Origin of the sequence: Hymenobacter telluris (assembly GCF_017313265.1) — a bacterium.
GTDB classification, from domain to species: domain Bacteria; phylum Bacteroidota; class Bacteroidia; order Cytophagales; family Hymenobacteraceae; genus Hymenobacter; species Hymenobacter telluris.
Map to the genome: position 1 here is coordinate 1 of NZ_JAFLQZ010000008.1, position 57,671 is coordinate 57,671.

Annotated in this window: 47 protein-coding genes (1 of these 47 running past the window's edge); 26 read left to right on the plus strand and 21 right to left on the minus strand. The window is 58.3% G+C overall.

What is annotated here, in order from left to right; genetic code table 11:
- Window positions 1-274 precede the first annotated feature (274 nt).
- From J0X19_RS13140 to J0X19_RS13155, 4 genes are all read left to right on the plus strand, one after another.
- Window positions 275-1,804, plus strand: a complete 1,530-nt coding sequence (locus tag J0X19_RS13140; protein WP_206984831.1) for a carboxylesterase/lipase family protein — start codon at window positions 275-277, stop codon at window positions 1,802-1,804.
- 220 nt (window positions 1,805-2,024) lie between these two features.
- Window positions 2,025-3,812: a DUF885 domain-containing protein gene (locus tag J0X19_RS13145; RefSeq protein WP_206984832.1), complete on the plus strand. Its 1,788-nt coding sequence runs from the start codon at window positions 2,025-2,027 to the stop codon at window positions 3,810-3,812.
- Between the two features lie 100 nt (window positions 3,813-3,912).
- Entirely contained in the window at window positions 3,913-4,269 is a 357-nt protein-coding gene (locus J0X19_RS13150; RefSeq protein WP_206984833.1) for a thioredoxin family protein, read from the plus strand.
- 214 nt (window positions 4,270-4,483) lie between these two features.
- On the plus strand, window positions 4,484-5,251 hold the full coding sequence (locus J0X19_RS13155) for a YdcF family protein (protein ID WP_206984834.1): 768 nt from the start codon (window positions 4,484-4,486) through the stop codon (window positions 5,249-5,251).
- A 99-nt stretch (window positions 5,252-5,350) separates the two neighbouring features.
- Here the strand turns inward: J0X19_RS13155 and J0X19_RS13160 are convergent, their stop codons facing one another.
- Window positions 5,351-6,751: an NAD-dependent succinate-semialdehyde dehydrogenase gene (locus tag J0X19_RS13160; RefSeq protein WP_206984835.1), complete on the minus strand. Its 1,401-nt coding sequence runs from the start codon at window positions 6,749-6,751 to the stop codon at window positions 5,351-5,353.
- Between the two features lie 361 nt (window positions 6,752-7,112).
- Between J0X19_RS13160 and J0X19_RS13165 the strand changes: the two genes are divergently transcribed.
- The 6 genes from J0X19_RS13165 (at window position 7,113) to J0X19_RS13190 (ending at window position 12,790) form a co-directional block, all read left to right on the plus strand.
- Complete coding sequence (locus J0X19_RS13165; protein ID WP_317194772.1) at window positions 7,113-7,673, plus strand: RNA polymerase sigma factor; 561 nt, start codon at window positions 7,113-7,115, stop codon at window positions 7,671-7,673.
- A gap of 2 nt (window positions 7,674-7,675) precedes the next feature.
- The gene (locus tag J0X19_RS13170; protein ID WP_206984836.1) at window positions 7,676-8,596 is read left to right on the plus strand and encodes an anti-sigma factor; all 921 of its coding nucleotides are present in this window, start codon (window positions 7,676-7,678) and stop codon (window positions 8,594-8,596) included.
- A 123-nt stretch (window positions 8,597-8,719) separates the two neighbouring features.
- Complete coding sequence (locus J0X19_RS13175) at window positions 8,720-9,262, plus strand: rhodanese-like domain-containing protein (protein WP_317194773.1); 543 nt, start codon at window positions 8,720-8,722, stop codon at window positions 9,260-9,262.
- A 199-nt stretch (window positions 9,263-9,461) separates the two neighbouring features.
- The gene (locus tag J0X19_RS13180; RefSeq protein WP_206984837.1) at window positions 9,462-11,090 is read left to right on the plus strand and encodes a hypothetical protein; all 1,629 of its coding nucleotides are present in this window, start codon (window positions 9,462-9,464) and stop codon (window positions 11,088-11,090) included.
- Window positions 11,091-11,153: 63 nt separating this feature from the next.
- Window positions 11,154-11,789, plus strand: a complete 636-nt coding sequence (locus tag J0X19_RS13185; RefSeq protein WP_206984838.1) for a TIGR04282 family arsenosugar biosynthesis glycosyltransferase — start codon at window positions 11,154-11,156, stop codon at window positions 11,787-11,789.
- Window positions 11,790-11,842: 53 nt separating this feature from the next.
- On the plus strand, window positions 11,843-12,790 hold the full coding sequence (locus J0X19_RS13190; RefSeq protein WP_206984839.1) for a hypothetical protein: 948 nt from the start codon (window positions 11,843-11,845) through the stop codon (window positions 12,788-12,790).
- 55 nt (window positions 12,791-12,845) lie between these two features.
- Here J0X19_RS13190 and J0X19_RS13195 read toward each other — a convergent pair whose 3' ends face one another.
- The 3 genes from J0X19_RS13195 to J0X19_RS13205 form a co-directional block, all read right to left on the minus strand.
- Complete coding sequence (locus J0X19_RS13195) at window positions 12,846-14,246, minus strand: hypothetical protein (RefSeq protein WP_206984840.1); 1,401 nt, start codon at window positions 14,244-14,246, stop codon at window positions 12,846-12,848.
- Window positions 14,247-14,277: 31 nt separating this feature from the next.
- The gene (locus tag J0X19_RS13200) at window positions 14,278-15,744 is read right to left on the minus strand and encodes a cellulose synthase family protein (protein ID WP_206984841.1); all 1,467 of its coding nucleotides are present in this window, start codon (window positions 15,742-15,744) and stop codon (window positions 14,278-14,280) included.
- Between the two features lie 157 nt (window positions 15,745-15,901).
- Window positions 15,902-16,594, minus strand: coding sequence for a glycosyltransferase family 2 protein (locus J0X19_RS13205; RefSeq protein WP_206984842.1), 693 nt, complete (start codon window positions 16,592-16,594; stop codon window positions 15,902-15,904).
- A 224-nt stretch (window positions 16,595-16,818) separates the two neighbouring features.
- Between J0X19_RS13205 and J0X19_RS13210 the strand changes: the two genes are divergently transcribed.
- The 4 genes from J0X19_RS13210 to J0X19_RS13225 all read left to right on the plus strand — a co-directional run bounded on the left by J0X19_RS13210 (window position 16,819) and on the right by J0X19_RS13225 (window position 20,801).
- On the plus strand, window positions 16,819-17,370 hold the full coding sequence (locus J0X19_RS13210; RefSeq protein WP_206984843.1) for a hypothetical protein: 552 nt from the start codon (window positions 16,819-16,821) through the stop codon (window positions 17,368-17,370).
- 108 nt (window positions 17,371-17,478) lie between these two features.
- A complete protein-coding gene (locus J0X19_RS13215) occupies window positions 17,479-18,474 on the plus strand; it encodes an alpha/beta fold hydrolase (protein WP_206984844.1) in 996 nt (331 codons plus the stop codon).
- Window positions 18,475-18,594: 120 nt separating this feature from the next.
- Entirely contained in the window at window positions 18,595-19,800 is a 1,206-nt protein-coding gene (locus tag J0X19_RS13220) for a M50 family metallopeptidase (RefSeq protein WP_206984845.1), read from the plus strand.
- A 92-nt stretch (window positions 19,801-19,892) separates the two neighbouring features.
- Window positions 19,893-20,801, plus strand: coding sequence for a polysaccharide deacetylase family protein (locus tag J0X19_RS13225; RefSeq protein WP_206984846.1), 909 nt, complete (start codon window positions 19,893-19,895; stop codon window positions 20,799-20,801).
- 58 nt (window positions 20,802-20,859) lie between these two features.
- Here the strand turns inward: J0X19_RS13225 and J0X19_RS13230 are convergent, their stop codons facing one another.
- The 3 genes from J0X19_RS13230 to J0X19_RS13240 all read right to left on the minus strand — a co-directional run bounded on the left by J0X19_RS13230 (window position 20,860) and on the right by J0X19_RS13240 (window position 24,116).
- Complete coding sequence (locus tag J0X19_RS13230) at window positions 20,860-22,245, minus strand: 4Fe-4S binding protein (protein WP_206984847.1); 1,386 nt, start codon at window positions 22,243-22,245, stop codon at window positions 20,860-20,862.
- Window positions 22,246-22,404: 159 nt separating this feature from the next.
- Entirely contained in the window at window positions 22,405-22,674 is a 270-nt protein-coding gene (locus J0X19_RS13235; protein WP_206984848.1) for a hypothetical protein, read from the minus strand.
- Window positions 22,675-22,742: 68 nt separating this feature from the next.
- Window positions 22,743-24,116, minus strand: coding sequence for an NAD(P)/FAD-dependent oxidoreductase (locus J0X19_RS13240; protein WP_206984849.1), 1,374 nt, complete (start codon window positions 24,114-24,116; stop codon window positions 22,743-22,745).
- Between the two features lie 427 nt (window positions 24,117-24,543).
- On the opposite strand from J0X19_RS13240, the gene J0X19_RS13245 reads away from it, so the two are divergent.
- On the plus strand, window positions 24,544-24,957 hold the full coding sequence (locus tag J0X19_RS13245; RefSeq protein WP_206984850.1) for a hypothetical protein: 414 nt from the start codon (window positions 24,544-24,546) through the stop codon (window positions 24,955-24,957).
- Between the two features lie 88 nt (window positions 24,958-25,045).
- Here J0X19_RS13245 and J0X19_RS13250 read toward each other — a convergent pair whose 3' ends face one another.
- From J0X19_RS13250 to J0X19_RS13270, 5 genes are all read right to left on the minus strand, one after another.
- Window positions 25,046-26,506 (minus strand): APC family permease, encoded by a 1,461-nt coding sequence (locus tag J0X19_RS13250; protein WP_206984851.1) that lies wholly within the window; start codon window positions 26,504-26,506, stop codon window positions 25,046-25,048.
- A gap of 210 nt (window positions 26,507-26,716) precedes the next feature.
- The gene (locus J0X19_RS13255; RefSeq protein ID WP_242582587.1) at window positions 26,717-27,601 is read right to left on the minus strand and encodes a YeiH family protein; all 885 of its coding nucleotides are present in this window, start codon (window positions 27,599-27,601) and stop codon (window positions 26,717-26,719) included.
- 302 nt (window positions 27,602-27,903) lie between these two features.
- Window positions 27,904-28,815 (minus strand): LysR substrate-binding domain-containing protein, encoded by a 912-nt coding sequence (locus J0X19_RS13260; protein ID WP_206984853.1) that lies wholly within the window; start codon window positions 28,813-28,815, stop codon window positions 27,904-27,906.
- A gap of 178 nt (window positions 28,816-28,993) precedes the next feature.
- The gene (locus J0X19_RS13265) at window positions 28,994-29,548 is read right to left on the minus strand and encodes a hypothetical protein (protein ID WP_206984854.1); all 555 of its coding nucleotides are present in this window, start codon (window positions 29,546-29,548) and stop codon (window positions 28,994-28,996) included.
- Between the two features lie 125 nt (window positions 29,549-29,673).
- Window positions 29,674-30,180 carry a hypothetical protein gene (locus J0X19_RS13270; RefSeq protein WP_206984855.1) on the minus strand — a complete coding sequence of 169 codons (507 nt, stop codon included), beginning with the start codon at window positions 30,178-30,180 and terminating at the stop codon, window positions 29,674-29,676.
- Window positions 30,181-30,535: 355 nt separating this feature from the next.
- Between J0X19_RS13270 and J0X19_RS13275 the strand changes: the two genes are divergently transcribed.
- Window positions 30,536-33,274: a hypothetical protein gene (locus J0X19_RS13275; RefSeq protein ID WP_206984856.1), complete on the plus strand. Its 2,739-nt coding sequence runs from the start codon at window positions 30,536-30,538 to the stop codon at window positions 33,272-33,274.
- Between the two features lie 164 nt (window positions 33,275-33,438).
- Here J0X19_RS13275 and corA read toward each other — a convergent pair whose 3' ends face one another.
- Entirely contained in the window at window positions 33,439-34,629 is a 1,191-nt protein-coding gene (gene corA, locus J0X19_RS13280; RefSeq protein ID WP_206984857.1) for a magnesium/cobalt transporter CorA, read from the minus strand.
- A gap of 112 nt (window positions 34,630-34,741) precedes the next feature.
- Between corA and J0X19_RS13285 the strand changes: the two genes are divergently transcribed.
- From J0X19_RS13285 to J0X19_RS13300, 4 genes are all read left to right on the plus strand, one after another.
- On the plus strand, window positions 34,742-36,031 hold the full coding sequence (locus tag J0X19_RS13285; protein WP_206984858.1) for an MATE family efflux transporter: 1,290 nt from the start codon (window positions 34,742-34,744) through the stop codon (window positions 36,029-36,031).
- A 95-nt stretch (window positions 36,032-36,126) separates the two neighbouring features.
- Window positions 36,127-38,547: a glycoside hydrolase family 95 protein gene (locus J0X19_RS13290; RefSeq protein WP_242582590.1), complete on the plus strand. Its 2,421-nt coding sequence runs from the start codon at window positions 36,127-36,129 to the stop codon at window positions 38,545-38,547.
- A gap of 213 nt (window positions 38,548-38,760) precedes the next feature.
- Window positions 38,761-39,684, plus strand: a complete 924-nt coding sequence (locus J0X19_RS13295; RefSeq protein ID WP_206984859.1) for a glycosyltransferase family 2 protein — start codon at window positions 38,761-38,763, stop codon at window positions 39,682-39,684.
- A gap of 179 nt (window positions 39,685-39,863) precedes the next feature.
- Window positions 39,864-40,673, plus strand: coding sequence for a phytanoyl-CoA dioxygenase family protein (locus tag J0X19_RS13300; RefSeq protein WP_206984860.1), 810 nt, complete (start codon window positions 39,864-39,866; stop codon window positions 40,671-40,673).
- Window positions 40,674-40,693: 20 nt separating this feature from the next.
- On the opposite strand, the gene J0X19_RS13305 is transcribed toward J0X19_RS13300, so the two are convergent.
- On the minus strand, window positions 40,694-42,355 hold the full coding sequence (locus J0X19_RS13305; RefSeq protein ID WP_206984861.1) for an ArnT family glycosyltransferase: 1,662 nt from the start codon (window positions 42,353-42,355) through the stop codon (window positions 40,694-40,696).
- Window positions 42,356-42,551: 196 nt separating this feature from the next.
- Between J0X19_RS13305 and J0X19_RS13310 the strand changes: the two genes are divergently transcribed.
- Both J0X19_RS13310 and J0X19_RS13315 read left to right on the plus strand, forming a co-directional pair.
- The gene (locus J0X19_RS13310; protein ID WP_206984862.1) at window positions 42,552-44,153 is read left to right on the plus strand and encodes a hypothetical protein; all 1,602 of its coding nucleotides are present in this window, start codon (window positions 42,552-42,554) and stop codon (window positions 44,151-44,153) included.
- Between the two features lie 108 nt (window positions 44,154-44,261).
- Window positions 44,262-45,245, plus strand: a complete 984-nt coding sequence (locus J0X19_RS13315; protein WP_206984863.1) for an acyl-ACP desaturase — start codon at window positions 44,262-44,264, stop codon at window positions 45,243-45,245.
- 82 nt (window positions 45,246-45,327) lie between these two features.
- On the opposite strand, the gene J0X19_RS13320 is transcribed toward J0X19_RS13315, so the two are convergent.
- The 3 genes from J0X19_RS13320 to J0X19_RS13330 form a co-directional block, all read right to left on the minus strand.
- Complete coding sequence (locus J0X19_RS13320) at window positions 45,328-45,957, minus strand: hypothetical protein (RefSeq protein ID WP_206984864.1); 630 nt, start codon at window positions 45,955-45,957, stop codon at window positions 45,328-45,330.
- A 312-nt stretch (window positions 45,958-46,269) separates the two neighbouring features.
- Window positions 46,270-46,890, minus strand: a complete 621-nt coding sequence (locus J0X19_RS13325; RefSeq protein WP_206984865.1) for a hypothetical protein — start codon at window positions 46,888-46,890, stop codon at window positions 46,270-46,272.
- Between the two features lie 93 nt (window positions 46,891-46,983).
- Window positions 46,984-47,265, minus strand: coding sequence for a DUF427 domain-containing protein (locus J0X19_RS13330; protein WP_206984866.1), 282 nt, complete (start codon window positions 47,263-47,265; stop codon window positions 46,984-46,986).
- A 215-nt stretch (window positions 47,266-47,480) separates the two neighbouring features.
- Here J0X19_RS13330 and J0X19_RS13335 point away from each other — a divergent pair, with 215 nt between their 5' ends.
- From J0X19_RS13335 to J0X19_RS13345, 3 genes are all read left to right on the plus strand, one after another.
- On the plus strand, window positions 47,481-48,590 hold the full coding sequence (locus J0X19_RS13335) for a vWA domain-containing protein (protein ID WP_206984867.1): 1,110 nt from the start codon (window positions 47,481-47,483) through the stop codon (window positions 48,588-48,590).
- Between the two features lie 217 nt (window positions 48,591-48,807).
- Entirely contained in the window at window positions 48,808-50,340 is a 1,533-nt protein-coding gene (locus J0X19_RS13340; RefSeq protein WP_206984868.1) for a sigma 54-interacting transcriptional regulator, read from the plus strand.
- Between the two features lie 720 nt (window positions 50,341-51,060).
- Window positions 51,061-52,731 carry a T9SS type A sorting domain-containing protein gene (locus tag J0X19_RS13345; RefSeq protein WP_206984869.1) on the plus strand — a complete coding sequence of 557 codons (1,671 nt, stop codon included), beginning with the start codon at window positions 51,061-51,063 and terminating at the stop codon, window positions 52,729-52,731.
- 85 nt (window positions 52,732-52,816) lie between these two features.
- On the opposite strand, the gene J0X19_RS13350 is transcribed toward J0X19_RS13345, so the two are convergent.
- Complete coding sequence (locus J0X19_RS13350; RefSeq protein ID WP_206984870.1) at window positions 52,817-53,275, minus strand: peptidylprolyl isomerase; 459 nt, start codon at window positions 53,273-53,275, stop codon at window positions 52,817-52,819.
- Between the two features lie 196 nt (window positions 53,276-53,471).
- Here J0X19_RS13350 and J0X19_RS13355 point away from each other — a divergent pair, with 196 nt between their 5' ends.
- Window positions 53,472-54,116 carry a fasciclin domain-containing protein gene (locus tag J0X19_RS13355; protein WP_206984871.1) on the plus strand — a complete coding sequence of 215 codons (645 nt, stop codon included), beginning with the start codon at window positions 53,472-53,474 and terminating at the stop codon, window positions 54,114-54,116.
- A 234-nt stretch (window positions 54,117-54,350) separates the two neighbouring features.
- Here J0X19_RS13355 and J0X19_RS13360 read toward each other — a convergent pair whose 3' ends face one another.
- The 3 genes from J0X19_RS13360 to J0X19_RS13370 form a co-directional block, all read right to left on the minus strand.
- Window positions 54,351-55,229, minus strand: a complete 879-nt coding sequence (locus J0X19_RS13360) for an NAD(P)-dependent oxidoreductase (protein ID WP_242582593.1) — start codon at window positions 55,227-55,229, stop codon at window positions 54,351-54,353.
- A gap of 131 nt (window positions 55,230-55,360) precedes the next feature.
- A complete protein-coding gene (gene rsgA, locus J0X19_RS13365) occupies window positions 55,361-56,287 on the minus strand; it encodes a ribosome small subunit-dependent GTPase A (protein ID WP_206984873.1) in 927 nt (308 codons plus the stop codon).
- Window positions 56,288-56,420: 133 nt separating this feature from the next.
- A protein-coding gene (locus tag J0X19_RS13370; RefSeq protein WP_206984874.1) for a 3-deoxy-D-manno-octulosonic acid transferase crosses the window boundary here: on the minus strand, window positions 56,421-57,671 show its 3' portion. It continues 3 nt past the right edge of the window; 1,251 of the gene's 1,254 nt are visible here — the last part of the coding sequence; its start codon lies off the right edge, out of view; its stop codon occupies window positions 56,421-56,423.

The following is a 57,671-nucleotide window of genomic DNA, read 5'->3' on the forward strand; positions in this document are numbered from 1 at the left end:
AGCTCGAGGCCCATTTTTTAGCCTTTATTCACCTGGCCGCAACCGTCCTCTGGCTGCGCGACTGTTAACACCTCCTAATTCTTTCGCTCCAGCACCAACCGTTTTGCTCTGCCACAGTTTCAAGAACGATGTAGAGACGCGACACTACGCGGCTCATCGTCTGCGTCGTTTGGGTTAAACAACCTCAGCAACGCCGAGACGCGAAGTGTCGCGTCTCTACATCGTTTGTGTACTCATTTTACAAACTTGGTTTATGCCTTGCCTGACAACCTACTTGAGAAAATACGCACTGCTCCTGGTTCTGGTAGAGTTTCTCGCGCCTGTTGCCGCGCAAAGCCAGCCAACAGCCGTACCAGTGGTGAAAACCAAGCAGGGCCAAATCCAGGGAGTGCAAGAAGGGAATCTACATGTGTTTCGGGGAATCCCATACGCGCAGCCACCAATCGGAAAACTGCGTTTCCAACCCCCGCAGCCCGTCCGCAAGCACGCGGGCGTAGTGCCGGCCGTGGCATTTGGCAACAAAGCGGTGCAGGCGGGTGGTCCAACCGGCGTGCAAGGCTCCGAAGACTGTTTGTACCTGAATGTGTGGGCTCCTACGGCAGCAGCTCGGCGGCCCCGGCCGGTGGTGGTGTGGGTGCACGGCGGCGCCTTCACCGGCGGCTCGGGCCAAGACAACGATGCTTGGACTTTTGCCGCGCAGGATACCATTGTGGCCGTCAGCATCAACTACCGCCTGGGTAGCTTGGGTTTCTTGCAGCTGGGCTCCCAACTCGGACGCAAATACCAACGCGCCGGCAATGCGGGCCTGCTCGATGCAGTAGCGGCTCTGCGTTGGGTGCAGCAGAATATTGCCGCTTTCGGCGGCGACCCGCATCGGGTGACGGTGATGGGCGAGTCGGCGGGGGCGAAGCTGGTGGGTGGGCTGCTGGCCGCGCCGGCCACGCAGGGGCTGTTTCAGCAGGTGATTCTGGAAAGCGGTGCCGTGCAAGCCGTGCGCGACACGGCCACGGCCGCCGCTGTTACGCGCCAACTGCAACACACCCTGCACCGGCCCAACGCCCGCGCCCTGCTTGCCCTGCCCGCCGACAGCCTTGTGCGGGCGCAGGCGCAGTTTGCCAGCGGCGCCGGGGGCTTGCAGGTGTTCGGGCCGGTGCAGGATGGGCTGACTATTTCAACGCCGCCGCTGGATTACCTGCGTGAGCGGCAGCCACCGTTGCGGGTATTGCTGGGCACCAATCTGGAAGAAGCCCGCCTGTTCAGTGGCCCCGGCTCGGTGCTGCACCAGCCCAACGAGGCCGCGTTGCAAGCGGTATTCGGCGCGAAAAACAGCCCCTACGTGTGGCAGGCCTACCAGCAGCGCCGCCAGCAGCAGCCCGACCTCGACGCCTGGAACAGCGTGCTCACCGATTACCTCTACCGCCTGGCCACCTACCGCCTGGCCAATCAGCTAGCCGCCCAGGGCGGGCCCACCTGGCTCTACCGCTTCGATTACGCCGATGCCACCACCCAGCCCTGGCACGCGCAGGAGCTGAACTTCGTGTGGAACGCCCCGGCCGGCAGCTCAGCTGCAAGTACTGCTACACGGGCCGTACCGCTGGCTTCCAAGGCTTCCAACCCCGCGCTGGCCGCCACTATGCACGCATATTGGGCGCAGTTCATCAAAACCGGCACGCCCGGCCCGGCGTGGCCGGCTTACACCCCGGAGCAGCGCAAGGTGATGCTGTTCAAGGCCAACAGCCAGCCCGAGCCTATTCCCACGCCCTATGAAGATCCCACTTTTCCGGTGCAGGGGTACAAGCGGTAGTCGTGCCGGAAACTTCACCCCACTGCCTTGGAAAGAGAGAAGAAGCAGTTAGTCATATAATTACCTGTTCGCCTTCTTCTGGTTGACTGATAGTTTAATCGTCAGGCTCCCCCTCTCTTTGGGAGAGGGGGCCGGGGGGTGAGGCGCCCACCAGAACGATAAGCATACAAAACCCTGTAGCTGCGCGCTACCTTGCCGGCCAATCCTCGTACTGCCTTCCATGCCCCAATCTTTACTCGCGAAATTCCTGCTGGCAGCCACTGCCTTCACTGGCCTTGCCTACCTGAGCAGCTGCAACAGCGGCCCCGAAACTGCCAAAACCACCGTGGATGCCGACACCGCCGATGCCAGCTTCGAGCGGTACAAAGCGCGCTTCATCGACTCCTTGTGGTACTACAACCCCGAGTGGGCCAGCAGCCAGGGCTACCACCGTTACGATTCGCTGCTGGTGATACCCACTGCTACCCGCCGCCTCGGCGACACCAAGGCCCTGAAACGGCGCAGCAAGGAACTAGCCACGTTCAAGCCCACCGACCTGTCGGCCAGCAACCAAACCGATTGGCAGCTGATGCACAACTACCTGCAAGCCGGGCGCTGGCAGCTGGATACCTTGCGCGAGTGGGAGTGGAACCCGGCCAGCTACAACCTGGGCGGGGCGGTGGCCGAAATCCTGAACGGCCGCTACTGGCCGCTGGACCGGCGCTTACGAGCCATCAGCCACAAGATTTCCCGCTCCTCTGAATATTACGCCGCCGCTGAAAGCAGCATCAAGCAACCCACCCGGGAGCATACCGAGCTGGCCATCCAGCAAAACCAGGGCGGCTTAGCGGTGTTCGGGAAGGCCTTGCAGGATTCCATTGCCAAATCGGGTTTGACGGCGCGGGAAAAAGAGGACTTCCAAAACCGCCTCGACAACACCCGCCTCAGCATAGAAGACTACTTGCGCTTCCTGAAAACCGAGGTGCTGCCGGCCGGTACTTTCCGCAGCTTCCGCCTCGGTAAAGCCCTCTTCGACCAAAAGTTCAACTACGAAATCCAGTCCTCCTACACCGCCGACCAGGTGTACGCCAAGGCCCAAACGCACCGGGCAGAACTGCTGCGCGACATGAAAAAACGGGCTGCGCGGCTGTACCCGAAGTATTTCGCTGGTCAGCCACTGCCTGCCGATTCTTTGGCCGCAGTGAAGCAGGTTATCGGTAAGCTCTCGGAGAAGCACGCCACGCAGGCCGGCTTCGTAGACGCGGTAAAAGCGCAGATTCCGGTGCTGGTAAAGTTTGTGAACAATAAAAAACTGCTCATCCAGGACCCCAGCAAGCCGCTGGTGGTGCGCGAAACGCCGCTGTATATGCGCGGCAGTGGCGCGGGCGCCAGCATATCGGCCCCCGGCCCTTATGATAAAGCCGCCAATACCTACTACAACGTGGAGCCGCTCACCGGGCAGCCGGCCGCCCAGGCGGAAAGCTACCTGCGCGAGTACAACAATTACACCCTGCAAATCCTCAACATTCATGAGGCCATTCCGGGGCACTACACGCAACTGGTGTACGCCAACCGCAGCCCCTCGCTCATCAAGGCCATCTTTGGCAACGGGGCCATGATTGAAGGTTGGGCCGTGTACGCCGAGCGCATGATGCTGGAAAACGGCTACGACGGGGGCTCCGACGAAATCTGGCTGATGTGGGACAAGTGGAACATGCGCGTAACCCTGAACGCCATCCTCGACCACGAAGTGCACGTCAACAACATCAGTGAGGCGGCGGCCAAGGCCCTGTTGTTGCAGGATGGGTTTCAGGAAGAGGCCGAGGCCCGCAACAAGTGGCGCCGCGCCACCCTCAGCCAGGTGCAGCTCAGCAGCTACTTCAGCGGCTACACCGACATCTACGCCCTGCGCGAGGAGTTAAAGCAAACCCAAAGCAAAGAATTCGACCTCAAGGCGTTCCACGAGCAGTTTTTGAGCTACGGCAGCGCCCCGGTACGCGCCATCCGAACGCTCATGCTGAAAAAGTAGCGAGCCAAGCCAGGGTTAGTTGAAAAAACCGGATGGAATGGGAATTTCCGAGGTATTTTTGTTGTCTAAGCCCGGAAATTCTCTCCTTTATTGACTTTTTATGAAAGAAGTTGACCGTCAGCGCGTACACGACACCAACGACGAAGGACTACGTCGGTTGACGCACGAGCACCTGAAGGTATTCGCCAAATTCACCTCGGCCAGCTGCACCACCTGCGAGCTGCTGGCGCCCCCTTTCGCCCGCCACGCCGACGACGAGGAGTTTAGCTCCATTTTGTTTTTGCGGTTGAATGCCGACGAAAACCCGGTGGCCAAGAAAATTATGCAGGAAAAAGTGGCCCCGTTTTTCGTGTCGTACTGCCAGGGCCAATTGCTGGAGTGCGACATGCTTACCACCGAGCAGCAGGTACTGGCCATGCTGCAACGCCTGCGTGAGTTTCAGCCGCAAACAGCCTGATAAGCGCAGCGGCGGCCCAAAGACGTGCAAGCCTGGCTGGTGGGTAATAAGCTGCTGCCGAGGTGCTGCTGGCTCAGTGAAAAGCAGTTTGCTGCTTGATACCAGTTGAATGGTTGAATAAGAAAAGCCGGTTGTCGGTGGTTATCTGCCCGACAACCGGCTTTTCGTTTTAATCTTGCGCTCTGAACCGGCTTCCGGCCCTTACGCTGCATCTGTGTTTTTTCTGCTTTCCAAGCTCCTCGACGTAGCCTTGCAGCCGGCTCTCTGGCTGGTGCTGCTGCTAACCGCCGCCCTGCTGACGCGCCGCCCGGCGCGGCGCCGGCGCCTGCTGCAAGCCACCCTGCTGCTGGTGCTGCTGGGTACCAACGGAGCCCTCAGCAACGAGGCGCTGCTGGCCTGGGAGCTGCCGCCCGTGCCGCTGCGCCAGCTGCCGCCCCGCGCCGACGTGGCCGTGCTGCTCACCGGCATCACCAGCGTCAGCAAGTCGCCGCACGACCGGGTGTACCTGCACGAAGGCGCCGACCGGCTTACGAATGCGCTGTGGCTGTGGCGGGCCGGGCGGGTGCGCTACATTCTGGTTTCGGGCGGCTCGGGCGCCATGCTTGAAAAAGCCCACACCGAAGCCGCCGACCTCGTCACGCTGCTGCGCCTGGCCGGCGTTCCTGATTCGGTGCTCCTCAAGGAGGACCGCAGCCGCAACACCCACGAAAACGCCCTGTTCACCCGGCAAATCCTGGCCCAGCGCCCCGAATTGGATACGCTGATTCTGGTGACTTCGGCTTTCCATCAGCGCCGCGCCCTGGGCTGCTTCGCCAAGGTAGGGTTGCATCCGCAGCCTTTCCCGGCCGGCTACCTCACCACCGACCGCGCCGCCACCCCCGACTACTGGCTTATCCCCAGCGTTGATTCCCTGAGCCGCTGGAGCCAGCTCCTGCACGAAATAGCCGGCTACCTCACGTACAAGGCGCTGGGGTACTTGTGAGTAGTGAAATTGTGAAGTGGTGAGTTTGATGTTCAATTGGCGCAAGTGGCGCGGCTAACACATCAAACTCACCACTTCACAATTTCACTATTTCACCACTCACTCCACTTTTTTCTTCGCCGCGGGCTTCTCTTCTTTAGCTATCCAGATGGACTTCTGATTCACGAACTCCCGAATGCCCAGGTACGACAGCTCCCGCCCGTAGCCCGATTTCTTCACGCCCCCGAACGGCATTTCCGGCGACGACTTCACCATGCTGTTCACGAATACGGCACCGGCCTCTACGCGCCGCGCCAGCTCCTCGCCGCGCTTTACGTTCTTTGTCCAGACGGAGCCGCCCAGCCCGAAGCGCGAATCGTTGGCGAGCTGCACGGCGTGGTCGGCGTCTTTGGCTTCCAATAGCAGCGCCACCGGCCCAAATAGTTCTTCGTGATAGGCCCGTTGGGTGGGCTTGATGTTGCTCAGAATCATGGGTCGGAAGAGGGCGGTGCCGGGTGCGCTCTGGCCGCCGTGCAGCTCCACCTTCGCGCCCTGCGCCACCGAGTCGTTTACCTGTTTGGTTAGCTCGTCGGCAAGGTCGGGGCGGGCCAGGGGGCCGTATTGGGTGGTTTCGTTGAGCGGGTCGCCAGTCTGGAAAGCCAGCAGGTGGGTTTTCAGCTTCGCAATGAATTCCTTGAGCACCGGCTTTTCCACAATGAAGCGCTTGGCAGCAATGCAGCTCTGCCCGGCATTAATCATGCGGGCCTGGGCGGCGGTTTTGGCCGCCACCTCTAAGTCAGCGTCGGCCAGCACGATAAACGCATCGGAACCGCCCAGCTCCAGCACGGTTTTTTTGATCTGGCGGCCGGCAGTGGCGGCTACGGCGCTGCCCGCACCTTCCGAGCCCGTGAGGGTCACGGCGCGTACCCGGTCGTCCTCCAGTATCTTCTCAATTAGCTCGTTTTCAATGAGCAAGGTTCGGAAGGCAGCGGGTGGGAAGCCGGCATCATGAAAAATCTGCTCCAGGGCTAATGCGCACTGCGGCACGTTGGAAGCGTGCTTGAGCAAGCCCACGTTGCCAGCCATCAGGGCTGGGGCGGCAAAGCGCACCACTTGCCACAGCGGGAAGTTCCAGGGCATAATGGCCAGCACGATGCCAATGGGCTCGTGGCTGATAAAGCTGCGCTGCGCCTCCGTTGGAATCAGGTCGTCGGCCAGAAATTCTTCGGCGTGGTCGGCGTAGTAGTCGCAGCATAGAGCGCATTTCACGGCTTCGGCCCGGCCATCTACAATGGGTTTGCCCATTTCCAGGGCCATCAGGCGGGCTAGTTCGTCTTGCCGTTCGCGCAGTAAGTTGGCGGCGCGGTGCATCAGGCCGGCCCGGTGGGTGAAGGTGGTTGTGCGCCACTCGACAGCGGCCCGGTGGGCCTGCCCGATAATTCGCTCGGTTTGCACCCAACCGAACGCGCGAAACCGGCGCTCTACGCGGCCAGTGTAGGGATTTATGGAAGCTATAGGCATGGGAGGGAAAATGATGGGATGAAGGGATGATTGGATGAGTGCATGCGTAGGCATACGGCGCTACCTGCTGGTCGTTAGCTGGCAATAGCGCGGTATACCTGTTTGGGCGACAGTTGCTGCCGCGCGGCCTGCAGCCGTGAACTCACAGCAGAAGCACAGTCTGCCTTTCACGCAGCCCAGCATCCGTGCACCCATTCAATCATTCATTGAAACATACCGCGAAACGTAGCCGTAGCATGCAGGTTGCAGAGGTTACAGTTGATTTCGTTGTTCCGCTTTCGAAAACAAATGCGTTAGAAGTGTACTTTCGTTCGGCGAAGGGCCTCGTTTCACTGCCCGTTGCTTTATATTCCTGCTACTCGTGAATGTAATCCCCCCAGAAGCCATCCCATCCCTCTCCGATGAGGATTTGCTGGTGCAGCGCCTGCGCGACCGGGACGAATCGGCCATGACGCTGTTCTACGACCGGTATTCCGCGGCGTTGTACGGCGTAATCATGCGCATCGTCAAGAAAGAAGAAGAGGCCGAAGACGTACTCCAGGAGAGTATGGTCAAAATATGGAACTCTTTCCACTCGTATGATGCTGGAAAGGGACGCCTCTTTACTTGGGTAATGAATGTATCCCGGAATTTAGCAATTGATAAAATCCGGTCTCGACAATACCGCGTAGGTAGTCGTACCCAACCGCTTGAGGACAGCGCCGCAGTACGTGAAGCCGCATCGCCCACGTTCCGGCCCGAGCACATCGGCTTGCAGGAAATGACCAAACAACTCAACCCCGACCAGCAGCAGGTCGTCGATATGCTGTACTTCGGAGGCTACACGCAGAGTGAAGTCGCCGAGGAATTGGATCTGCCTCTCGGCACGGTAAAAACCCGTGCACGAGCCGCTATTAAGGTACTTTCTAAACTGATTCGGTAGCCGTGGACACTCAGCAATACATCGAATCAGGCGTTTTGGAAGAATATGCCTTGGGCATATTGCCGGAAGCGGAGCGCGCCGAAGTGGAGCGCCTGGCTTCCATCCATCCCGACATTCGTCACGAACTCGACGCCATCATCATGGGCCTGGATGCCTATGCCGAGGCGCACTCGCTAACGCCGCCCCCCGCCATGCGCGACCGGGTGCTTAATGGCTGGCAGCAGGCTATTCGGAACCAAGGTTCCAAAGAAAATGCAATTCCGGTAGTACCTATGGCCGCTGCGCCAACCGTTGGTCCGGCAACCGCAGCCACGCCGCCGGCAACGCCAACTGCCACCGAGCCGATAGTGCGGTCTATCAACAGTGCTCCAGAACCCATACGGGAAGCGCCGGCCCGCAGCTACGGTTGGCTGATGGCGGCTTCGGTGGCCTTGCTACTTAGCTTGGGCGGCAACTATGTGCTGTATAACCGCTGGCAAAACACGCAGTCGGAGTTGTTTGCAGTGCAGCGGGAGCAAGCCCAGTTTGCTACAGTTCAGCAGGCTTCGCAGAAGCAGCTGGAAACACAACGGGGAGAGCTGGCCGTGTTGCGCGACGAGCAATTCCGGCACGTAACCTTGGCTGGCACGCCTGCCGCACCATCGGCTAAGGCCCGCGTGCTGTATAACCCGGCCACTCGTGCCGTGTATGTGGATGTGCGCAGCCTGCCCGCGCCACCCGCTGGCAAGCAGTACCAGCTGTGGGCCCTCGACAACGGCAAGCCGGTGGATGCCGGGGTACTGGCCGCTTCTACAGCAGCCGGAGAAGGCCTTCAGCAAATGAAAGATATTGCCAGCGCGCAGGCCTTTGCCATGACGGTGGAAGACGCCGGGGGCAGCCCTACGCCCACATTATCTACCATGACCGTAGTCGGCAATATCTAACCTGCATATCACTGAGAAGCGAGGGGTAAGGAAGGCAACTTTCTTATCCCTCGTTTTCTTTTAAATTGGCTTCTTGCTGCTATTGTGGTACCAGAGGCCACTAGCAAATCAACACGAATACGCGTGAAATACAGAACTCCAATAGCGTGGGGCCGGCGTGCAAAAATGGCTTTGCTGGCCTTCCTGACGTTGCCCGCCTGTGGCCAGGATAAGCCTGCGAATACCAGCAGCTACGACCGGTTGCTCCAGACGCTTTACCGCAATACCGTGCCGGTAGTGCAGCCCGCTCAGCTGGCCGCCTCCCTCACCCAGAAGCCCGGCTCCGTGCTCTTGCTTGATACCCGCACCGCCGCCGAGTACCGCGTCAGTCACCTGCGCGGGGCACAGTTCGTGGATTTCGATTCGTATGAGAAGAACACTTTCGCCAACTTGCCGCACGACCGGCCGGTGGTGGTGTACTGCTCGGTGGGGTACCGCAGTGAGCGGGTAGGAGAGCGGCTGAAGGCGCTAGGATTTCAAGATGTGCGCAACCTCTACGGCGGTATTTTTCAGTGGGTAAACGAAAGCCGCCCCGTGTACAACGAAGCCGGACTAACCACCGATATTCATCCCTATTCTGCGCTATGGAGCACTTGGCTGAATAAGGGTAGAAAAGTGTATAAGTGAAATAGTGTATTCTCTAATCCAACTTTTCTCGTTAAACGATACTTAATTTGCTATTACTGCTAGGTTAGTTTTATAATATCACAAATTTTTTGTTTGTAAGTAATGGATATAATCAAGGTGTTCTACTGTTGTATTTCTGTAAGTAATATATTAGTATAATAAATTTATTCGATGTGTTAATTTAAATAATACATATACTATGGGTAAAATAAATAAGATAAAAATAACATTAGTTTGGGTGTTGCCGGCTGTGTTATTAATAGCAACATGGGTAATATATGGCTGCTACTACGAATCGAACGATGATGTTGCCATAAGCCAAGTTATACGAGGTGAAACAGCTATAGCGCCTGTATACTCTCTTCACCTGTATTTTCATGGGTTTTCCGCTATATTAGCTTCTCTCTATCAGATAATGCCTTCTTTTCCTTGGTATGGAATCCTGCTGTATCTATTGCTTTATAGCAGTTTAATATTAGTCCACCAGATTTTATATGAAGCATTAGAGTATAAAATGTCTCTGACGCATCTCTGTTTATGCTTAGTTTTGTTATATTGGTTTACTTGGCAAGAAACTGCGTTGCTCATGAATTATACCCGCATCCCAATTTTATTATCTGGAGTGGGGATATTATATGCAACAAAACAAAGGACATGTTTACGGTCATTCAGTATAGGAGTAGCTGTGGCTTTTCTAGGCTGGTGTATACGTCCAAGTACTGCATTGCTTGGTTTGTTGGTTGCTGCTCCAGGCGCTTGGTGGTTAGCTAGGTATAAGGCCCTGCTGCCAGTAATAGGAACTGGTGTTTTGATGCTAACTGCAATATGGGTTTTATCGGTTACGTATTCGCCTGAAGAAAATAGATACCGACATATCGATATCGGTAATGCCTACTACTTAGACTATGGTTTATACCAGCATAAGCGAAATACGACCGAAGATAACCTAGGGATAAAATCGGTAGACAATTGGGCTTTTGGAGACTCAACTGTGGTAAATGAAAAATTATTTAATGAAAAATTTTACTTCGATAAATATCTATTCTTGCGGCAAACGGCTCCTGACAAAGTAATAAGTTCGTATCGTCTGCTGCGAAGGTATTGCCTGCATCTAGTTTTGTTTCCCGTTATAGTGAGTATATTGGTTTTTACGAGGATTGATGCAAAAGCAAAAGAATTTTTACTGACTCAAGTAGGATTTGCTTTGTTGTTACTGTCGTTGTCTGCAGTTTTTAAATTGCCTTTGCGGTTAGCATCACCTCTGTGTAGTCTCTGGGTTTTATGCGTCTTGCTTTATATAGTTAATTATAGTCCTTGGTTATTCAAATTAAAGAGTGTGTGGCAATGGGGACTGTGTATTGCCGTGTTGTCATATGCTCCCGTAGTGTGGCAGCAAAGCAGAGAATATCGTCAAAAAAGATTGGAGAATGAAGCTTATTTGCGTCAAGTATATTTGGTGGCTAAACACCGCACATTGGTTAGTGGTGGGATAGAGCGGGCATACCAATATTTATCCCCTTTCAGCACTTATGAGCTATCAGATTTACCTGTACTTACCTTGATGGGATGGTTAACGCTGGAACCGTCTTTATCTGATTTACGCCAACATATGACAGGTACTCGGGATTTTGAAAATAGTATACTCAGACTAGCCAACAAGCCTAATACGCTTTGGATAATGCATGAGCCATTTGCTTCATTTATAGAGTCTTACACGCAGATGCATCGGCCAACAGCCAAAAACGCTCTTTCCCTTGAATTGAAACGCTCCTTGTCAACTAACCCTCAGTTTGCTAAAGTATACTCTGGGAAGGTGATTAATAAGTAGCATTAATACAGTATCTACTCAGTTCAAAAGGAAGTTCTCCTGTATTGTTCTTATCGTTGTAGAATGGTATCATCCCGCTCAGATATATTAACCGAACACCTGCTCATCTTCGCTCGGCATCCGGAACTAGGACGGGTGAAGACCCGGCTAGCGGCGGGCATTGGGGCGGCGGCGGCGCTGGCTGTGTATCAGGAGCTGTTGCAGCACACCTACAACGTCACCGTTGGGGTGGCCGCGCACAAGACTGTGTGGCTAGCCGAAGCACCTGTTGCGCTTGGTACGTTGCCCACAGTGTGGGATGCGTATGAGCAGCAACTCCAGTTTCCGGGTGACTTAGGCCTGAAAATGCAGATGGCTTTTTCCCACGCTTTTTCGCACGGCGCCAAAACGGCCATCATCATCGGTACCGACTGCCCCGGCCTGACGGAAGCGTTGCTAACGGAAGCTTACGCTGCCCTGACGACGCACGATGTAGTGATAGGTGCGGCTGAAGATGGTGGTTATTACTTGTTGGGAATGAATGAGTTATACCAGGATTTATTTGTCAATAAAAGCTGGAGTACCGACTCCGTACTAGCGCACACGCTGGATGATGCTGCCCGACTTGGGTTGCGGGTAGCCCAACTGCCAACCCTGCGCGACGTAGACGATGCAGCCGATTTGGCGGCTTGGCGCGCAGCCTCAAGCAACCCCAATTGAAACAGGTCTGCTTGGTTTCAGCGTACTTTGGCGCTGTACTCCAACTTTCCACTATGCGTTATTCTATTCGGCATTGGCCGCTGGGTTTGGGTTTGGCAGTAAGCCTGAGCGTTGGGGGAGGGTGCTCGTCGCCGGAGCCCGCTCAGGTGGCGGATAAGCCCACTACGGCCCCCCCGCGAGGCGAGGAATTGCCTAACGCGTTGCGCCGGCTGGCACCCGAGTTCAACCCCCAGTGGGCCATGGACACGCTCTGGGAAGATGGGCTGGCAGAAGTGGCGGTGTACAATGCCGAGCGGGTTATCTACGACGAAGTGCGGCAGTTCGAGTACGTGCAGCTAACGGTGAAGGAGGAGTTCAACCAGCAGTACAAGGTGAAAACCGATGACTACCAGCGGCCCGACCTGTTTCCGGTGATGAAAGTCAACCAGTTCTGCCGGATTCCGACTGATCAGTACCCGTATCATTTCCTGACCTCCCTGTTCTTTCGGCGCGAAAACCCGGTAGGCCTGTATAAGCTCACTACTTCGTCGCAGGAATGGTGCGGTAATACCTTCAAGGCTTTTCAGGACGACGGCTTGCAATACATGCAAACCTACAACTCGTACTGGGACGGGCAGGGCGTAGGCCGCCGCCGCTTGCGCCGTGACGTATTGTTCGAGGATGCTTTGCCTTACACGCTCCGCAGTTTGCGCTTCGACACGCTACCCACGTTCAAGGCCGCCATTTGTGAGTTGCAGCAAACCAGCAAGGCTGGCTCGCCAGTTTACTACAACGCAGAAATACAAGTACGGGAAGCACCCGCCCCCGACACACCCGAGCCGGCCTGGCTGGTGCGCGTGCAGCTGGAGCCAAAGAAAGTCAGCACGTACTGGTTTGCCCGCAAATACCCCAACGTGCTACTGCGGCAGGACACCTGGGACGGCCGCAAGCTGACCCTAAAGAAGGTCAGCCGCTACGCCTACTGGACGCACCCCGCCCCGGACAGTACGCAAGCTAAGTAGCAGTTGAAACGGCGCGCTTCAATTAATTGCCGGGCTAACCAGCCAGCTAAATTCGCTACGCTCTGGCGGATTGATTTTCAACGGGGAGAGGAGCTATTTTTCCACGACTGGCCATATCCCACACCAACACGGCCAGCACCACCAGGTATTCCAGCGCCAGCAGCCCAAGGTTTTCGGTGTAGGCGCTGGTTTGGTAAGCCGCGTAGGATAGCACAACCAGGCCCGACCATACCAGCGCAAAACGATACGGAGTGAATACGCTCAGCGCCACCAACGGCACTAAGTACCAGGGGTGAACCACCGTGGCATTGAAGTAGTACACGGCCAGCATAAGCAGCAGCGTACGAGGCAGCCGGGCCCAGGTAAGTGGCTTTTCCCGCCACGCCAACCCCAGCGCAAAGCTGGTGGTAAGCAAGGCCAGCGCCGGCCCGATGCGGGCAATTTCGTTGTAGGTCGTGATACGGTAGCCGATGGCTCGGAGCACGTAGTACACACTGGCGTTGAACTCGAACTTGCTGAAGTACAGTGTCAGGCTCCGGCTGATATTGCGTAGCAAATCGAGGGAAACGAACGGCAGGAAAATCAGCAGCAGCGTGAGGGCAGCCAACACACCGTAGAGTATGGTCCGCCGCCAGCCCAGCCGCCGGACCAGCAGTGGCAGCAGTAGTAGCGGCAACAGCTTGGTGCCCACTGCCAGCCCCAGCGCCCCCGCCGATAGTTGCCACCGGCCCCGCACCAACAGCCACAAAGCCAATAAAGTCAGGCAAATCATCAGGCCCTCAAAGTGCAGATTGCCGGTCAGCTCCACTAGCACCAAAGGGTTGAGCAAGTACCACAGCGCCCGGTGCGCGGGCAATTGAAAAGCACGCAGCAACCTGATAAGAAACACCGCCATAGCCCCTTCGGCCAGCAGCAGCACCAGCCGCATCAGCAGCACGGCGCCTTGTTCATTAGTCGGGAATAGCCCCGCGGCCATGCCGTACACCAGCTGGCACACCGGCGGATATACCGAGTAGTAATGCGGGGAATTCAGCTTAGGATAGAGAACCGTTAGCTCGGTTTTCACTGAAACCGGACTCTTACCGAAAAGACTATCGGCTGCCGGGGTAAGGGCCCGGCGTGTGCTGGCCTCGGCCACCAGCTCGTCGGGGCGGTATTGGTAGGGGTTGACGCCTTGCGCTACGAGCAGGCCGTCCCAGCGGAAACGGTGGTAATCGTCGGAGAAGGCGGGAAGGGCCGGCAGCCACAACAGGCGCAGCAGCAGGGCCGCCAGCAACCCGGCACGCAGGGGCAAACCCGTTTTTAGTAGGACAACATACAAGCCAAACGCCACGGCCATTAGCCCCGCTAGTTGGCCGAAATGGGGGCGGGGGGTAGCATACGCCAGTGCCGCGTAGGCCAGCGCCGAGAGCAGCAAAACCAGCGCGTGCAGAAGACGGATACGGAGGGTAGGCAAGGCAACAGGGCAAGTTGAAGCGGGACGGAACCTAGTTCCGGTGCCGCAGGGAGTAATAGAAAATCAGGCTGTAGCCGACGGTGAGCATGAGGTGGAACGGAAGCAGGCCCCAGTCGCCGAAATAAAGCCCTGCCGCAATACCACCGGCAAAGTACAGCGCCAGTAACCCTTCCAGAATAGTAACGCCATCGAGCAGGGAACCGGTGCGGTAGCGGCGGCCCCGCCACGTGCCCTGTCGGCGGACCAACCCCAGCTTGGGCGTCCGGATGAAAGCCGATTGCCGGCCCAACCACCCCAGTACCACCGCCCGCGCGTTGTGCAGCGTCAGTCCCATCGACATCGACAAGAACAGCAAAAACTTCGGCGCAAACCGCCAGCTTGAAGCGCCGGGCTTGTCGAGTTGCCAGCTGCTATAGTAATAATAGATAAGGGGCACGAAAGCCAGCAGAAACACCGAAGCCAGCTGCAACAGCGGCTTGAGCTGCGGCAAATCGGCCCGCACAAACACCAGCGGCACGCTCACCACGGCCATCAGCAGAATAGCCACAAACACGCTGCTATTGAGCAGATGGAATGCCGCGTGCAGCTTGGTGGCGGCCGTTTGGTTGGAGCGCAGCACCGTGCCGAGGTGCTTGCGGGCGGTTTCGGCAGCGCCCTTGTTCCAGCGAAACTGCTGCGACTTGAGGGCATCCATAGCAGCTGGTAGCTCGGCGGGGGCTACCACCTGGGGCAGATAGCGGAAGCGCCAACCCCGTAGCTGGGCGCGGTAGCTCAAATCCAGGTCTTCGGTGAGGGTATCGGTGTGCCAGCCGCCGGCATCTTCAATGCAGGTGCGCCGCCATACGCCGCCGGTGCCGTTGAAATTGATGAAGTGCCCACCACTAGTCCGGCCTACTTGCTCCAGATAGAAGTGCGCGTTCAATCCAAACGCCTGCAATTCAGTGAGTAGCGAATAATCTTCGTTGAGGTGGCCCCAGCGGGTTTGCACCACCCCAATCTGAGGCGCATCAAAATAAGGCAGCGTGCGGCGCAGGAAGTCGGGCTCGGGCACGAAGTCGGCATCGAAAATGGCAATGAACTCCCCGTTGGTTAGCTCCAGCCCGTGGCGGAGCGCACCCGCTTTAAAGCCCTGGCGGTCGGGGCGGCGCACGTGGTCAATGCGCAGGCCCTGGGTTCGGTAGTGAGCCACGCGGGCGGCCACTAAGCCCACGGTTTCGTCGGTGGAGTCGTCGAGGACTTGCAGGTGCAGCTTGTCCGGCGGATAGTTGAGGGCGGCGCAGGCATCAAGCAGGCGTTCCACCACAAACACTTCGTTGTAGAGCGGCAATTGCACCGTCACGCGCGGCCACGAAACCGGCGCGGCTGGCTCGGGCGGCAACCCCTGCGCATAAGCCCGCAGCGCCAGCCGGGTCAGCTGAAACTGCGTGAGACTGAAGCCCAGGATAAACACCAGACATAGCCCGTAGAGCACCAGCAGCGTGATTTCAAGAAAGAGCATTCTGTTTTGTAAGAAGCTAGGAGCTAAAAGCAGGAAGCGAGGAGGTAGAAGCTGAAGGAGAAAAGGGAGTGAAAGAAGGAAGCAGAACCGGAAGCGGAGGGCGTCACGCACAACTTCTGTCTTCTAGCTCCCAGCTTCTACCTCCTTGCTTCTTCCCTCACAAATAGCGGAAAATAGTCCAGAGAATCTTGTAGCCGGCACCCAGCGTGCCGCGTACCGTGCCCGATACTTTGCTGACACCGATGCGGCGGCGGTAGCGCACGGGCACTTCGGTGCTGCGCAGCTTGAGCTTGGCCGCCTTGAGCTGCATTTCCACCGTCCAGCCGTAGGTGGTATCCTGCATACCGATACGCTGCAAGGCCGTAGCCCGGATTGCCCGGAAGGGCCCCAGGTCGGTGAATTGCGCGCCGTATAGCCGTTTGAGGAGCGTGGTGGCCAGCCAGTTGCCGAAAATCTGCTGGGGCAGCATCGAGCCGTCTTCGCGCTGGCCCAGGGCGCGGGAGCCAATGACCATATCCACCTCGCCGCACAAAATAGGGGCTAGCAGCAGCGGCATTTCCTCGGGGTAGTCGGAATGGTCGCCGTCCACGAACACAATAATATCGGGCTGCTCGGCGGTGGGGCGGGCAAAGCAGCGGGCCATGCCAGCCAGGCAGGCGTGCCCGTAGCCGGGGCGCGGCTCGCGCAGTACGGTGGCCCCAGCCGCGCGGGCTACGGCACTGGTTTGGTCGGTAGAATTGTTGTCAACGACGATAACCTCGCGCGCCAGGCCCGCCGGAATTTCTGCTAGCACCAGCCCTATCGACTGCTCTTCGTTGTAAGCGGGAATGATAACGTCAATCAGGGGCATTGGGCGAGAGAGAAGGCGGGAGGAAACTAACCGGCAGCCGCAACCGAAGTTGCATGCAGCCGCAAACTGCAAAGATGAGGTTTGAAACTTCAGCAAGCTGAGCTTCACGGAATTTTCACTGTGAACTAGCACTTTCACCGCGGTAATTCTGTACGGCAAGCTCGACAATTCGGTATCTTCGCCCCAGAAATTTCAGATACTGAATGGGGGCTTTACAAACAGATATGCTGCAACGTGCCCAGCGCAAGCGCCGGGTGGTGTCGTTGCAAACCAGTGGGGGGCTGTTTCTGGGTTACGTGCTCAGCCACAACCCCGACGTGCTGGTGCTGCGCACCATCACCCGCCAGGGCCTGCTAACCGGCGTGCGCACCATTGGCCTCACTACTATTTCGCAGGTGCACTTCGACGACCGGTACGTACGCCTGATTGAGTTCAAGGAGCATAACCCCGAGGCCGTATATGGCCTGCCCACTGCCCCCGACGGGCTGGAAAATCAGTATCTGACGGTGCCGGTGCTTTTGCAGCGCGCCCAGGAAGTACACCAACTGGTAATGCTCGAAACCCAAGGCGACAACGACCTGTACGGCTACGTGCTGCGCCTTTCCGAAGACGAAGTATTACTGGAAGTGTACACGCAGTACGGCGAAACCGACGGCCGCACCGTGCTCAACGTGGATGATATCCGCAGCGTAATCTGGAGCGACGAGGACACCCGCACCATCGAGCTGCTGCTGAAGCAGCACGGCCCCGCCGAAGACAAGGCAGGAGGGGAGTAAGGCCCTTCAAAGCAGACCGTCGGTGCTTCCAGGCATCGGCAAAAAGCAGATATGTTCATCCAGCCAGCTGGTTTTGCGTAAGCGGGCTTGAATCCATCTGCTTGACTTATGCGCTTTCCCTGCCTCCTGCTACTGTTGCTGCTTGCTCTACCCTTCTCCAGCCGGGCCCAAACGCCTCCGCCGGCTCTCAACGCCACGCTCGATGGCTACGAGTACCCGTTTCCGGTGCAGCTACTGCCGCTGAAAGTGGAAGGCCAGCAGCTGCGCATGGCCTACATGGACGTGCCAGCCAGTGCCAAAGCCAACGGCCGCACGGTGGTGCTGCTGCACGGCAAAAATTTCTTCGGGGCATATTGGCGCGAAACCATCAAGGCTCTGTCGGCAGCTGGTTTCCGGGTGGTAGTGCCCGACCAAGTAGGTTTTGGCAAGTCGGATAAGCCGGATATCCACTACTCTTTTCACCAGCTGGCCCACAACACCAAGCACCTGCTTGATACGCTGGGCGTGCGGCGGGCCGTAGTGGTAGGCCATAGCATGGGTGGGATGCTGGCCACCCGTTTCGCGCTGCTATACCCCGAGGCCACCGAGAAGCTGGTGCTCGAAAACCCCATCGGGCTGGAAGACTACCGCGTAGGCGTGCCGTTTCAAACCATAGCCCAGGCCGAAGCCACTGAGCGCAAAAGCACCGAGGAAAGCATCCGGAAGTACCACGCCACTTACTATCCCAACGGCTACCCTAAGGCCCACGACGAGTGGCTGCTACCCCTGGCCGCCCAAACCCGCCACCCCGATTTCCCACGGGTAGCCCGCGCCAACGCCCTCACCTTCGACATGATTTATCAGCAGCCGGTGAGCTACGAATTCAGCCGGGTAGCCGTGCCCACGCTCCTTATCATCGGGCAAGCCGACCGCACGGTGGTGGGCAAAGGCCTCATCAAAGACCCAAAAGTGCTGGCTGCTATGGGCCAATACCCCGCTTTAGGCCAGCGCACCGCGGCCGCCATCAAAGGCGCCAAGCTGGTGCCGCTACCGGGCGTCGGGCATATTCCGCACCTGGAGGCCACACCACAGTTTCTGGCGGCGCTACTGGCATTCGTGCGGTAAGTAAGGCGTCTGGCAGAGCACGTTAGGCGGTGGTTTTCTGCTGTTCGTCGGCTGATGGTTGAAGGCTTGCTGAAAATTGCGTAGTTCGGTTTTTTATTGCTTTAGCCGCTACCGAACTACGTGGGAATTCTACTCGCTTTCTTAGGAATAGCTATTCTGTTTTTGCTGTGCCGACCAGTTATATCATTGGTACATGAGTTAGGCCACGCCACAGCAGGGCGTTTGTTGAGCGGCCAGCCAGTAACTGTATTTGTGGGTTCCTATGGTCAGGTGGAAGATAGCCTGAAACTACCTCTAGGACGAACTTCCCGGCTGTACGTCCGCTGGAATCTGCTTAAGTGGTCGGGCGGATTATGTAAATTCAATGATCCGCTGCATGGTCTTGCTGGGTTTTTGATGATACTGGCCGGGCCAACCATGCCTGTAGTAGTGGCTACTGTACTGGTGTGGTGGGCTTTCAAGTACGATGCCAACGATTTACTACGGGTGTGGAGCTTATTTCTGTTGATCTTAGCAGTGCCTTCTATGCTTTGGAATCTGGTTGCCAGTTCCTCCCTGGTACTACTGGCCGATGGTTCCCACACTACCAACGACGGCAACCAGTTACGGATACTGTGGCAGCGGCGGCGCTGGCCTGCTGCTTACACACAGGCGCTGCTAGATTACTATGAAGGCCATTACGCAACAGCAGCCCCGGTTCTTGTCCACCACCTCAACCTGCCTTTCAATCAGGAAGACAACATTCGTATGGCCCTTTCGGCGCTTATTCAAACCAACGAGTACGAGCAAGCCCGCGAAATCCTTGAGAAGTATGGTAACCGCTACCAACCAACGGCAAACGACCTAGTTAATCAAGGAGTGATAAAAGCGCATTTCAATGAGTTAACGGAGGCATTCAGCTGCTATGATCAGGCGCTTGCGCTGGCTCCGGATAACCATTTCGCCTTAAACAACCGAGGCTACACCTACATTAGAGCGAAGCGCTACGCAGAGTCAGTGGCCGATTTTCGCCAGGCTTTAGCCATAGATTCTGAGTTTGCGTACGCGCATGCCAATTTAGGACTGTCCCTGATTATGCTCGACCAAGCAACGGAAGGGCTTGAATGTATCCACCGTTCTCTGGCACTCGATGACACCAATTCGTATGCCTACCGCAACTTGGGTATCTATCATTTGCAGCGTGGTGAGTTAAGCGAGGCTCAACAACAGCTCGACCGTGCCTGGCAGCTTGATCCGCACACCGACTTGCTGAGTGACTATCGTAGGCAGTTGCAGGATTTGATGGAAGGTGCAAGCAACTGCCGCGCAATTGTTCCGTCCAGTTAGCCAGCAAACTACGTAAGCACTTCGAGCGGTAAGCTGAACCTTCGGGTGCGAGGTGCTAAGTTGCGCGCCCATTCCAGTGACCGTTCCTTTTTATGTACAAAAAATCTTTGCGCTGGCTGCTGCCTTTGCTGTTGCTAGTGTGGGCGGCCGAGGCCCAACAACGGCCAGTTGCCCCGAAACCTGCCGCCGTTCAACAGCGGCCGGCAACTCCTAAAAAGCCGGTTCGGCGTCCGGCAGTTCGCCCCAAAACCACCAAGCCCGCCCCGAAACCGGTAGCGCCCAAGCTGGAACAGGCGGTGGTAGTGAGCGTGAGCGACACCATTAAACGGCGTTTTATTGTGCCGCAAGTGCAAATGGCGAATGCCGCCGTAGCCGCGCGTATCAATCTGGGTCTGGCCGATGCTGCTTTGGGGGAGGATTTGGAGGATGTGCCCCAGCCCCTCACGGCCTTGGCCGCTATTGAGCAGGCGCACATTGAGTTTGAAGCCGGTAAAAGCGGGTTCACGGAGTCGCGCTACGAAGTGCTCTACAACGACCACAACCTGCTGTCGGTGGAGTGCATATCCGAATATCTGGGCGCGTACCCTTCCACCGTACGGCGCCACGCCACCTTCGATTTGCGTACCGGCCGCCTGCTGGAAGTGCGCGACCTGATTGCTGATACCGTGGCCCTGCGGCAGCGTTGGCAGCAGTCCATCAACCGGCGCGTGACTGAGCACCTACGCACCCTACCCAACGAATACCCCCAACTCACCACCGACTCGGTCTTGTTGGCCGATGTAAAGCAACGCCTGTATTGGAATGACAGTCTCCACGCGGTGGAACTGCTGCCGGAAGAGCCTCGCTTCTACGATTTCGCCCTCACGCCCTTCGGTCTGATGCTGTACTACGACTTCGGTTTCCCCCATGTCATCCAGGCCTTGCAACCCGACCTGAATTACCAGTTCCTCTACGCCGACCTCAAGCCCTGGCTGAAACCCAAAGGACCGTTGGAGTTTTGAGGTGAATGGATGATTGAATTTCCGTCTAGTCATTTCAGGAATTCACCTAATCACCCAATCAACTCAGTATCCGCAGTGAGTCGGGGTGGATGAGTGGGCTGGCTTGGTAGCGGCCTTCGCGCGGGCCATTTTCGAGGTTGAGGACGCCACGGGGGCAGGCTGTGCTGCACAAGCCGCAGCCCACGCAGGCGGCCCGGATGATGGGCTCCCCGCGCTGGGCGTACTGCTTGACGTCAATGCCCATCTCGCACACGTTCGAGCAGTTGCCGCACGAAATGCACTGCGCACCGTTGGTGGTGATGCGGAAGCGGGAGAAATGCTTCTGCAACAACCCCAGATACGCCGCCATCGGGCACCCGAACCGGCACCACACCCGGCTACCCAGCAAAGGGTAGAACCCCACCCCAATCACGCCCGAAAACACCGAGCCGATGGCAAAGCCATAAGCTCGGGACAGTGGATCGGTGATGGGTTGCAAGGCAGGCACTGCGCCCGAAGCGGCCAGCCATAGCAGCGCCGTCAGCAGCACAATCAGCACCAGCACCGTGTAAATGATGCGTACTTCCCAACGCCAAGCGGTGCGGCTTTTGTCGGAGAGGTGGCGGTAAGGGTCGCCGGCGGTTTCGGCGAGGCCGCCGCAGCCGCACACCCACGAGCAATACCAACGCTTGCCGTAGAAATAGGTGAGAATAGGCGTGCCTATAAAAGAAATAGCCGCACCCCAGAACACCATAAACACCCCCAGTCCCGGTCCGCCATCTTTCAGCAGGTACCCCACGGTGCCCGGAAACAGGTAATCGTATTTCAGGGGCCAGAAATAGCTGAAGTAATACTCGGGCCGCTGAAAAGCCAACAGCAAACCCGGCAACAGAAAGGCAAACCCCAGCTGAAAGAACATCACCGAAGCCGTGCGAATACGCTGGTACGGTGAGTGGCGGTATTTCCACAGGGCCCGCCCGCCCATTATCAGCACGGCCAGCGTGTAGAAAGTGCCGTACAGAAACCACTGGTCGGATGGCTTGTGGCGCAGGGCTTGGCTGAACGGGTCGAGGGCGTGCACCAACTGGTTGAGTGGCCCGAAGTTACCCTGGTCGTCGGGGCTGCTGAACCAGTAAAGCACCACGTAGAAACCGGTGAGCACCACGGCCGTCAGCCAGGCTATGGCACCCCGCCCAGTGCTGCCGCGCAGCCACAGATTATCCTGCCGTACTCCCGCCGGTTGGTGCCCAAACTTCCACCAGGCCCAGCCTAGCGTACCAATGCTGATCAGCGCCAGCGCCACCCAGAAGCAAATTTTAGCCCGCTGCGCATCGGCGTCGAAAGCCACTGTAGCCAGCGCAACCAAACCCACCCCAACACCCGTGAGCAGCGCTTTTTCAACGCCCGATGTGTGTGGAACGGGCGGCGGCGTTAGGATGAGGGGAGAGGTAGACGTGGAACTCATAAAACGAGAGGTAATAGATGGCCGCTGAGCGGTACGCACTTCACTGGTTTGCCTTGGCGCAACACCCGTTCCAGAGCGTGAGTCGTGCTAATGCTGTGTGCTGACCTTTAGAAGCTTAGCTAGGAAGTGAAGCAGTGAAAAAGGGTCTGACGAACTGAGCTAATGCAGATGCTCGTCATGGTCGTCATCGTGGTCATGGTCATGATGGTGGTGGTGGTGCGGAGCGTCGGGCTTGCCGAACAGGTTGAGGAGCGTCCCACCTAAGTAAAGTGCCGTCCAGCACACGTACAGCCAGTTGTAACCCACCGGAGTGGAGTTGGTGAAGTAGTGCAGAATCAGGTGGGCTCCGGCACTCATTACCAACCCCGTGACGGCAATAAACTGAAAGCTGTTGAGCGCGCTGGGGCGGTATAATTTGTTGAAATCCATCGGGGGCAAGTGAAAGCCTATGGCGTTGGCAAGTGAAAGTAGCCTTTATTGAGAATATGAAAACCGTACTAACGGCCAGAGGACGGTACGGTTGAGAGGCCAGCCAATAGCTGCCAACGACTCAGCAGGCCGCGGCGCCGTTTCAGCGTTACGGGGTGCGCTGGAAACTGCTCGTTGAATTGCCGGATAATAGCGGGTTCGTGCTGCCGGAAAAACTCCGGGTCGAAATTGGCGGCGCTCAACTCCTGCAAGACAGTGTGCACGGGCGTACTGGTTTGCAGCCAGGTTTGCCACACATCGTGGCGCTGCCGCAACCCCATAGCATTCATCCCCGTGACGGCAAAGTTAGCGTCGGGCCGGAAGTTGATGCGTAGCGCATGCCAGGTGGTTGGGTGCTGCCAATAGAACGACTCTTCGCCCGCCACTGGCACTACGGGCACGCGGCCGTAGATCTGGTATTCCAGATTAAAAAACTTGGCTGAGTTGAACCAGGCACCGCGCCGGTAAGGCAGCGGCTGGCCGCAAATAGTATGGGCCACGGTTTCGCCCTGGGCGCGGCCAGTGTACCAGAGCTGCTCAATGGCGGTTTCGTTGGCTCCTGGCTGGCGGTGCTGCGCGCAGTCGCCGGCCGCAAACACGCCGGCGGCACTGGTTTGCAGCAGCTCATTCACCAGAATGCCCCGGTCGGTATCCAGGCCGGCGGTTTGTGCCAAGGTTAGGTTGGGCGTTACGCCGGTGGCTATGCCCACCCATTGCGCTACTAACTCTTCGCCAGTGGTAGTGCGCACGGCCCGCACCCGGCCCTCGGCATCGGGTAGCAGTTCGGCCAACTCGGTGCGGTACCGGACGTTGATGTGGTGCGCCTGGAGCTGCTGGTTCACCAGTTCGGCTTCGGGTTTGGGCAGTACGGAGGCCCAATAGTGCTCGTCACGGACCAGCAACGTAACCTGAATGCCGCGTGAGTGCAGCATTTCGGCCAACTCAATTCCAATCAGGCCCCCGCCCACTACCACGGCGTGCCGGATGTTGTGCGTTTCGCGGGCCATTTTAGCCAGGTCGGGCAGAGAGTATAGTCCTTGCACTCCGCGCAGGTGCTGGCCCGGCCAGTTGGCAAAGCGGCTCACAGAGCCCGTAGCCAGCAAGAGCTGGTCGTAGGACAGGGTGTGCTGGTTGCTTAAAAGCAGCTCTTTGCGCTGCGTGTCCAGGCTGGTGGCAGTGGCATACACCAGTTCCAGACGGTTTTCCTGCCAAAACCAATCTTCATACGGCTTGATGTCTTGATAGCGCAAATGGCCCATGTACACGTACATCAGCGCCGTGCGGGAGAAATGATGGGTGGTTTCGTCGGATACAATGGTAATCCGCGCCTCCGGGCGTAGGCGGCGAGTGGTAATAGCTGCCGTTACGCCCGTAATTCCATTGCCGATAATAACTAAGTGCATAGGCGAAAAAGATACAACGGGCAGCTCAATGACCCGCCAGTTAGCATGAGAATTGGAAGGAGCCGAACCATCAACACTGCTGGAAACACGCAGCCCACAATTGCTTAGGAAACATAGGCTGCTGGCAGACGATACCACGCTTACAGTGAAGGTGCCCTATACAAATCCTGCTGAGATGTATAAGTTTGAATACTTTATACTGTAGCTACATAATTAGTCTATTGTATTGGCTTTCAAGTATTTTTTTATTGGTGCACTGTAAATGAGTGTTCTGAACGGGTTGCCGGCTAGCTGTGAGGCCTGCCAGGCAATGGGTAACCGGTTGAAAGCGTGCTGAACAACGCGCGCTACGGCTTGTGCTATACAACTTCACTATCATCGGCGCGTAAGAGAAACCAGGTAGTACCTCACCTCAATTCTCACGACCATGATACTAGATAAATTGTTCGGTAAAGACGAAGTCAACGATAACGACAAAGAAAACAGTGAAATAACGGACAACCAGCCCGGACCCTACAACGAAGAGCTGGAAAAAGAAAAAGACTACAAAGCCGACCAAAGTAATGGCAAAGAAGCCAACGACCCTTCGGCTCAGCGCAACACCGGGGCCCAGGGCTACACCCAGCGCAGCAACCAGAAAGACCAGCTAAACAACTTACACATTGGCGGCAGCGAAACTGAGCCGCAGGGCGGCAACGACCATAGCAACTCAGGCGAAAATTCCAGCGGCCCCGGCTTTGAGTCGGAGGGCAGCGTTGAGCTGGACCACCAGCTACGTACCCGCGACCAGAAATTCGGGGAAAGTACTCCCAGCGGCCCTGCAAAACCAGTAGAAGATTAGCCTACCGGTTCAGTGCTGAGAGCAACAAAAAAAGCCGCACCGAATACCGGGCGCGGCTTTTTTTTGCTCTCAGTTGCTGCATAGCGCTTTATTGAGGAGCGCCGAACCGCTTGCCAAACAGGAAGTACACCGGTACGCCGAGCGCCACCAGCAGCAAGCCCATACCCGAGTCTTTGGCAGTAGCCGGCGACACGAGCAGCACCACGCAGAAGGCCGACGCCAGCACCACGTATAGTAGCGGAATAACCGGGTAGCCCAGCGCACGGTAAGGCCGCGGCGTGTCGGGGCGGGTGCGGCGCAAGATGAAGATGCCGATGATGGTAATAACGTAGAACAGTATCACCGAGAACATTACGTAGTTCAGCAACTGCCCATACGAGCCCGACATGCACAAGCCGCAGGCCCACAAGCACTGCGCCCACAGTGCCACGCCCGGTACGCCAGCCTTGTTGAGGCGGGCCATACCCGGAAAAAACAGGCCGTCTTTGGCCATGGCGTAGTAAGCCCGGGCACCGCTCAGAATGATGCTGTTGTTGGCCCCAAACGTGCTGATCATAATCAGAACGGCCATGACGTACGCCCCGGCCCGGCCCAGTATGCTTTCGGCTACGGCGGTGGCTACCAGGTCGTTGTTGGTGTACATGATGCCCCGGCTCACCACGTCGGTGGCGGCGGCGGTAGGGTCGCCGTGCAGGGGCAGCACCAGCAGATACACCAGGTTGATGAGCAGGTACAGCGCCGTAACGATGCCCGTACCAATGGCCATGCTCAGCACGATGGTCCGCTCGGGCCGCACAATTTCGTCGCCGGAAAAGCCGATGTTGTTCCAGGCATCCGAGCTAAACAATGAGCCCGTCATGGCCAGCCCAATGGCACCAACTAGGCCCCAGGTGCTCAGCGGCACCGACTGGCCGGTGGGCGAAAAGCTGGCCGCCCGCCACATATCATGAAAATTGAGGTCCACGGCCTGGTCATTGATGCCGAGGGCCAGCCCAAACAGAATGAGCAAGGCCAAGGCAACCAGCTTGGTGCTCCCGAAGATATTGGAAATCAGCTTGCCCCCGCGCACTCCGCGCGAGTTCACCCACGTCAGGCCCACCAGCATAAGAATGGCCAGCAACTGCACCGAGTTGAAATGAAACGACCCGATGCTGAACAAGATATTCGTTTGGCTGAACCACGGCAGCAACACGCCGGTGAAGCGGGCAAAGGCCACCGCCACGGCCGCAATTACGCCGGTCTGAATCACCAGAAACAACGACCAGCCGTAGAGAAACGCCACCAACTTGTTGTAGGCCTCGCGCAAATACACGTACTGCCCGCCCACCTTCGGAAACATGGCTGCCAGCTCGCCGTAGCTCACGGCCCCGGCCAGCGTGATAAATCCCGTCAGGACCCAAACCACCAGCAGCCAGCCGCTGGAACCTACCTGCCGCGAGATGTCGGCAGAAACGATAAAGATACCGGAGCCAATCATGCTGCCGGTTACAATCATGATGGCGTCAAAGAGCGTAATGGCCCGCTGAAAGTGGCCTTGTGGTTCGGACATAAAGGAAGAGTCAGAGTTTGGGATGGAAAGATAGTCGGATTTAACAGAGACTATCTAGCCGCTTTGCGCCCAGCCCTGGCTTTGCCCCATGCAGCATTCCGGAACGCTCCGGCTTGCATGGCGGCTATTTCTTGCTGAATGGCTTTGGGTCTGCCTGTTGCGTGCCATCTACTTTGTGGCGTACTGCTTTGGGCCAATGAGTGATAATGGCTAGCCAGCCCGCAGAATAACGTAGAGCGAACCGGCCGATACCACAATCCACAGCACCACACCCAGCACGTAGGGCCTGCTGCCCACCGACTTCAGCACGCGCCCCGACAGTGCGGCACCAATGAAAAATAAGGTCACTGTAAGGCCTATTTTGGCCAGGCCCACCAGCACGGGTCCGAGTGGTTTGGCGGCGGGCACGAAAGTGTTGACCAGCATGGCCCCAACAAAACCCAGTATGAAATAGGGAATCTTGATTTTCATGCCCTTCTGTTTGAATAGCAAGGCCGAACCAACAGACACCGGAATAATCCAGAGGGCACGTGCCAGTTTTACGGTAGTAGCTACTTGCAGGGCCTCGTTGCCGTAAGCAGCAGCAGCTCCCACCACCGACGACGTATCGTGGATGGCAATGGCGCACCACAAGCCAAACTGATGCTGCGTGAGGTGCAAAGCATGGCCGATGGGCGGAAAAGTAAAAAGTGCTATAACGTTGAGCACGAACACCGTAGCCAAACTAACCGACATGGCCTCGTCGTTGGCCCGCAGAACTGGCCCCACGGCCGCAATAGCCGAGCCTCCGCAAATAGCGGTGCCGCACGAAATCAGGTATACTACGTGGCGGCTGAGGCCCAGCCACCGTCCTACGAAATAGCCCAGCAAGAGAGTACCGCCGATAGACGCCACCGTGAAAAGCAGTCCCTGTTGTCCCGCCTGTACCGCCACGTGTGCATTCATGCCGAAGCCCAACCCGATAACTGAGAACTGCAATAGCTTAGGGGTGAGAGACTTGATGTGGGAAGCGAAAGGATTGCCCACTGTTTGCGCCAGCAACAAGCCCAAGGCCAGGGCTACCGGCGGCGAAGCCCAGGGAGTAAGGCAAAACAACAGAAGTACCCCGAATGCAACTTGGCGCCAAGTTGGAGCCCATGCAAATACTGTTTGTTTGCCTTGCTGATGAGGTGGCCTGTTGGTTGTGTCAGGAGCAAGTAGTTGCGCGGACGGTGGTGCTGGAGCTGAAGTGGGCGGCTGAGGAGGAATTTGGCTGGTCGGGAGTACCATGAAGAAGCAGAGGCAATTACTGTTGCAAACTTACAGCCCAGCTTCTTTGTATAGTTATACTTATATGTTATCAGGTATAGCTATTGGTTATCAGGTATGAGGCGGTTGGGTTTGATTTAAGTTATGACTTAGCGGGGTTGCTGTAGCTGCTCCTGGGCAAAACTCATAAACCGCTGAGCGGCACGGGTTAGCGGTTGGCCCTGTACCCATACCGCCTCAAACTGCCGCGACAAGTGCAGCCCCACCACCGGTATTATCTCCAGAATACCGGCGGCCAGTTCCCGGTCCAGCGCCCGCCGCGACACGAAACCCAGCGCATCCGGAGCAGCTTCGAGGTAGCTTTTGATGGCTTCCGTATTGTCCAGATACATGGCTACGGTTAGGTCGCTGAGCTTGATTTTCTGCGCCCGTAGCGCAAACTCCAGAATTTCGAGGGTGCCCGAGCCTCGCTCCCGCAGCACCAGTGGATGTGCCAGCGCGCTGGCCAGCGTGCTAGGGGGCGGTGGCGATTGGCTTAGCCGGGCGCTACGCACGGCTACCAGCTCGTCGGGGAGTAGCAGCTCATAGTGCAGGTCGCGGCTTTTGGTGCGGCCTTCCACAAATCCTACGTCCAACTCACCGCGCAACAGGGCATCGGCTACCTGCTCGGAGTTGGCATTGCGCAACGTCAGCTGCACCTGCGGATAGCGGGCCTGAAAAGCGGGCAGCAAGCCAGGCAGGATGTATTGGCTGAGGGTAGTGCTGGCCCCCAGGCGCAGGCGGCCGGCGGTTTCGTCGGGGTTGCGCAGGGCCAGCAGCTGGGCGGTGAGCACCTGTTGGGCGGCGGCTACTGCCTCGGCGTGGGCCCGAAGCAGGCGGCCGGCCTCGGTGAGGGTTACGCGGTTGCCGCGCCGCTCCAGCAGGCGCTGGCTGTACTCGGTTTCCAGCTCCCGAATATGCTTGGTAACGGCCGGCTGGCTGATAAACAGCTCCTGTCCGGCTTTGGTGAAGCTCAGGTGCCGGGCCACAGCGGCAAATACACGCAAACGAAAATCAGACATGCCGCAAAGTACGCAGAGGTGGCAAGCTAGGCCTAGCCCGGAGCTCGAGAAGCAGCAACGCCAACACCCTTACAGAGCCAAATCAGTTGGGCGGTATGGCTACCGGCCTACAAGGCAACCGTTACGTGACCGGGGCTACAAATGCCCGCATGGTCTTCGATAATACTGCCCAACCTAGTTAAAATTCGCTCCGGTCGTACCAGCTGCGCATGCGCCACGGGTCGCCTTTCTGCTTGCGCACCAGCACCAGGCGGGCCGAGCCGGCGCCCTGGAACTGCTGATTGTCGCGCTGCTCGATGCTAAGCTGGAAAGCCCGGTCCACGTACACCAGCGTATCCGAAAACAGGGTATCGGAGGTAGGCAGGTACTGAGTCCATTGCAGGTTGGACGTGCGCGCCGCCCGAAACAGCTTGTAGGTGGTGGCTATTTCCACGTCGCGGTTCCAGGTACGGTCCACGTTGGCCACAAAATCCCGAAACGTGAAGCTGAAACGCCGGTCCAGCAGCTGGCCGTAGAGCGTGGAATCGCGCAGTTGATAAGCACTGCGGAACCTATCAAAGAAGCCGCGGACCGTTACGGGGTTGCCCAGCAGCTGGTTGGGGTCGGTGGGCATGTCGTCCAGGCCAGGGGCGAAGGGGTTGCAGCCCGCCAGGATAGCGCCCACAGCCAAACTGGCCCCCAGCACGCGCAGATGGTTGTTGGCAGACGACGACGGGAGTGGGTCAGCGGGCATGAGTGAAGTCAGCAGTCCAGCTAAAGTATTTAAAAATGAAGAATTTATATAGGATTTTGCAGGTTTTCTCGTCGTATTGAGCCGCCAGAGCGAGTCAGGCAGTCACTCGGTTAAGAGGAGCGCGCCTAGTTACGGATGAAATACTTCTTCAAGTCCGTCCAGCTTAGCGCAGTAGAGGTACGTTGGTCGCGCCAGCCGGCTATTTTCCATTCGTTGTTTCGGCGCCGAACCAGCAGGCGAATGTTGCCTTCCAGCAGCGTTGCTTTGAACGCCGTATCTGTTTGCACGATGCGCAGCTGATACAGCGCCGACACCTCCGCCGAATCGGCCGTGAAAAATTGGTCGCGGCGGCCCGACAGGGTGAGCTGGTTTTGGGGCGAAGCAGAAGAACGGCGGCGCAGGCTGGTGAGGTAGTCGCGCTCCTCACTCACGCTCCAGTTGGCAAACAGGCTGGCGGCCGTGCCGGCCGAAGTAGGGTCGGGCACGAAGCGGTACTGCGGACCGCTGAAGCTCCGCTCGTAGTTCACCACGTTCAGCGTTTGTACGGCCGTAGTGAAGTTGGTAAGGAGAATGTCAATCTGGGTGGGGGCCAGGTAGTCACTGGCAGCATCCGGCGTTTCGGGCTCGCGCAAGCTGAAGCAGAAAGGAAGCAGCCCCAGCCACAACAGCGCATACGGCCAGCTGCTGTCCAACCGGCACCACCTACGTGCAGCTTCGGCTGCAACCGGTTTCCTACGAGATAAAGCCATGGCCTGAAGATAAACAGATTCGTTGGCAGAGCGCGCTTCGGCCGTTGAAGAAGCGGTTCAAGCGCCGTAACATCGGCAGCAGGTGAAGCGCACCGGAGCCCCTCGTGTGCGGACAGTGGGTGCCAGGGAAACAGCCGGCGAAAATAGGCCTTGGACGAGTTTCGTCGTATGAGACTACAGATTGCCACCACCTGCTGCCGAATACCTATTTTTGCCGCCCTCCCTCCGGCACTGCCGTATGTCCAAAAAGCTACTTGCCTTTCTGACTGCCCTCTTGCTGCTGGCGGCCCTGGCCTCCTACGTGTACTACCGGCGCACCATTGCGGCCGTGCCCGTTGATCCGTGGGCGCTGGTACCCGACGATGCCGTGCTGGTAACCGCCACCCGCGACCATCCCATGCTGGTGCGCCACCTCAAGGAAACCCAACTCTGGGACAACCTGCTGGCCGTGCGCTACTTTGAAGCCTTGCAGGACAATGTGGCTCTGGTGGATAGCCTGACGGGTGGGCGTAAGGTGGTAGAACGTTTTCTGGGGCGCAAAAACGTGCTGATGTCCATGCACGTCACCCAGCCCAACCAGTTCGACTTGCTGCTGCAAGTGCCCATCCTGAGCGTGCGAGAATACCGGCTGGTGCGCAGCCTCACCGATGCGCTTGCCCGCGACGCACACTTCCAGGTAACCACCCGCGACTACGAAGGCACGGTCCTGACGCAAATAAACGAAACGGGTACCGGCCGGGGCGTTACGTTTTTCAACTACCGCAACCACTTGCTGGTGAGCACCAGCCCCGCCTTGGTAGAGGCCGTGGTGCGGCGTGTAGCGGGCCCTGCCCAACCCACCGTAGCCGCCGAGTTCCAAAGCACCGAGTTCTTTCGGCTGCGCGACGTGGACGCTACGCTGCTCGTAAACTACCGCCGCTTGCCGCAACTGCTGGGCGTGTTTTTCCGGCGAGAATTGGTGCCGGATATCGGGGCAGTTACCAGCTTGGCCCGCAATGGCCAACTGGAAATGAAATTGGTGGGCAACAAGATGGTGTTCAAAGGCTTTGCCAATCCGGAAACAGCTGCCGGCAGCCTGCACGAGCAACTGCGCGGGCAACCCGCCCAGCGCCTGCGCATGGCCGACGTGCTGAGTTTACGCACTGCCTTGCTGGTACACCTGAGCGTAGGCCGGGTGGAAGCACTACGCGGCCCCCGCCGCCCGCCCGCTGCTCCGGATACAGTGGCCGTCGGTATCAATCCGCTGCTCGATAGTCTGGCGGCAGGGCTGGGGCAGGAGGTGGCTATGTGTTACCTCACGCAGTCGTCGGCGCGGGTAAGCCCGGTGCGGCTGGCGCTGGCGTGGTGCCCGCAGCCGGCGCGGCAGGCGTTGTTGCTGGGCCAGCTGCGGCGGGCCGTGGGCGCCAGTCCAGCTTTCGAGCGGGTGGGGCCTTATCAGTTATATACCACCGGAGTGCCCGAACTGCCCGCGCAACTGCTGGGGCCTTTGTTTGCGGGTTTCCGGCAGCCGGTAGTGGCGGTGGTTGGCAACTACCTGGTGTTCGGGGAAGACGCCGCCGGCCTGCGCCAGCTCCTGACCGATGTGGCCGCCGGCGAGGTGTGGGCCCGCTCGCCTACGCAGGTGGCTTTCTTGCAGGAAGCCCAGCCCCTGGCTCGGCTGCGGGTGATAGTGGATACGCGCAATGCCTGGAATCTGCTGCTGCGGGGGTTGGTAGAAGAGCGGCGGGCCGGGCTGCTGCGCAATGAAGTGTTGTTCAAGCGCTTCCCGCAGATAGCCTTGCAGTTTGTGCCCGCCAGCAACGAAGTAGAAACCGGCGCCCAATACTTCACCGAGCTGATTTTGCGCCACCCGGCGGTGGGGCCGGCCGTGGCGCAAACGCAAGGCGCCAATGGAACTGGGGCGGTGCTTACTTTCAAAACGCCTCTCAGCAGCGCGCCCATGCTGGTGCCGGTAGGGGCCACGCGCTCCGGCGTGTTGGTGCAGGACGCCGCCCAGGTGTTGCACTATGTCACGCCCGAAAACGCCGTAGCCTGGTCCGACTCGTTGCCGGGGCCGTTGATTGGCAGTATGCAGCGGCGTACGGTGGCCGGGCAGCCGGGGTATCTGCTGGCTACTGCCGGGCAGCTACACTGGCTGAACGTGTCCGGCCGGTCGGCGCCTAATTTCCCGCTCAACCTACCCGATTCGGTGCAGGCTACCGCCCTGAGCGTGTCACCAGCCAGTAACGACAAAACACCGCCGCGGCTGCTGGTAACGGGTGGCGGCGGCAACCTATTTCTTTACGATACCAACGGCAACGCCTACCCCGGCTGGCAGCCCCGCCGCTTCGATTTCAACTTGGCCGCGCCGCCTTTGTACCTGACTGTAGGCAACCGCGACGTGATAGTGGTGCTGCTTGAAAACGGCTACGTGTATGCCTGCGACCTGCAAGGTGGGGTGTATCCTGGCTTCCCCATCAGTGTGGGGGCGCGGCTGCAAAGCACCGCCCTGGCCGAAACGGGCGCAACGCTGGGCCGCACCCGCCTGACGGTGGTCAATCAGCACGGCGAGCGAATTACGTTTTCGTTGGCGGGAGAGGTGCTGAGCCGAGCCCGCGTGGCCACCTGGAGCCGTACTTCGGTGTTTCGGTTGGTGCCCGACCAGCGCCAGCGCGGTTACGTGGTTAGCCGGGAAGAAGGCGGCCAGTACGATTTGTTCGACCCCACGGGCCGCCGCCTGCTGAGCCGGAAGTTTCTGACCTCGGCGCCAAAGTCCACCCAGTTTTTCGACTTCGATGCTGCCCGGCGCTACTACGTGGTTACCGAAACCGGCCCGCGCCAGGCGTATATCTACAACCAGCAAAGCCAGCTGCTGGGCGGGCAGCCGTTTGAAAGCAGCGCCCCCACCATAGGGCTGGAATACGATGCCTCCAACAAAATCTACCACCTCTACCGCACCGTAGATACGGAGCTGCGCCGCACGGATGTGAAGTGGTAGAAGGTGGAATAGTGAGGTGGTGAGGTGGTGAAGTGGTGAAGTGGTGAGTTTGACGTTCTGCCGGCGCCACTTGCGCAGATGGAACGTCAAACTCACCACTTCACCACCTCACTACTTCACCACCTCACCACTTCACCACCTCACTACTTCACCACCTCACTATTTCACCTATTCGTGAGCCAGCCCTTGCGGTAGAAGTAATAGATTTGTCCAATTACCATGAGGCCCATAAGGGTGAGCACACCGGGGTAGCCCCAGGGCTGGTACAGCTCCGGCATGTTGGCGGGGTTGGGACCGGGCGGCGGGGCTTCGCGCGAGAAGTTCATACCGTACACGCCCGCCACGAAGCTCAAGGGAATGAAAATCGAGCTGATGATGGTCAGCACTTTCATCACCTCGTTCATGCGGTTGCTTTGGTTGGACATGTACAAATCCACGAGGCTGCTCACCGATTCGCGGTAGGTTTCGGCTAGCTCCAGGGCCTGAATGGCGTGGTCGTAACTGTCGCGGAAGTACATCTTCATTTCCTCCGATACTACCTCGTCGGGCTGGCGCAGGATTTCGGCAATCTTCTCCCGCTCGGGATACACCAGGCGCCGGAAGCGGATAATATCCTTCTTCACTCGCAGAATCCGGTTGAGCACCCGGCGGTCGGGGCGGTCCTGCAAAATCCGGTCTTCCAGCTTCTCGATGTAGTCGCCGATGGCGGCCATGGTGGGATAGTAGTGGTCGAGCACCACGTCGGTAATGGCGTAGGCGAGGTAGAGCGGCGGCTTGCGGGTGAGCTGGCTGAAGCCGGAGCGAATCCGCTGGCGCACCGTGTTCAGGCAGTCATGGTAGTCATCCTGAAAGGTGAGGACGTAGTTGGGGCCGGTGAACAAGGAAAGCTGGTCGTCGTCGATTTCCAGCAGCGTAGTAAACTCGGTCATGCGCGACACCAGAAACAGGCGATTGTCATCGAACACGTCCACCTTGGCCCGCTGGTAGTCGCCCAGCACGTCTTCCATCTGAAGTGGGTGCAACTGAAAATCGTCGATGAGGCGCTGCATCAGGGGCAGGTCGTCGTAGCCGCGCACGTCAATCCAGTGGCGCAGTTCGGGGTGGGCCCGGAACTCGGTCAGCAGCTCGTCGTAGCTGGCGTACTCGTTTTCGGTGTAGTGCTGCTCGTCGAAGGAAAGCAAAAACAGCCGCGGCTTGTACGAGCCCTCCCGGATAGTGAGCGTGCCGGGGCGGTTGCCCACCTGCTGCTCACGGGCCAGCTGCGTAGCTGACCGGTCGGCTACCGAGGAAAGATTTTGTTCGTCGGGAACTGGTTTCTGCTCAACCAGCTGATCGGAGGGGGAAGAAGAAGCCATAGAAGCATTGAAAGCCCTGAAAGGTACGGCGCAGGCGGCAACCGCAGCTGTGGTGGGTGGCAGAGGTAGCCGTAGGCAAGAGGCGCAGGAAAGTCCGCTACTTTTGCCCCCGATGCCACCTGTCCCAACGCCTACCTCGGAAACTGCTCCCGCCTCGGGTACCCGCCGCTTTGTACGGGGTTCGTTGGGTTCGGGTGTAGTGGTAGTGGCACGGGGGGCGGGGGCATTGCTACTCAACAAGCTACTGGCCGTGTACGGCGGCCCCGGCGGCCTGACGCTGCTGGCCCATTTCCAGAACCTGCTGGCCATGCTCACGATGCTGCCCAACGACGGAACGCACGTGGGCGTGGTGAAATACCTGGCCCCGCTCACCCCCGGCAACTCCCGCTACCGGGCGTGGCTGGGCGCGGCGGTGGTCCTGAATTGTGGCGCTTTGCTGCTGGCTCTGCTGGCGCTGAGCCTGGCTCCGGGGGCGTTGGCGGGCGTGTTTCATCCTACGGCCGGCTGGTTTCTGTGGTTTGGAGTGGGCCTCACGCTACTCACAGCGTTTGCGCTGCTGAATACGTTGCTGCTGTCGGCCAGTAAGTTGCGGGCGTACGTGGCGCTGAACGTAACGATGAGCGTGCTGGCACCGGCTGCTGTGGCCACCGTGCTACTAGCTGGCGGCTCCACTACCACGGCGCTGCTGGGCTATTTGTTTGGGCAGGGCAGTATGCTGCTGCCGGCCCTGTGGCTGGGGTACCGGGCGGGGTTGCTGCCGCCGTTGCGCCTGCGGGTAAGCGGCCTGGCCTTGCGGGGGTTAAGCAACTTCCTGCTGATGGCCGTGGGGCTGCTGCTATTTGGCAAGGCCGTGGACTTTGCGGTGCGGGAACTGCTGGTGCGGCAGTACGGCATGGGCCGCACCGATTTGTGGCAGGCCGTGGTTAAGCTCAGCGACAACTACACGATGGTGCTGGCCGCCACCATGAGCAGCGTGTATTACCCCAGGTTGGCCGCGTTGGCCACCCAACCAGCGGCGCAGCGGCAGTGGGTACGCACGGTGCTGCGGCTGGTGGTGCCGTTGGCCGGAATAGGGCTGCTGCTGCTGTATCTGCTGCGTAACTGGCTGCTGCCGTTGCTGTTTGAGGCCCGCTTCACGGCGGCTTCGTACCTGCTGGCGCCCCAGCTGCTCGCCGATTGGTTTCGGTTTACTGCCTGGCCGCTTGTTATGCTATTCACGGCGCAGGCGCGGGTAGGACGTTTCGTGGCAGTGCAGGCGGTGTCGGCGGGGCTGTACGTGGTGGCGCTGGCGGTACTGCTGCCGCGGCTGGGGCTGTTGGGGGCCGTGTGGGCCTCGGTGGTCCGGCAGGGGCTGTTACTGCTGTGGGTCGGCTGGTATTTCCGGGCGTACTGGCGGCGGTGAGGCGGCACCTGTGTAGTTCTTGATACCTTCCGGCGCTTACTGTGGGTCGGCTGGCAGTTAATTGTAGTGGTTTTTCTTACCAAATACTTGTTCTCATGCGTAGAGTGAACATTCTGTGGCTGGCTGGTGGGTTGATTATGAGCTTGTTGTCGTCGGTGAGCCAGGCGCAGCAGCAGTTGAAGCTGTGGTACAAGGAGCCGGCCGCCACCTGGACCGAGGCGTTGCCGGTGGGCAACGGCCGGCTGGGGGCCATGGTGTTTGGGCGAGTCAACGAGGAATTGCTTCAACTCAATGAAAGTAGCCTTTGGTCGGGAGGGCCGGCCAACCTCAATCCTAACCCTGCGGCCGCCAGCTACCTGCCTCAAATTCAGCAGGCGCTGTTTCAGGAAGACTACAAAAAGGCCGAGGAGCTGTGCCACAAGTTTCAGGGCCTGTACACGGAAGCCTACATGCCCCTCGGCGACCTGGTTATCAAGCAAGCCTTGGCGGGCACCGCCACCAATTACTACCGCGACCTGAACATTTCCGAGGCCACCACCCGCACGCAGTTCACTGTGGGCGGCATCCGTTACAGCCGGGAAATATTGGTTTCCACTCCCGACCAGGTACTTGTTGTGCAGTTGAAAAGCAGCAAGAAAGGCAGCCTCACCTTCGATGTAGCGGCCAGTAGCCAGCTACAGTTTACCACCGCGGCTGAGGGGGCCTCGGAGCTGGTAATGCGGGGAAAAGCGCCTTCGCACGCCGACCCAAACTATGTGCGCTACAATGCCCAGCCGGTGCTATACGAGGCGGCCGGCTCTTGCCGGGGTATGCGCTTCGAGCTGCGCCTGAAAGCCAGCAGCACCGATGGCACTATCAGTACCGACGCCGCGGGGCTGCACGTGCGCAATGCCACCGAGGCGGTGCTGTACGTGTCGGCGGCTACCAGCTTCAACGGCTACAACCAATGCCCCGACCAGAACGGCAAGGACGAGCATAAACTAGCCGCTGAGCAGTTGCGCCAAGCCGCGGCCAAAAGCTTTGCCGCTATTCGCCGAAGCCACGTGCAGGACTATCAGCAGTATTTCAACCGGGTGAAGCTGAGCTTAACCAAAAGCCCCGAGCCCAGCCTATCCACGCTGGAGCGGCTGAAGCTGTACGCCGACGGTGGCTCCGACCCGGCCCTGGAGGCGCTGTACTACCAGTTTGGGCGCTACCTGCTGATTTCTTGCTCGCGCCCTGGCGGGCAGCCGGCCAACCTGCAAGGCCTCTGGAACAACAGCGTCCGGCCGCCGTGGAGCAGCAACTACACCACCAACATCAACGCCCAAATGAACTACTGGCCCGCCGAGGCCGCCAACCTCTCCGAGCTGCATGAGCCGTTCATTGAGCTGATTAAGAACACCGCCGTAACCGGCCGCGAAACCGCCCAAAACTACTACCACGCCAAAGGCTGGGCGGTGCACCACAACTCCGACATCTGGGCTACATCCAACCCGGTGGGCGACCTGGGCAAAGGCGCCCCCACCTGGGCCAACTGGAACATGGGCAGCCCCTGGCTGAGCCAGCACCTCTACGAGCACTACCGCTTCACCAACGACACCAAATACCTGCGCGACACGGCCTACCCGCTGATGAAAGAGGCGGCCCTGTTCTGCCTGGACTACCTGGTGCCCGACCAGAGCGGGCGGCTGGTTACGGCCCCGTCGTCGTCGCCGGAAAACGTGTTTATCACCGAGAAAGGGGAGAAGGGCAGTATTTCGGTGGCGTCTACCATGGATATGTCCATCATCCGGGACCTGTTCACCAACCTCATCGAAGCATCGACCACGCTGGGAGTGGATGCCGATTTCCGGAAGGTGCTGCTGGAAAAGCAGGCCCAGCTGTTCCCGTTTCAGGTGGGCCGCAAAGGCAATTTGCAGGAGTGGTACAAGGACTGGGAAGATGCTGAGCCCCAGCATCGGCACGTGTCGCACCTGTTTGGGCTGCACCCCGGCCGCCAGATTTCCCCGCTGACCACGCCCGAGCTGGCCGCGGCCGCCCGCCGCACCCTGGAGCTGCGCGGCGACGAAGGCACTGGCTGGAGCATCGCCTGGAAAATCAACTTTTGGGCCCGCCTCCACGACGGCAACCACGCCTACAAGCTTTTGCGCAACCTGCTGCACCTCACCGGCCTCGAAAACACCAGGTACAGCAAAGGCGGCGGCACCTACCCCAACCTGTTCTGCGCCCACCCGCCGTTCCAGATTGACGGCAACTTTGGGGGCATTGCCGGCATCGGTGAAATGCTGCTGCAAAGCCACGACGGTACCATTCATCTACTGCCAGCCCTACCTGATGCTTGGCCAACGGGCAGTATTACGGGGCTGCGGGCGCGGGGCGGCTTCGAGGTAGACCTCAGCTGGCAGAACGGCAAGCTGATTGCCACTACTATCCGCAGCGTGTCGGGCACTACCGCCAAGGTGCGCTACGGCAGCAAAGTGGTGGAACTGGCCCTGAAACCCGGTGAAACCAAAAAGCTTGGTCCGGCTTTGTAACCAGCTTTCCGACAACGAAGCTGTTGCAGGAAGGTGAGGAAAGCTGGATGAGCACCGTACCCGGTTTTTGTACCTTATTTCTAGAAAAACAAAAAATAAGGTACAAAAACCAAGTGATGAACTGACCCTTCCTTCCATTTTGGAACGGGCCTGAGCTAGCGCCCAAACAACTTCCAACAAAATCAACCGCGCCTCAACGAAGCACCCTTCCGTATGTCCGCTGCCGCCGTTTTGCCGCTCGTTACCATTGTGGCGCTGTGCCACAACCACGCCCGGTTCCTGCGCCCGGCCCTGGATTCCATCCTGGCCCAAACCTACCCCCGCCTGGAGGTGATACTGGTAGATGATGCCAGCACCGACGAAAGCGTGGCCGTGCTGCGCGAATACGCCGCCGCGCACCCCGGGTGGCAAACGTTGTTGCTGGAGCGAAACGTGGGCAACTGCACTGCCTTCAACCAGGCCCTGGCGCGTACCCACGGCCACTACGTCATCGACTTTGCCACCGACGACGTGCTGCTGCCGGAGCGCGTGGCCCGGCAAGTAGTTGTATTCGAGCAGCTTCCCGCCGATTATGGCATGGTGTATTCCAACGTGCGGCTGATTGATGAAGCCGGCCGGTTGCAGCGGCTGTTTTACGCGCGCACGGCGGCGGGGCAGCTGCACCCCGCGCCGGCGTCGGGGTGGGTGTTTGAGCAGGTGCTGCGCCGTTTCTTTATCAGCGCGCCTTCCATGATGATGCGGCGGGCTACGCTGGAAGCCCTGGGTGGCTACGACGAAACACTGGCGTATGAGGATTTCGATTTCTGGGTGCGCGCTTCCCGCCACTGGCAGTTTTATTTTCAGGATGAGGTGCTAACTGAAAAACGCCTGCACCCACGGTCCAAATCCGCCCAGACCTACCGCCCCCACGACCCACTGGTGGCCTCCACTGTGCTCATTTGCCGCAAAGCCGCCGCTTTATGCCGCACACCCGCCGAGTGGGACGCTTTGGCGGTACGTATCCGCTGGGAGCTGCGGCAGGCCACCCGCTGGGGCAACCTGGCTGCCGCCCGCCAGCTCTATGCCCTGCTGCACGACCTTGGGCAGGTAGGCTGGGCGGACCGGGGAATTGGGGTGTATCTGAAGCTAAAGAAGTAGCCGCAAGGGGTTTTGCACGACATATTGGGAGGGTGGGTGCTGCTTCCGGCTAAGGGAAAAGCTGGCGCAGGGGAGTTGTAAAAGCAGGCGTATGGCGGTGCAACCGAGGCGCTGAAACCAGCAGTCAAGCGGGATTGAAGTATCTTTCGGGCACCAGCGTGCTTTTTTGTAATGCAGAAATGAAGGCTATTATCAACCATCAACCTGTTAGCTACCAGATAGAAGGGGAGAGCAGCCCGCCCGACAACCGGGTGCTGCTGGCCACCAGTATCGACCTGACGGCTGGTACTGCCTGGGCGTCAGCAGGCTACACAGTTGCCGATTTTCTGCCCGCCAACGCCCAGCAGCAGCTGGTTGACGGCTTGGCGGAACTGGTTCGAGAAGCATTGCGCGAAACCGGCCTGCCCGTCGCCGCCGATTTTCCGGTGAGTGATTATCACAAGCTCATCGGCGACGATACCAACCGGCACCTGGCCGTTATCAATATCACCAAGCAGTACCCTCAAGACCGGTTGCCGGTGCCGGCCGCTCTCTTGGAAGCGCGCGTGAGTGCCCTGTGCGGCCGCCCAGTGCACTCGTTGAACCCCTACGACAACGCCCGGATTTTTCATCTGCGCATTGTGCGCCCCGGCCGCTCCGACAACAACCCCCTGCACCGTGACGTGTGGCTGCCTAACTACGACAACTGCATCAACATTTACGTGCCCGTGGCTGGCAGCACCCCCAATTCCTCACTAACGCTGATTCCGGGTAGCCATTGGTGGCCCGAGAGCCAAACCGAACGGACGTTGGGGGGGGCTTTGTACAACGGCGCTGCCTATAATGTGCCCGGCGTGAAAGAAACCACTGAGGTGTTGGAGCTGATTCGGCCTAATCCTGACTTCGCCGAAGTGCTGCTATTCTCGCCGTACTTGCTGCACGGCGGGGCTATCAATTTAAACCAAGACGCCACCCGCATTTCGCTGGAAATGCGGTTCTGGCAGGCGTAGCGGCTGGCCCGGCATTCAACTCAGTATTCCACCCGGTACAGTTCCACCTTGCCTTCCTGCGCTACTAAGTGGCGGCGCGGAAACCACGTCAACACCGAATCAGCGGAGTAGCGGATGAGCTTGCGGGTCAGTTCCTCGTTGGTAAGAGTGCTGCGGTTGAGCAGTAGCCAGGTTGGCTCGCCCGGAATCCGTTGCACCGAGTCGCGGGCAAAGTAGCGGCGAAACCGCAACCCGGCCGGCACCTGGAAACCATAGTGGAAATCGTAGTTGCGCAGCAGAAAATCATCGACAAACACCACGCCCCGCCCCGGCGCCGATAAGTGGCTTTGCATAATACGACGCTGCTCGAAGTGCGACGATACGGTGGGCTTGCGCATAAAGTACACCGGCCGCACCAGCAGCGCCCCTGCCACAGCCAGCAGCAAAAGCCCCGCCCGCCCTGCCGTGCCTGGCTGCAACCGGCCTGGCAGGTGCTTCCCGGCCAGCATCAGCCCCACAAACAACACCCCCAGCAGCCCGTACAGCACCGACCCTGAACTGTGCAGATACGCCGCCGCCAAGAGCAGCGCGCCACCTACAAACCAGTTGCCGCGGCCCGTACGCCAGAGGCGCTGCAAGCCAAAGCCAGCCGCTACGGCCAGCGGCGGCAGTAGCGGCGTTACCATGCGCGCCTGCAAGGAAACAGGGTTGTAGTGGGTGAGCGAAGTGCTACCCCACCAATAGAAAGCCACCGTAGAAACGGCCAGGGCCAGCCAAAAAGCAGCGTCGGTTTCGGTAGCATCAGCTGTAGCTGCCGTAGTGGCACGGCCACCAACTAGAGAGGCCGCCAGCGCCAACAATACGCCCATGCCAGTGCCCACAAAAAACGCCAGCGGCTGCCAGGTTACGCGCGCCGTTAGTGCCGCGGCGTTGCCCTGCGTGTAGTTGCCGTCGCTCATAAAGGCATTGGTTTGCTCGATGATGCGGTAGCGGTACAGCGGGTCGTGGGTGAGTACCTGGTAGTAGGCCAGATATGCGGCTAGTAAGCTGCCGCCTGCAAGTAGTGCCGCTACCCAAAATCGGCCGTGCTGTCGGCGGCCAGTGTCCCAGGCCAGCAGCCCCAGGTAAAAAGGCAGGTAGAACACCACCGTTTCCTTGCAGAGCAGCGCCGCAAAGCTCAGAACTGCAAACCCGCTGCCCCACAGCATTGGCCGTTGTTGTGCGGGCCGCCGCCCGGTAAGCAGCGCCGCCACGCCAGCCAGGCACCAGAACATCAGAATGTTGTCGGGGTAGAGGTAGGTGCTGAGGTTGAGTGTGAAATAGTGCAGCCCCAGCAGCAGCACCGCCCCGGCTGCCACTACCGGAGCGCGCCGCCGGTACAGCAGCCAAATCAATACGGAGCAGCCCAACGTGCACAGCAGCGGCCACAGGGTAGCACTGATAATGTTAATGCCCAGTAGCCGAAACAGCCCCGCCACTGGCCCAAAAATCATTAGCCGCTCCCGCAACGGGTCGTGGAGCAGGTGCTGCGGGTCGGGGAGGGGGCGGTAGGTGCCGGTAGCCAGGTCGTGGGCGTGGTGGGCGTAGAGGTAGTCGTCGAGGTCGTAGAGGCCCTCATGCGTCAGCTTGAAGAACAGCAGCGTCACCACGAGCACCAGCCCCAGTGACACATCAGGCAAACGAACTAATAAGCGTTGATTCACGCCCGCAAAGGTGCGGAAATAGTAGCTGCACAGCCAGAGAGTGGCAGAAGGATAGCAAGTAGCACGGCACTTGGGTAGCAGAATCGTTTTACTTTAGTGCCTTCAGCGCGGCTCGTTCAAATTAGCGTCTACTGGCCCCTTCGTCCACTCCTTCACTCCTTCACTCATTCACTTCTTCACTCTCTTCCGGCGCGTTGTGCTGCCCGCGCTGCTGCTGCTAGCGGCTGGTTGGGGGCTGGGCTGCTACTTTGAAACCAACGACGACCCGGCCATTATCCTGATGCTGCGCGGCACCACGGCGGCAACTCCGGTCGGCAACTTACACCTGTACTTTCACGGCTTCAGCAACTTGCTGGCGGCCTTGTACCACACCTGGCCCGCGCTGCCTTGGTATGGGCTAGTGCTGTACGGGCTGCTCTATGTGGCTACGGTTCTGGTATTCACTGTGCTCGATAGGCTATTGGTGAGGCGGGTGCCACCGAGTAAGCTTACGGCGCTGCTTATCCTGTTTTTTCTAACGGCCTGGCTGGAACACGGCTTGTGGTTCAATTACGTGCGGGTACCGGTGCTGCTGGCGGGGGCCGGCGTGCTGTTTGCTGCGCAAAGCCCCCGCCGCCGTTCGGCGTTGGTGGTGGGAGTAGTAGTGTTTGGTCTGAGCTGGTTGATTCGGCCCAGCATAGCCGTGCTGGGGCTGCTGCTGGCGGTGCCGGGAGCGTGCTGGCTGAGCGGCCGACGGGCCGGGCTTATCATAGCGGCGGCTGTTTTGTGGGCGGTGGGCGGAGCCGTTGTATTGAATATGTTGCGGACTCCGCAGGCCAGTGCGCTGCGCACCATTGACGTGCCCAAAGCCAACCTCAACGACTACCAGCTGCTCCGCCCCGTCCCTCGCACCGCCACCGATACCCTGGGCCTGCAATCTGTGCGCGCCTGGATGATGGCCGACTCCACGTTGGTTACAGAGGCCCTGTTCCAGCGGGCCACACGCTTCGACCTGGATTATTTTCTGCGCCACACTGCCCCAGCCAAACTGCGGGTGCTGTTGTCGTTGGTGCTGCGCGACTATTTTCCGCTGCTGTTGCTACAGGCAGTGCTTTGGGCCTGGGTTGCAATGTCAACTCAGGTAGCGGGGCGGCGCTGGTTCTGGCTGGTGCAATGCGGGTACATAGGCTTGGTGTTGATGCTGGGAGTGGGGCTGAAGCTGCCCCCCCGGCTTGGGCTGCCAGTCTTCGATTTTTGGGCGCTAAGCAATCTGATATTCGTGTTCCGCGCTGCAAGTGCAGCGCCCGAGCGGCGTTTGGTTGCCGTGTTGGCCGTGTTGGCGGTGGCAGCCGTGCCCTACACCTACAAAACCCTGCACCGCCGTACCGTACTGCAAGCGGAACGCCAGCATAACCAGCAGCTTCGGCAGCGCCTGACAGCTGCATTGCCGCCCACGGCGCTGCTAGTTACGGATGTGCTGCCGGCCACCTACAAATCGGCCAGCCCGTTCCGTAACCCCGATGCGCGGCCCGCCAAAATGCTCATGCTAACCGGCTGGACCACCGCCGACCCTTCGCAAGCCGCCTGGCGGCAACAGCTCACGGGCACTCGCAACTTCGCGGCAGGAATGCGGCACCTGGCGCAACAGGGGGCCACTGTGCGTTGGCTGCTCACTCCGCACGTGGCCAATCTGCTCAACCAGCAAGTACAAACACTGCCCGCGGTCAACGCAATTTCCCTGCTTCCTGATTATAAGCTATTTACTCAGCCCACCGATACCATTTGGTACTACCAGCCTGTTGTAGAAACAGCCAAATAGCCAGTAAAGACAAAATTTTATAGGGCCTTGGTTGAATTTAATCCGTGTATTTGGGGCTTCTGATTAGATACCTTTGCCTCTCCCTTCTCCCGCAATCCTTTCACTGCCATGATAGCCACCTCCACTTCCATCTCTCGCAGCGAGGTTCTGCAACACATCGAACCGTTCCTGCGCGCCAACTTGGGTACTTTTCTCAAGAGTGTCGAGGACAGCTGGCAGCCCTCCGATTTTCTGCCTGATTCGCGGCTGGATAATTTCTTCGATGAGGTGAAACTGTTGCGTGAGCGGGCCGGCGAATTAAGCTACGACCTGCTGGCTGTGCTCATCGGCGACACAATTACCGAGGAAGCGCTGCCCAACTACGAGGCTTGGTTTCATGAACTCGACCACCTCAACCGGGACCGTGACAACGGCTGGGCGCAGTGGATCCGGGGCTGGACGGCCGAGGAAAACCGCCACGGCGACTTGCTCAACCGCTACCTCTACCTCTCGGGCCGCGTAAACATGCGCGAATTCGAGGCCAGCACCCAGCACCTCATTGCCGACGGCTTCGACCTGGGTACCGCCCACGACCCGTACCGCGCTTTCGTGTACACCAGCTACCAGGAAGCCGCCACCAACCTCTCGCACCGCCGCGTAGGCACCCTGGCCCGCAAAGCCGGTGATGCGTCGCTGTCGAAGCTCTGCGGTATGATTGCCGGCGACGAATCGCGCCACGCCCGCGTGTACCAGACGTTCGTGGAGAAAATCTTCGAGGTAGACCCTTCTGAAATGATGCTGGCCTTCGAGGACATGATGCGCAAAAAGATTGTGATGCCGGCTCACTACATGCGCGAGTTGGGTGTGGAAATGGGCAAAACCTTCGGCCACTTCACCGATGCCGCTCAGCGCCTCGGCGTATATACCAGCCAAGACTACACCGACATCCTGGAAGGCCTCATCACCACCTGGAAAATCGACCAGATGAGCGGCCTGACGGACACCGCCGAAAAAGCCCGCGACTATATCATGGCCTTGCCCAACCGCCTGCGCCGCGTAGCCGACCGGATGCCGGTGCCGAAGCTGGAGTACAAGTTCAAATGGATTGAGTAGTGGCTCAGCTCAAGTGCCAGGCACAACAAAAAGCCCCCGCAGTAGTAGCTGCGGGGGCTTTTTGTTGGAATATTTATGCTGCCTACGGCTGGCCTTCCATTACCTGGCCCATCACCCATTTGCCGGTAGGGTCGAGGGTGTAGGTGATGGTGCGCGAACCGCCGGTAGTTGGCTCGGTAGCAGTGGTAGAAGCCGTGTTGCTGCTTACGGGGAAGGTGCGGCTCAGCATGTTGTTGGCCAGCGTGTAGGTGTCTTTGCCACCGTAGCCCACGCCGGCAGTACCCGTAATGTTGCCGGGGCCGCTGATGGGCGTGTAGCCACGCTCCGCAAACTCGTAGCCGTAGAAACCGCCGTTGGCCGAAGCTGCATCCGTGAAGATGTACACTTCCGGCTTACCGTTGCCGTTCAAATCGGCAGTTACGGCGTCGCGCACGGCTCCGTTGATATCGAGGCGCACGGGGTCGGAGGTGAGGGCCGCGCCCCGATACGAGCGGATGGTGAGCTGCCGCTGCGCTGCCGAACCGGTGGTCCGGATTTCAAAGCGGGCGTTACCCTGCGTCAGTTCTTTGGTGAAGCTTACAGGCTCAGTAGCCAGCGTATTTTCTGCGGTGGAAGCCGCAGTGGAGGTATCTTCAACAACACCCCGCGAAGAGTCGCAGGCAGTGGCGGCCACAACCGTGGCGCCGAGTAACACTAAAGCTTGTACTTTCATATGAATATGATTTTGGGAGAGTGTAGTGTGGAAAGCTGGATAGAGTACTTAACTGAAAAATCAGGACCAGTACGAAAGCCGTGAAAACCAACGCCGCGAAACCGATGCTTCAGTCGGCGTCAACCCCATATCGCCCAATCCGGCGCAACGGAATACCCCTGCAAGGTATTGTGTTCTATATGTAATACAAATTTAAGATACATAAATTACTGGTAGCAAGTAGCCTTTTATGCCTGAGAAAATGCTTTTCCAGTCTGGAAATCCTCTATTCGCCGAACTATAGTTTCTGTGTTAAATCATTTCAACCGCCTATTAGCGGGCCTGATTCTTATAGTCGACTTGCTGAAATGCACTCCCGCCCGCTGGTAGCGAATAATGCACTACGCGCTGCCCACCGCTGGGGCAGCAGTTGGGGTCGGCATCCAGATAGATGGGGAAGATGCGCACCACCTGCTGGCCTTCCACCCGGAACGTGTCGTGGCCCTTGTAGCCCTGGGCAGCAGGGCCGCTCAGCTCGGGCAAGGACAGAATACGGCGCCCCTGGTTAAGAAACTCATACCCCAGCAACTGCCCATACGAGCCGCTGCCCGCGTCGGTCACAAACACCAGCAGCTCCGGAAACTTGTCGGCGTTGAGGTTGGTGGCCACGGCATCCGAAACAGTGCCTTCTATGGCTTGGGTATTGGTAGCCAGCTCTTTGCCGCCTTTCTCCACCCGCATTTCCAGCTGGCGGTTGGCTCCTTCGCCGGTGGTTTGCAGCACAAAGCGATGGTCGCCCTCATTCAGCTCTTTCCGGAAGCTGACGGGCGTAGCCGGGGCAGCCGGGGCGGCGGTGCTGCGCAGGGCCGATGGGTCGGAGGTTTCGGTGGTGGCCCGGGGCGCGTCGCAGGCGGCAAGCAGTGCAACGGAGAGAAGTAGGAGCGGCTTTTTCATAGCAATACAGGGAGCCGCGCCCGTATAGCTGAGGCGTGGCTCCCTGTATTTACCGTTCTGCTCGGCGCGGGGTTACAAATAATATACTACAAGTTAGGCTGTCACCTGCACGCCTTTCCAGAACGCCACGCGGCCCTGAATCTGCTGGGCGGCTTCTTTCGGCTCCGGATAATACCAGGCCGCGTCTTTGTTTAGCTCGCCGTTTACGCGCAGAGAGTAGTAGCTGGCCCGGCCTTTCCAGGGACAGGTGGTGTGAGCAATGCTGTCCTCGAAAAACTCTTTCTTGATGGCGTCGGCGGGGAAGTAGTGGTTGTTTTCCACCACCACCGTATCGTTGCTTTCCGCTACTACCGTGTTGTTCCAGATGGCTTTCATGGGTGTTTCGTTTTTCGTAGTTGGTTTTTCGTTTAGCGGCGCCGGCTTTTCGCAAAGGCAATTCGTTATTCGTAGTTGGTTTTCTGTGGTTGTGTTTAGCAGCGGCAGCTTTTCGTAAGGCCACAAGGCCCCGGTATTTACCTCGAAAAACCAAAAACCAGCAACCGTAAACCAACTCTGCCCGCTGGTTGTTCTGATAACTCAACTTCCTTCCTATGTCCGCAGGCTTCCGTTTCCGGGATTACGTACCCGAAGAGTCGCCCGAAAAAGGGTTCGACTCGCTGTTCAAGATATTTATGCAACTCATTACCATCACGTCGGGTGATGTAGGCGAAGCATTGTCGTGGCTCAATGAGCTGGACAAGCAGTACGGCCTCACCGACGATGATTACGGGATGGGCAACTTCATTGAAGACCTCAAGAAAAAAGGCTACATCGATGAGGACGAGCAGAAAAAAGGCGAATTCAACATCACCGCCAAAAGCGAGCAGCAAATCCGCAAAAGCTCGCTCGAAGAAATCTTTGGTAAGCTGAAGAAGTCAGGGCAGGGCAACCATCGCACCCCGCACACCGGCCAGGGCGACGAGCAAAGCACCGACATGCGCGAATTCCGGTTCGGCGACTCGCTCGACCAGATTTCCATGACCGAGTCGATTCGCAATGCGCAGCTCAACCACGGCTTGGGCACCGGCGAGTTCATGCTAACCGAAGGCGACCTGGAAGTGCGTGAAAACGAGCACAAAAGCCAGACCAGCACCGTGCTCATGATTGACATTTCGCACTCCATGATTCTGTACGGTGAAGACCGCATCACGCCGGCCAAAAAAGTGGCTATGGCGCTGGCCGAGCTGGTGAAGCAGAAGTACCCCAAGGATACCCTCGATGTGCTGGTATTCGGCAACGACGCCTGGCAGATTGAGGTGAAAGATTTGCCGTACCTGCAAGTGGGGCCCTACCACACCAACACGGTGGCCGGCCTGGAACTGGCCCTGGACCTGCTGCGCAAGCGCAAAACGCCCAACAAGCAGATTTTCATGATTACCGACGGCAAGCCCACCTGCCTGAAGGAACCCGCCGGTGGCTACTACAAAAACAGCTTCGGCCTCGACCGCAAGGTGGTGAACAAGACGCTGAACCTGGCCGCCGCCGCCCGCCGCCTCAAAGTGCCCATCACCACGTTCATGATTGCCTCCGACCCGTATCTGAAGCAGTTCGTGAACGAATTCACGGAAGTGAACCAGGGCAAAGCGTACTACAGTAGCCTCAAAGGCCTCGGCCACATGATTTTCGAGGACTACAAGCGCAACCGCCGCAAGTCGTTGTAGGAGGACATGGAAAAGCTTTTCGGACGTACAGGTGCTATTATCATTTCGATTTTAGTTCTCATTGCACTCCTAATTGTGATACTTGCGTTTTTAGAAATGTATTGGTTTATCCCTACAGAGTGGGGAGGGGCCACCCAATGAATTTTCTCTAGTTTGTGCGGTATAACTCCGCTAGCCCTTTAAATAGACGGGAAGTGTATTCCCATAAAAACAATCAATGCAGCACGCAACAATCCGCACCCTGGGTCAGCTTCGCGCCAGCGGGTATCAGCCCCGTTCCGTTAAACAAGAGCTGCGCGACAACCTGATTGCCAAGCTCCAAAGCAAAGAAGAAGTTTTTCCGGGTATCTACGGCTACAACGAAACCGTAATTCCTGACCTGCAACGCGCCATCTTGGCCGGGCACCATATCAACCTGCTGGGCTTGCGCGGCCAGGCCAAAACCCGCATTGCCCGCCTGCTAGTGGGCTTGCTCGACGAGTACATTCCGGTGGTGGAAGGCGCCGAACTGAACGACGACCCCTTGGAGCCGCTGTCGGTGTACGCCAAAAACCTCATTGCCGAGCACGGCGACAACACGCCCGTCGCGTGGCTGCACCGCGACGACCGGTACACTGAAAAGCTGGCTACCCCCGACGTATCGGTAGCCGACTTGATTGGTGATGCTGACCCTATTAAAGCTGCCACGCTCAAGTTGCCGTATTCCGATGAGCGAGTAATTCACTTTGGGTTGATTCCAAGGGCGCATCGGGGCATTTTCGTTATCAATGAGTTGCCCGACTTGCAGCCCCGCATTCAGGTATCGTTGTTCAACATCTTGCAAGAAGGCGACATCCAGATTCGCGGCTTCAAGGTGCGTTTGCCGCTGGATTTGCAATTCGTCTTCACGGCCAACCCCGAGGACTACACCAACCGGGGCTCCATTGTGACGCCGCTCAAAGACCGGATTGACGCTCAGATTATCACCCATTATCCGAAATCCATCGAAATCGGGAAGAACATCACCAAGCAGGAAGCCCGCATCAAAGAAGAGCAGCGCGGTTTGGTGACTACCAATGAAATCATTCACGACCTGGTGGAGCAGGTAGCCGTAGAGGCCCGGGCTTCGGAGTTCGTAGACGCCAAAAGCGGCGTGTCGGCCCGCCTGACCATTTCGGCCTTCGAGCAGGTGGTGGCCGGGGCCGAGCGCCGGGCCCTGATTAATGGCGAGAAGAAAACTTACGTCCGCGTCGGCGACTTTATTTCGGCAGTGCCGGCCGTAACGGGCAAGGTGGAACTGGTGTACGAAGGCGAGCAGGAGGGAGCCGGCATTGTGGCTGAGAAGCTGATGGGTAAAGCCATCCGCACGCTGTTCCTCAACTACTTCCCCGACCCCGACAAAGCCAAGAAGCTGAAAGGCCGCCCCAGCCCTTACAAAACGGTGCAGGAGTGGTTCGGCAGCGGCAACACCGTAGACGTACTGCACGACGCCTCCGACAACGAGTACCACGCCGCCCTCGACCAAGTACCCGGCCTGCGCGACATCGTGAAGGAACTGCACCCCAATGAGGACGCGGAAACCACCTACTTCCTGATGGAATTCTTGCTGCACGGCCTCGCCGAGTACAGCCTAATTTCGCGCAACCGCCTCACGGCCGGCGCGCAATTCAAGGACCTGCTCAGCAGTATGTTCACCATGCCCAGCTTCGGTGAGGATGACGATGATGAGGACGAAGAAGACGAGAAGCCCCAGCGCGGCCGCCGTCGGTAACCTTCCGATTTGAGTACAATTGCCAACAAAACACCCCGCATACCGAAAGGTGTGCGGGGCGTTTTCTATATTCAGGGAGTCTGTATTTATTATTGAAATAATACGCGAACCGGAAATATTTCTATAGACTGAAAAGGAAGGCATGGATATTGAGCATCTATAGAATTCACTATATATCGGCGTATGAAAGCAAGCCTACTCTCTTTTATTAAGGTGCTACTTGTCTTCTTCAGTCTCTTCGAGACGCATGCAGCTATTGGCGCAGGCATTATGGGCGGGGAATTGACCTATACTTACGTTCCGAACAGCAACAACCGATATGCGGTGAAATTACAGGTTGCCTACGATTGTAGCAGCGTTTTCCTCCCAACCACACAGACGTTGGAAGTTCGTAATGGGGGCTGTAATGCACCTATAGTGTACACTATCACTGCCCCTCTGCTAGGCAATAGCGTCCAGATTGGCTCACCCTATTGCGCGAGTAATCCTGGGGGTAGTAGCCCATGTGGGGCAGGACTACCTCCTAATTATCAGCTGCTCCTCTATAAGTGGGAAGTGAGCCTGCCGCCTGCTGCTCTCTGGACCCTGTCGGTTACGACGGCTACGGGCCGCACCGGGCAAGCAACTGTTGCTGGCGGAAACGCTATGTATTGGGAAGCTACCCTAAATAATCTGAATGGTGGTCGCATCTTACAGAACAATTCAGCTCAGTTTGATGCCTTGAACGCTGCTACCAACATTGCGTGTTGGCAGCAGCAAACCTCTCTGAATTTTTCGGCCACCGACTTGGATGGGGACGAACTGGTGTACTCCCTCGAGCAGCCGTTGAGTGGTTGCAATAACCCTATCGGGTATTTGAATTACGTAACCAACGGTCTGATAAATATTGGCTCTACTGCGGCCCCGTGCTTTGCGCAGGTGCCTGGTAGCCCCAGTTATTCAGCGGTATTTCCAATTGCCTCGTTCAACCTAACCGGACCCGCGTGCCCCGCTACCCGCAGCGCCACGCCCTACTTCCGGTTCAACGCCACCACAGGCAGTTTCACGTTTCAACCGGCTATCTACGATAGTCAAGACCTCGACCGAAACAAGTATGTGGTAGTAGGAAAAGTGTCGGAGTATCGCCGCATTAATAATGTGCGCACCCTGATTGGCACTGTGCGGCGGGAAATGCTGGTGATAGTAACGGACTGCGGCACCAACCGCCCGCCTGCTGTGCCTGTTGCAGTAAGCAATAACCTTAACTCCGGGGCCGTCATTGTCAACACTGTTGATTCCACATTTGTCCAGGTTTCCACCTGCAACGCTACCCGAGTGCTAATCCGCTTCTCCGACCCGAATGCGAATGATCTGCTAACCGTAACAGTGCCTAACCTTATTGCGCTTACTCCTAGCGACCCATCGTATTTACCCACTGATGTAGGTACTTTTCAGATAACAGGAAACGGCACCCGCCAACCAGTCGGCGTTTTGAACATGCAGCCTGATGTAGCTTTTGCCGGCATAACATTTCGAATACCTATTCAGATTCGGGACAATGGCTGCCCGGTGGCAGGGGTGCAAAACCGGATTATTGTGCTAACCATCCGAAACCGTAGCGTTGGGCAGATAACGGTGGCTGGGGTTGCAGGATCGGCTATCTGCGCGGGAAGTCCAGCCACGCTGACGGCTCGCGCTTTACGTCCCGACTCGGTAATCGTCCCGGTTCCAAATCCTACTACGCTACTTGCAAACTTCACGTACCGCTGGGAATCGGCTAATGGCCTAGCCCCAGCCGACCAAAACAGCCGCGTAGTCACCGTAAATCCAACCCAGACGACCCGTTACATTGTTCATATTACGACTACCAATTTCCGCTCGGCGCCTATTCCAACCTGCGTTGATACGGCGTCGGTGCTGGTGCGGGTGGTGGCTACTCCACCGCAACCCAGTATTATGGAAGTGGGTAACGAGCTATTTAGCAGTGCTCCGGTCGGCAATCAATGGTATTTCAACGGCCAGCCGTTGGCCGGTGCTACTGCTGCCAGCTTAGTGCCCCCGGTGCCAGGCAGCTACACGGTGGTAACAAGTACGATAGGCACGTTGCCGGTGTGCAGTTCGCTTCCCTCATTGCCCTATACGGTAGTGCTGCGCGGCACCGGTAACGTGCAAATAAGCCCTAACCCCACCGCCAACGGCCGTTTCATAGTGCAGCTCACCGGGTACGAGCAGCCCGTTGTGCTAACGGTTTTCAATACGCTGGGCCGGCAACTAACTGCCATAACGGTGGCAGCGCCCAACCCGGCCGGTACTACACAGGCCTTGGATCTGGCTGGGGCTACGGCCGGCGTTTATGTGGTGCGGGTGGTTACGGCTGGCAGTGTAAAAGTGCAACGGGTGGTGCGAGAATAGCCTTTTTTGGTTGCTAGCTACGAAAAACGCCCCGCGTACCGAAAGATGCGCGGGGCGTTTTTGTGCTGACAAGCGGCAGAGACGCTTAGTTTTCCGAAACGATGATTTTCTGAATTTCGTCGTTGGGCTTGATTTCGTCGATGACGTCGAGGCCTTCTACCACTTTGCCGAACACCGTGTGGTTACGGTCGAGGTGGGCAGTGTTCTGGCGGTCGTGCACGATGAAGAACTGGCTGCCGCCGGTGTTGCGGCCGGCGTGGGCCATGCTCAGAGCGCCCCGCTCGTGGTACTGATGCTCGCCGGTCAGCTCACAATCAATCTTGTAGCCGGGGCCGCCAGTGCCGGGCACACCCTTGGCGCCGTCGCGCGAGTTGGGGCAGCCGCCCTGAATCACGAAGTTGGGAATGACGCGGTGAAACTTGAGGCCGTCGTAAAACCCTTTTTTGGCGAGGTCGGTGAAGTTTTTCACGGTGTTCGGAGCATCTTGCTCGTAGAACTCCACTTTCATCACACCGCGGTTGGTGTGGATTTCGGCAGTTTTCATGGTTGAGAGGGTAGGTGGAATGGAAACGATATACGCAGGCAGCGCCCTTCGGATGCCAGCGGGGCGCAAAGGTAGCCAATTTGCGAGGCTCGAAACATCCGGGTTGCTGTCGAGTTTCGTAACATAGCAGCCGCGGCGCACGCTATACCGTGCGCTTCATCTCACCTCCCAACCAATTCTTTCTCTTTTTAAGTGTATGAAAAAGACCTTCCGTACCGCGTCGCTGAGTTTCCTTTCGGCCAGTGTATTTGCCTTGGCTTTGAGTAGCTGCGGCGACAACAAAACCGCCGAAACCGCCACTTCCGACGTGCCCACCGAAACCACCGTTGACTCGGCGGCTATGATGACGGACTCGGCACGTATGGCCAAGCCCGAAGGCGTAATGGTGGATGGCGTGGCCATGACCCCCGACAAAACCATCGTGCAAAACGCCGTGCAAGCCAGCAGCGTAACCACCCTGGTGAAAGCGGTGCAGGCTGCCGGCCTCGATGGCACCCTGAGCGGCACCGGCCCATTCACCGTGTTTGCGCCCACCAACGCCGCCTTCGATAAGCTGCCCAAGGGGGCGCTGGCTGGCCTGCTGAAGCCGGAAAGCAAGGAGAAGCTGAAAGGCGTGCTCACCTACCACGTTATTGCCGGCCGCCTGTTGGCCCAGGATTTGAAAGACGGCCAGGAACTAACCACCGTGAACGGCCAGAAGCTGAAAGTAACCGTGAAAGACGGTAAAGTGATGGTCAGCAACGGCACCGACGCCCCCGCCACCGTACAGATTCCGGACGTAATTTCCAGCAACGGCGTAACCCACGTAATCGACGGCGTAGTGTTGCCGAAAGCGGAGTAGTTTACTCGTTTGCTAAAGCACAAAGGCCCGGCTGCAACAGCCGGGCCTTTTGTGTTCATACGGGCCGTAGGGTGCGGGGCTTGCCCCCGCCCGCCGTTGAACTGCCCGCCGCTGAACGGGTCGTTAGGTAATTCAGCAGTGAGCTATTCAACAACGAGTGGGTTTAGTCGATGCCCGCTGTTGCCCAAGTAAGATACAGGCTGTTCAACGAGGGGCGGGGGCGAGCCCCGCACCCTACAGACCGGCGTTTTCGGCTACGCGTTCTGCAAAACCGGCCCAGTCCACGTCTTCTTTTTTCGCCACGGTGGTAGAGAGGTTATCGAAGATGATGTTGGCGAAGGGCATGGGCACGGTGTAGGTGCGGGCCTCGTCCAGCACCAGGCGCAGGTCTTTGCGGATAATGGCCGGGGCCGCGCCGATGGGTTGGTAGTGGCGCTCGGCTACCAGCTTGCCGTAGCTTTGGTAGATGGGCAGGTTGAAGAGTGTGCCCGTGAAAAACTCGTAGACCTGCTGCCGGTCGAGGCCGCTTTTCTGAGCCAGCGTGAAAGCCTCGGCCATAGCTTCAATGGCCGCGCCCAACATAAAATTGCCACACAGCTTCACGAGGTTGGCGGCGCCAGGGTCGGTACCGAAATCTTGAGCGGTGCCCTGGCCCAGCACTTCCAGCACGGGCCGGAGCTTCTGCTTGGCTTCATCGTCGCCGGCCATAATCAGCCACAGCTTGGCCGCGGCGGCAGCATCGGGCTTACCAAATACGGGAGTTGCTACCAAATGAGCACCCTGGCGCGTGTGGGCTTCGGCTAAGCGGCGGTTGGTATCGGGTGCTACGGTGCTGCACGAGGCGTGCACGGCACCCTGGGGCAACGCTTGCAGCAGGCCATCAGGACCGGTGCACAATTCCTGAAGGGCGGCATCATCGGTTACCATCGAAAAGATAATGCCCGCGTCTTTGACGGCTTCGGCTGGGGTGGCGGCCACGGTAGCACCTAGTTCCTTGAGCGGGTCGGCTTTGCTAGCGGTGCGGTTGTAAACGGTGAGCTGGTGACCGGCTTTCAGCAGGTTGGTGGCCATAGCCACGCCCATGTTGCCAAGGCCTAAAAATGCAATGTTCATGCGGTAAAAAGTGAGATAGTGAGATGGTGAAATGGCGAGTATGGCGTTTTTTGGCGCTACTTGCACCATACGTGCAGTTGGCACCATGAGAACATCAAACTCACCATTTCACCATCTCACTATCTCACTTTTTACCGCCGGTTATCGGTGCCTTCGAGCATGCTCACGTAGCTGTCGTAGCGGGGGAGGGCAATTTGGCCCTGGTCTACGGCTTCGCGCACGGCGCAACCGGGCTCGTGGGTGTGCTGGCAGTTGTGGTAGCGGCACTGGTTGAGCAGGGCGCGCATCTCGGGGAAGAAGTGCGCCAGCTCGCCCGGCTTCATATCCACAAGGCCCAGTTCCTTGATACCGGGCGTGTCGATGATGAAGGTGCCGGGCCGTACTTCCAGCATTTCGGCAAACGTGGTGGTGTGCACCCCTTTGTCGGAAAACTCACTGATTTCAGCAGTTTTGATGTCGAGGTCGGGTACCAGCGTGTTGATGAGCGTGCTTTTGCCTACCCCCGAATGCCCTGATAGCAGCGTGGTGCGCCCATCGAGCAGGGCATCAATAGCCGCTACGCCTTCGCCGGTATGGGCCGAGCAGCGCAAGCCGGGGTAGCCAATCCGCTCGTACATCATCTGAATCTGACCCTGGTAGTCGTTCAGGTCGTCGTCGTAGAGGTCGGTTTTGTTGAATATCAGCGTGACGGGAATACTATAGGCCTCAGCCGTCACCAGAAACCTATCAATAAACCCGAACGAGGTAGCCGGCGAAGCCAGCGTCACGACCAGCATGGCCAAGTCGAGGTTGGCGGCCACAATATGGGCGTGCTCGGTTTTGTGCACCGAGCGACGGATGATGTAGTTGCGGCGCGGCTCGATGTGGTGAATTACGCCCGCGCCTTCGGTTTGCTCTTCCACCGTGAAGTCCACCTGGTCGCCCACGGCCAGCGGGTTGCTCACCTTCAAGCCCTTCATCTTGAACTTGCCCCGCAGCCGGCACCGGTGCAGCTGCCCCGTGCCCGCCTCGCGCACCACGTACCACGAGCCCGTAGATTTAACGATGGTTCCGGTCATTCGGTGAAATGGTGAGGTGGTGAAATGGTGAATTTGTGTAGAGGCCTGAATGTAAGTAGGGTGGAGTTGCGACGTAGAAAATACAATGTTCTAGCGGCGCAGTCCGTGCAAGTGGTGCCAGCAGAACATCAACTCACCATTTCACAAGTTCACCATCAAGCCACTGCATGATTTTGGTGGTAGCGCCGCTGCTTTGGAATACGTAATCGAGGCTGATGTCCTGCAAACGCAAGCGGGCGGCTTCGTTGTGAAACAAAGGCGTGAAGGCCTGGTGCAACTCTGCGGCTGAGGTAACCGGGAAAGCGCAGCCCAGCGCTACCAGGTCTTGCGCTTCCTGAAACTTGTGGTAGGTCGGCCCGAAAAACAGGGGCAGCCCGAAAGCCGCCGCTTCCAGCGTGTTGTGCAGCCCCTTGCCAAACGCGCCGCCGATGTAAGCAAACTGCCCAAACCGGTACAGCTGACTCAGTAGCCCCACATTGTCCATGAGCAGCACCCGCGCATTGGCAACGGTATCGGGCTGGGCCTGGGAGTAGCGCAGTACGCGGCCTGGCAGCGCCGCTTCCACCAGCTTCAGGTTGGTTTCGCTGATTTCGTGGGGCGCAACAATAAACCGGAGCTGGTCTTGGTACTGCTGCATTAAGGGCGTAAGCGCCGGTAAGTCTTCGGGCCAACTGCTGCCAATGATGAACACCGGAGTCCGGTCTTGTACGAAGGCATCAACGAGCGGCAATGGCCGGGGCGGGGCAGCCGCCGTGCGCACCACCGTATCGAAGCGGGTGTCGCCGGCCACGCTGGCGTTGGGCACGCCGGCCGTGCGCAACAGCTCCACCGACGTTTCGTTCTGCGTGAAGATGTGCGTGAAGCTGCGTAGCATGCGGCGGTAAAACCCGCCCCAGGGTTGGAAAAACACCTGCTCGGGCCGGAAGATGGCCGACACGCAGATGGTCGGTACCTGGCGCCGCTTCAGCTCGGCCAGAAAGTAGTGCCAGAACTCGTACTTCACAAACACGGCCAGCCGGGGCCTGACTGCTTCCAGGAAAGTACGCGCATGAGCAGCCGTATCCAGTGGCAGATAGAACACGTAGGCCGCGCCGGGCCAGTTTTTGCGCACCTCGTAGCCCGAAGGCGAGAAGAACGTTAGCACGATTTTGTGGTCGGGGTGCTGCTGGCTGTAAGCCTCTATCAGCGGGCGACCCTGCTCGAATTCGCCCAGGGAGGCGCAGTGAAACCAAGCCAGCGGGGCCGTTTCAGAGCGCAGTGCCTGCTGCATGTGGGGCAACAGGTTGCGGCGGCCTTGTACCCACTGCGCTGCTTTGGGCACGAAAGGGGCTGCCAGTTGCAAGAGTAGCGCGTACAGGCGTAGCGCTAAAGTATATAGGAAAAG

Coding starts and splice junctions, on each gene's coding strand:
- J0X19_RS13145 (WP_206984832.1), top strand. CDS start 2,025: ATGCCCCAATCTTTACTCGCGAAATTCCTGCTGGCAGCCACTGCCTTC.
- J0X19_RS13150 (WP_206984833.1), top strand. CDS start 3,913: ATGAAAGAAGTTGACCGTCAGCGCGTACACGACACCAACGACGAAGGA.
- J0X19_RS13160 (WP_206984835.1), bottom strand. CDS start 6,751: ATGCCTATAGCTTCCATAAATCCCTACACTGGCCGCGTAGAGCGCCGG.
- J0X19_RS13180 (WP_206984837.1), top strand. CDS start 9,462: ATGGGTAAAATAAATAAGATAAAAATAACATTAGTTTGGGTGTTGCCG.
- J0X19_RS13185 (WP_206984838.1), top strand. CDS start 11,154: ATGGTATCATCCCGCTCAGATATATTAACCGAACACCTGCTCATCTTC.
- J0X19_RS13190 (WP_206984839.1), top strand. CDS start 11,843: ATGCGTTATTCTATTCGGCATTGGCCGCTGGGTTTGGGTTTGGCAGTA.
- J0X19_RS13200 (WP_206984841.1), bottom strand. CDS start 15,744: ATGCTCTTTCTTGAAATCACGCTGCTGGTGCTCTACGGGCTATGTCTG.
- J0X19_RS13205 (WP_206984842.1), bottom strand. CDS start 16,594: ATGCCCCTGATTGACGTTATCATTCCCGCTTACAACGAAGAGCAGTCG.
- J0X19_RS13210 (WP_206984843.1), top strand. CDS start 16,819: ATGCTGCAACGTGCCCAGCGCAAGCGCCGGGTGGTGTCGTTGCAAACC.
- J0X19_RS13215 (WP_206984844.1), top strand. CDS start 17,479: ATGCGCTTTCCCTGCCTCCTGCTACTGTTGCTGCTTGCTCTACCCTTC.
- J0X19_RS13225 (WP_206984846.1), top strand. CDS start 19,893: ATGTACAAAAAATCTTTGCGCTGGCTGCTGCCTTTGCTGTTGCTAGTG.
- J0X19_RS13230 (WP_206984847.1), bottom strand. CDS start 22,245: ATGAGTTCCACGTCTACCTCTCCCCTCATCCTAACGCCGCCGCCCGTT.
- J0X19_RS13235 (WP_206984848.1), bottom strand. CDS start 22,674: ATGGATTTCAACAAATTATACCGCCCCAGCGCGCTCAACAGCTTTCAG.
- J0X19_RS13240 (WP_206984849.1), bottom strand. CDS start 24,116: ATGCACTTAGTTATTATCGGCAATGGAATTACGGGCGTAACGGCAGCT.
- J0X19_RS13245 (WP_206984850.1), top strand. CDS start 24,544: ATGATACTAGATAAATTGTTCGGTAAAGACGAAGTCAACGATAACGAC.
- J0X19_RS13250 (WP_206984851.1), bottom strand. CDS start 26,506: ATGTCCGAACCACAAGGCCACTTTCAGCGGGCCATTACGCTCTTTGAC.
- J0X19_RS13260 (WP_206984853.1), bottom strand. CDS start 28,815: ATGTCTGATTTTCGTTTGCGTGTATTTGCCGCTGTGGCCCGGCACCTG.
- J0X19_RS13265 (WP_206984854.1), bottom strand. CDS start 29,548: ATGCCCGCTGACCCACTCCCGTCGTCGTCTGCCAACAACCATCTGCGC.
- J0X19_RS13275 (WP_206984856.1), top strand. CDS start 30,536: ATGTCCAAAAAGCTACTTGCCTTTCTGACTGCCCTCTTGCTGCTGGCG.
- corA (WP_206984857.1), bottom strand. CDS start 34,629: ATGGCTTCTTCTTCCCCCTCCGATCAGCTGGTTGAGCAGAAACCAGTT.
- J0X19_RS13285 (WP_206984858.1), top strand. CDS start 34,742: ATGCCACCTGTCCCAACGCCTACCTCGGAAACTGCTCCCGCCTCGGGT.
- J0X19_RS13290 (WP_242582590.1), top strand. CDS start 36,127: ATGCGTAGAGTGAACATTCTGTGGCTGGCTGGTGGGTTGATTATGAGC.
- J0X19_RS13295 (WP_206984859.1), top strand. CDS start 38,761: ATGTCCGCTGCCGCCGTTTTGCCGCTCGTTACCATTGTGGCGCTGTGC.
- J0X19_RS13300 (WP_206984860.1), top strand. CDS start 39,864: ATGAAGGCTATTATCAACCATCAACCTGTTAGCTACCAGATAGAAGGG.
- J0X19_RS13315 (WP_206984863.1), top strand. CDS start 44,262: ATGATAGCCACCTCCACTTCCATCTCTCGCAGCGAGGTTCTGCAACAC.
- J0X19_RS13320 (WP_206984864.1), bottom strand. CDS start 45,957: ATGAAAGTACAAGCTTTAGTGTTACTCGGCGCCACGGTTGTGGCCGCC.
- J0X19_RS13325 (WP_206984865.1), bottom strand. CDS start 46,890: ATGAAAAAGCCGCTCCTACTTCTCTCCGTTGCACTGCTTGCCGCCTGC.
- J0X19_RS13330 (WP_206984866.1), bottom strand. CDS start 47,265: ATGAAAGCCATCTGGAACAACACGGTAGTAGCGGAAAGCAACGATACG.
- J0X19_RS13335 (WP_206984867.1), top strand. CDS start 47,481: ATGTCCGCAGGCTTCCGTTTCCGGGATTACGTACCCGAAGAGTCGCCC.
- J0X19_RS13340 (WP_206984868.1), top strand. CDS start 48,808: ATGCAGCACGCAACAATCCGCACCCTGGGTCAGCTTCGCGCCAGCGGG.
- J0X19_RS13350 (WP_206984870.1), bottom strand. CDS start 53,275: ATGAAAACTGCCGAAATCCACACCAACCGCGGTGTGATGAAAGTGGAG.
- J0X19_RS13355 (WP_206984871.1), top strand. CDS start 53,472: ATGAAAAAGACCTTCCGTACCGCGTCGCTGAGTTTCCTTTCGGCCAGT.
- J0X19_RS13360 (WP_242582593.1), bottom strand. CDS start 55,229: ATGAACATTGCATTTTTAGGCCTTGGCAACATGGGCGTGGCTATGGCC.
- rsgA (WP_206984873.1), bottom strand. CDS start 56,287: ATGACCGGAACCATCGTTAAATCTACGGGCTCGTGGTACGTGGTGCGC.